Annotated in this window: 50 protein-coding genes (1 of these 50 cut by a window edge); 12 read left to right on the top strand and 38 right to left on the bottom strand. The window is 71.8% G+C overall.

Translation table 11 applies throughout. The annotated features are described in order from the left end of the window. Positions 1-272: 272 nt before the first annotated feature. The 3 genes from SACE_RS10000 to aspS form a co-directional block, all read right to left on the bottom strand. Positions 273-1,010: a GNAT family N-acetyltransferase gene (locus SACE_RS10000; RefSeq protein WP_011873545.1), complete on the bottom strand. Its 738-nt coding sequence runs from the start codon at positions 1,008-1,010 to the stop codon at positions 273-275. Between the two features lie 272 nt (positions 1,011-1,282). Continuing rightward, positions 1,283-2,494, bottom strand: coding sequence for a phosphotransferase family protein (locus tag SACE_RS09995; protein ID WP_011873544.1), 1,212 nt, complete (start codon positions 2,492-2,494; stop codon positions 1,283-1,285). 1,100 nt (positions 2,495-3,594) lie between these two features. Continuing rightward, entirely contained in the window at positions 3,595-5,415 is a 1,821-nt protein-coding gene (gene aspS, locus SACE_RS09990; RefSeq protein WP_011873543.1) for an aspartate--tRNA ligase, read from the bottom strand. A 996-nt stretch (positions 5,416-6,411) separates the two neighbouring features. Between aspS and SACE_RS09985 the strand changes: the two genes are divergently transcribed. Then, positions 6,412-7,455: a hypothetical protein gene (locus tag SACE_RS09985; RefSeq protein ID WP_009948955.1), complete on the top strand. Its 1,044-nt coding sequence runs from the start codon at positions 6,412-6,414 to the stop codon at positions 7,453-7,455. A gap of 958 nt (positions 7,456-8,413) precedes the next feature. Here the strand turns inward: SACE_RS09985 and SACE_RS09980 are convergent. Then, on the bottom strand, positions 8,414-9,529 hold the full coding sequence (locus SACE_RS09980) for an Rv2578c family radical SAM protein (RefSeq protein WP_009948956.1): 1,116 nt from the start codon (positions 9,527-9,529) through the stop codon (positions 8,414-8,416). Between the two features lie 580 nt (positions 9,530-10,109). Between SACE_RS09980 and SACE_RS39905 the strand changes: the two genes are divergently transcribed. Together SACE_RS39905 and SACE_RS09970 are read left to right on the top strand one after the other, a co-directional pair. Next, positions 10,110-10,505 carry a hypothetical protein gene (locus SACE_RS39905; RefSeq protein WP_143538104.1) on the top strand — a complete coding sequence of 132 codons (396 nt, stop codon included), beginning with the start codon at positions 10,110-10,112 and terminating at the stop codon, positions 10,503-10,505. Next, positions 10,502-11,749: a YibE/F family protein gene (locus SACE_RS09970; RefSeq protein ID WP_009948958.1), complete on the top strand. Its 1,248-nt coding sequence runs from the start codon at positions 10,502-10,504 to the stop codon at positions 11,747-11,749. Before SACE_RS39905 ends, SACE_RS09970 begins: the two co-directional genes overlap by 4 nt. 47 nt (positions 11,750-11,796) lie before the next feature. On the opposite strand, the gene SACE_RS09965 is transcribed toward SACE_RS09970, so the two are convergent. Genes SACE_RS09965 through SACE_RS09955 form a run of 3 tightly spaced genes read right to left on the bottom strand, consistent with a single transcriptional unit; the run spans position 11,797 to position 14,426 of the window. After that, the gene (locus SACE_RS09965; RefSeq protein ID WP_009948959.1) at positions 11,797-12,432 is read right to left on the bottom strand and encodes a hypothetical protein; all 636 of its coding nucleotides are present in this window, start codon (positions 12,430-12,432) and stop codon (positions 11,797-11,799) included. Next, entirely contained in the window at positions 12,429-13,691 is a 1,263-nt protein-coding gene (gene hisS / locus SACE_RS09960) for a histidine--tRNA ligase (RefSeq protein WP_009948960.1), read from the bottom strand. The genes SACE_RS09965 and hisS overlap by 4 nt, the downstream gene beginning before the upstream one ends. A gap of 42 nt (positions 13,692-13,733) precedes the next feature. Beyond that, entirely contained in the window at positions 13,734-14,426 is a 693-nt protein-coding gene (locus SACE_RS09955) for an MBL fold metallo-hydrolase (RefSeq protein WP_029621905.1), read from the bottom strand. A 210-nt stretch (positions 14,427-14,636) separates the two neighbouring features. On the opposite strand from SACE_RS09955, the gene SACE_RS09950 reads away from it, so the two are divergent. Next, a complete protein-coding gene (locus SACE_RS09950; protein ID WP_009948962.1) occupies positions 14,637-15,458 on the top strand; it encodes a peptidylprolyl isomerase in 822 nt (273 codons plus the stop codon). A gap of 144 nt (positions 15,459-15,602) precedes the next feature. Further along, the gene (locus tag SACE_RS09945) at positions 15,603-16,004 is read left to right on the top strand and encodes a VOC family protein (RefSeq protein WP_009948964.1); all 402 of its coding nucleotides are present in this window, start codon (positions 15,603-15,605) and stop codon (positions 16,002-16,004) included. 4 nt (positions 16,005-16,008) lie between these two features. Here SACE_RS09945 and SACE_RS09940 read toward each other — a convergent pair whose 3' ends face one another. The 9 genes from SACE_RS09940 to SACE_RS09900 form a co-directional block, all read right to left on the bottom strand. Beyond that, complete coding sequence (locus SACE_RS09940) at positions 16,009-18,324, bottom strand: RelA/SpoT family protein (RefSeq protein WP_009948965.1); 2,316 nt, start codon at positions 18,322-18,324, stop codon at positions 16,009-16,011. 174 nt (positions 18,325-18,498) lie between these two features. After that, positions 18,499-19,047, bottom strand: a complete 549-nt coding sequence (locus tag SACE_RS09935; protein ID WP_011873540.1) for an adenine phosphoribosyltransferase — start codon at positions 19,045-19,047, stop codon at positions 18,499-18,501. Then, on the bottom strand, positions 19,044-20,267 hold the full coding sequence (secF, locus tag SACE_RS09930; protein ID WP_009948967.1) for a protein translocase subunit SecF: 1,224 nt from the start codon (positions 20,265-20,267) through the stop codon (positions 19,044-19,046). Before secF ends, SACE_RS09935 begins: the two co-directional genes overlap by 4 nt. Continuing rightward, positions 20,264-21,859, bottom strand: a complete 1,596-nt coding sequence (gene secD, locus SACE_RS09925; RefSeq protein WP_009948968.1) for a protein translocase subunit SecD — start codon at positions 21,857-21,859, stop codon at positions 20,264-20,266. Before secD ends, secF begins: the two co-directional genes overlap by 4 nt. Before the next feature lie 414 nt (positions 21,860-22,273). Then, positions 22,274-22,675, bottom strand: a complete 402-nt coding sequence (gene yajC, locus SACE_RS09920) for a preprotein translocase subunit YajC (RefSeq protein WP_009948969.1) — start codon at positions 22,673-22,675, stop codon at positions 22,274-22,276. A gap of 409 nt (positions 22,676-23,084) precedes the next feature. Next, entirely contained in the window at positions 23,085-24,164 is a 1,080-nt protein-coding gene (gene ruvB, locus SACE_RS09915) for a Holliday junction branch migration DNA helicase RuvB (protein ID WP_031334209.1), read from the bottom strand. 16 nt (positions 24,165-24,180) lie between these two features. Then, a complete protein-coding gene (ruvA, locus tag SACE_RS09910) occupies positions 24,181-24,783 on the bottom strand; it encodes a Holliday junction branch migration protein RuvA (protein ID WP_009948971.1) in 603 nt (200 codons plus the stop codon). Continuing rightward, positions 24,780-25,379: a crossover junction endodeoxyribonuclease RuvC gene (ruvC, locus tag SACE_RS09905; protein ID WP_009948972.1), complete on the bottom strand. Its 600-nt coding sequence runs from the start codon at positions 25,377-25,379 to the stop codon at positions 24,780-24,782. Before ruvC ends, ruvA begins: the two co-directional genes overlap by 4 nt. Before the next feature lie 354 nt (positions 25,380-25,733). Continuing rightward, a complete protein-coding gene (locus SACE_RS09900; protein WP_009948973.1) occupies positions 25,734-26,240 on the bottom strand; it encodes a DUF4262 domain-containing protein in 507 nt (168 codons plus the stop codon). Positions 26,241-26,469: 229 nt separating this feature from the next. On the opposite strand from SACE_RS09900, the gene SACE_RS09895 reads away from it, so the two are divergent. Beyond that, entirely contained in the window at positions 26,470-27,099 is a 630-nt protein-coding gene (locus tag SACE_RS09895) for a class I SAM-dependent methyltransferase (RefSeq protein WP_009948974.1), read from the top strand. A 93-nt stretch (positions 27,100-27,192) separates the two neighbouring features. Here SACE_RS09895 and SACE_RS09890 read toward each other — a convergent pair whose 3' ends face one another. From SACE_RS09890 to SACE_RS09870, 5 genes are all read right to left on the bottom strand, one after another. Next, positions 27,193-27,945, bottom strand: coding sequence for a YebC/PmpR family DNA-binding transcriptional regulator (locus SACE_RS09890; RefSeq protein ID WP_009948976.1), 753 nt, complete (start codon positions 27,943-27,945; stop codon positions 27,193-27,195). Positions 27,946-27,994: 49 nt separating this feature from the next. Beyond that, positions 27,995-28,651 (bottom strand): pyridoxal 5'-phosphate synthase glutaminase subunit PdxT, encoded by a 657-nt coding sequence (gene pdxT / locus SACE_RS09885; RefSeq protein ID WP_011873536.1) that lies wholly within the window; start codon positions 28,649-28,651, stop codon positions 27,995-27,997. A gap of 14 nt (positions 28,652-28,665) precedes the next feature. After that, on the bottom strand, positions 28,666-30,066 hold the full coding sequence (locus tag SACE_RS09880) for an amino acid permease (RefSeq protein ID WP_011873535.1): 1,401 nt from the start codon (positions 30,064-30,066) through the stop codon (positions 28,666-28,668). A gap of 564 nt (positions 30,067-30,630) precedes the next feature. Further along, the gene (locus SACE_RS09875) at positions 30,631-30,942 is read right to left on the bottom strand and encodes an AzlD domain-containing protein (RefSeq protein WP_009948978.1); all 312 of its coding nucleotides are present in this window, start codon (positions 30,940-30,942) and stop codon (positions 30,631-30,633) included. Continuing rightward, on the bottom strand, positions 30,939-31,655 hold the full coding sequence (locus SACE_RS09870) for an AzlC family ABC transporter permease (protein ID WP_231849961.1): 717 nt from the start codon (positions 31,653-31,655) through the stop codon (positions 30,939-30,941). The genes SACE_RS09875 and SACE_RS09870 overlap by 4 nt, the downstream gene beginning before the upstream one ends. Before the next feature lie 72 nt (positions 31,656-31,727). Here SACE_RS09870 and SACE_RS09865 point away from each other — a divergent pair, with 72 nt between their 5' ends. Then, a complete protein-coding gene (locus SACE_RS09865) occupies positions 31,728-32,288 on the top strand; it encodes a helix-turn-helix domain-containing protein (RefSeq protein ID WP_011873534.1) in 561 nt (186 codons plus the stop codon). A gap of 22 nt (positions 32,289-32,310) precedes the next feature. On the opposite strand, the gene SACE_RS09860 is transcribed toward SACE_RS09865, so the two are convergent. From SACE_RS09860 to pdxS, 4 genes are all read right to left on the bottom strand, one after another. Then, positions 32,311-32,712, bottom strand: a complete 402-nt coding sequence (locus SACE_RS09860; RefSeq protein WP_009948982.1) for a VOC family protein — start codon at positions 32,710-32,712, stop codon at positions 32,311-32,313. 52 nt (positions 32,713-32,764) lie between these two features. Beyond that, on the bottom strand, positions 32,765-33,652 hold the full coding sequence (locus tag SACE_RS09855) for a helix-turn-helix domain-containing protein (RefSeq protein ID WP_011873533.1): 888 nt from the start codon (positions 33,650-33,652) through the stop codon (positions 32,765-32,767). A gap of 127 nt (positions 33,653-33,779) precedes the next feature. Then, entirely contained in the window at positions 33,780-34,934 is a 1,155-nt protein-coding gene (locus tag SACE_RS09850) for a glycosyltransferase (protein WP_009948984.1), read from the bottom strand. Between the two features lie 260 nt (positions 34,935-35,194). Beyond that, positions 35,195-36,112 carry a pyridoxal 5'-phosphate synthase lyase subunit PdxS gene (gene pdxS, locus SACE_RS09845; RefSeq protein WP_009948985.1) on the bottom strand — a complete coding sequence of 306 codons (918 nt, stop codon included), beginning with the start codon at positions 36,110-36,112 and terminating at the stop codon, positions 35,195-35,197. Positions 36,113-36,326: 214 nt separating this feature from the next. On the opposite strand from pdxS, the gene SACE_RS09840 reads away from it, so the two are divergent. After that, the gene (locus SACE_RS09840) at positions 36,327-38,441 is read left to right on the top strand and encodes an elongation factor G-like protein EF-G2 (protein ID WP_029621907.1); all 2,115 of its coding nucleotides are present in this window, start codon (positions 36,327-36,329) and stop codon (positions 38,439-38,441) included. A 43-nt stretch (positions 38,442-38,484) separates the two neighbouring features. On the opposite strand, the gene pgsA is transcribed toward SACE_RS09840, so the two are convergent. From pgsA to SACE_RS09810, 6 genes are all read right to left on the bottom strand, one after another. Continuing rightward, positions 38,485-39,093, bottom strand: a complete 609-nt coding sequence (pgsA, locus tag SACE_RS09835; protein ID WP_009948988.1) for a phosphatidylinositol phosphate synthase — start codon at positions 39,091-39,093, stop codon at positions 38,485-38,487. Positions 39,094-39,185: 92 nt separating this feature from the next. Beyond that, positions 39,186-39,977, bottom strand: a complete 792-nt coding sequence (locus SACE_RS09830; RefSeq protein ID WP_009948989.1) for an SDR family oxidoreductase — start codon at positions 39,975-39,977, stop codon at positions 39,186-39,188. 54 nt (positions 39,978-40,031) lie between these two features. After that, positions 40,032-40,607 carry an HIT family protein gene (locus tag SACE_RS09825; protein WP_009948990.1) on the bottom strand — a complete coding sequence of 192 codons (576 nt, stop codon included), beginning with the start codon at positions 40,605-40,607 and terminating at the stop codon, positions 40,032-40,034. After that, the gene (thrS, locus tag SACE_RS09820) at positions 40,604-42,628 is read right to left on the bottom strand and encodes a threonine--tRNA ligase (RefSeq protein WP_009948991.1); all 2,025 of its coding nucleotides are present in this window, start codon (positions 42,626-42,628) and stop codon (positions 40,604-40,606) included. Before thrS ends, SACE_RS09825 begins: the two co-directional genes overlap by 4 nt. 154 nt (positions 42,629-42,782) lie before the next feature. Then, positions 42,783-44,876 (bottom strand): putative bifunctional diguanylate cyclase/phosphodiesterase, encoded by a 2,094-nt coding sequence (locus SACE_RS09815; protein WP_009948993.1) that lies wholly within the window; start codon positions 44,874-44,876, stop codon positions 42,783-42,785. 15 nt (positions 44,877-44,891) lie between these two features. Beyond that, a complete protein-coding gene (locus SACE_RS09810; protein ID WP_009948994.1) occupies positions 44,892-45,701 on the bottom strand; it encodes an SAM-dependent methyltransferase in 810 nt (269 codons plus the stop codon). Positions 45,702-46,031: 330 nt separating this feature from the next. On the opposite strand from SACE_RS09810, the gene SACE_RS09805 reads away from it, so the two are divergent. Continuing rightward, positions 46,032-47,384, top strand: a complete 1,353-nt coding sequence (locus tag SACE_RS09805; RefSeq protein ID WP_009948995.1) for an FAD-dependent oxidoreductase — start codon at positions 46,032-46,034, stop codon at positions 47,382-47,384. A 72-nt stretch (positions 47,385-47,456) separates the two neighbouring features. Here the strand turns inward: SACE_RS09805 and SACE_RS09800 are convergent, their stop codons facing one another. From SACE_RS09800 to SACE_RS09790, 3 genes are all read right to left on the bottom strand, one after another. Next, complete coding sequence (locus SACE_RS09800) at positions 47,457-48,374, bottom strand: IS3 family transposase (protein WP_231849960.1); 918 nt, start codon at positions 48,372-48,374, stop codon at positions 47,457-47,459. Further along, on the bottom strand, positions 48,308-48,778 hold the full coding sequence (locus SACE_RS39075; RefSeq protein WP_231849959.1) for a helix-turn-helix domain-containing protein: 471 nt from the start codon (positions 48,776-48,778) through the stop codon (positions 48,308-48,310). Before SACE_RS39075 ends, SACE_RS09800 begins: the two co-directional genes overlap by 67 nt. 128 nt (positions 48,779-48,906) lie before the next feature. Beyond that, complete coding sequence (locus SACE_RS09790) at positions 48,907-50,205, bottom strand: enolase C-terminal domain-like protein (protein WP_011873527.1); 1,299 nt, start codon at positions 50,203-50,205, stop codon at positions 48,907-48,909. 228 nt (positions 50,206-50,433) lie between these two features. On the opposite strand from SACE_RS09790, the gene SACE_RS09785 reads away from it, so the two are divergent. Next, the gene (locus SACE_RS09785; RefSeq protein ID WP_009942505.1) at positions 50,434-51,894 is read left to right on the top strand and encodes an aldehyde dehydrogenase (NADP(+)); all 1,461 of its coding nucleotides are present in this window, start codon (positions 50,434-50,436) and stop codon (positions 51,892-51,894) included. A 47-nt stretch (positions 51,895-51,941) separates the two neighbouring features. Here the strand turns inward: SACE_RS09785 and SACE_RS09780 are convergent, their stop codons facing one another. Next, positions 51,942-52,493 (bottom strand): TetR/AcrR family transcriptional regulator, encoded by a 552-nt coding sequence (locus tag SACE_RS09780; RefSeq protein WP_011873525.1) that lies wholly within the window; start codon positions 52,491-52,493, stop codon positions 51,942-51,944. A 53-nt stretch (positions 52,494-52,546) separates the two neighbouring features. Here SACE_RS09780 and SACE_RS09775 point away from each other — a divergent pair, with 53 nt between their 5' ends. Continuing rightward, positions 52,547-53,602: an FAD-dependent monooxygenase gene (locus SACE_RS09775; RefSeq protein WP_009942507.1), complete on the top strand. Its 1,056-nt coding sequence runs from the start codon at positions 52,547-52,549 to the stop codon at positions 53,600-53,602. 181 nt (positions 53,603-53,783) lie between these two features. Here the strand turns inward: SACE_RS09775 and SACE_RS09770 are convergent, their stop codons facing one another. Continuing rightward, entirely contained in the window at positions 53,784-54,617 is an 834-nt protein-coding gene (locus tag SACE_RS09770) for a putative RNA methyltransferase (protein ID WP_009942508.1), read from the bottom strand. 86 nt (positions 54,618-54,703) lie between these two features. Between SACE_RS09770 and SACE_RS09765 the strand changes: the two genes are divergently transcribed. Continuing rightward, positions 54,704-56,122 (top strand): lipase maturation factor family protein, encoded by a 1,419-nt coding sequence (locus tag SACE_RS09765; RefSeq protein ID WP_009942509.1) that lies wholly within the window; start codon positions 54,704-54,706, stop codon positions 56,120-56,122. Between the two features lie 39 nt (positions 56,123-56,161). Here the strand turns inward: SACE_RS09765 and SACE_RS09760 are convergent, their stop codons facing one another. Both SACE_RS09760 and SACE_RS09755 read right to left on the bottom strand, forming a co-directional pair. Continuing rightward, complete coding sequence (locus SACE_RS09760) at positions 56,162-57,391, bottom strand: SAM-dependent methyltransferase (RefSeq protein ID WP_009942510.1); 1,230 nt, start codon at positions 57,389-57,391, stop codon at positions 56,162-56,164. 24 nt (positions 57,392-57,415) lie between these two features. After that, a protein-coding gene (locus SACE_RS09755) for an FAD-binding oxidoreductase (protein WP_009942511.1) crosses the window boundary here: on the bottom strand, positions 57,416-57,671 show its end. It continues 1,127 nt past the right edge of the window; the window shows 256 of its 1,383 coding nt (coding positions 1,128-1,383); its start codon lies off the right edge, out of view; its stop codon occupies positions 57,416-57,418.

The raw sequence follows: 57,671 nt of genomic DNA, 5'->3' as shown, positions 1-57,671 counted from the left end.
AAACGTTGAACTCAAGGTATCCGATACCTGTGGGTTCTTCGCAAGTCGCGGATCGGGTAGCGTCCGCCGAAAAATGAAGAAATGCTAATGCGACTTCCCCGCCCCGCCACCTGCGAATCCACCCGAAAGGACCGTTGCGGACACTCGGGACCAAGGGGCACCACAGGCGCATCCACGCCCAGAGGCGGCAAAAAGTGTGATCAGGGTAACCCAGACGAGCGACGCTCGAGCGAGTTCATCCCCTGCCGCACCCACTGCCAGTTAATTCGGACTTATCGGACCCGGTAGTGGTAACCGTGCGACCGCGCGAAGCCGGCGCGCTCGTAGAGCAGCGCCGCGCCGGGGTTGTCCTCCTCGACCTGGAGGAACATCCGCGTGGCGCCCGCCTCGGCCGCCCACCGCGCACCCGCGCGCAGCAAGGTCCCGGCCGCACCGCGCCTGCGCCACCCCGCGGCGGTGGCCATGCAGTAGACCCCGCACCACCGCCCGGCCAGGGCGAACAGGCCGACGCCCACCGGAACCCGTCCGGCGAAAGCGATCGCGAATCGCGCGGGGGCGCGCACAGCGGCCAGCCCCGGCTCCACCGGTCGCCCCGCCGCGGCCCCGGCGGCGAACCAGCCGTCGTGCGGCCCGGCGTCCAGCCGGACGGCGAACTCGCGCGCTACCGCACGGGCAAGCACGTCCGCGGTGCCGGCGACCATGGCGTCGGTCCTGGCGACAGCCGCGTACCCGCGACCGGCGAGGAACTCGTCGAGTTCGCGGTGCGCCTCCAGCGGACTCACCTGGACGACCGGACGTGCGCCGCGCCCGGCGTAGAAGCGCTCCACCCGTTCGGCCGCCGCAGCGGGATCGTCGACCGCGGCCGGCGGCAGCGCCGAGTTCGAACGCTTGCGGTCGAGCACGCCGCAGTGGCGCAGCAGCCACCCCGCCTCGGACCGCACCGTCGACGCGGGCCACGTCGCCGCCGCCGCGCGCTCGACCTCGTGCGGATCCACCTGGTCGGTCGCCAAGGAAGCCTCCATGCATCATTTCCCACGGAAATGTATAGCGATGCATGGCCTGTGGGCGACCCGTTTTCCGGCACACGGGCGAGGCTCGCGCACGGAACCACCCGACACGGAACGGGACCCCTGTGCGTTCGGACGGCGCCGTGCCGCCCCTGAGAGGACCGCCAAGCTCCTCAGGGGTTCAGGCGCGAGGCCCTTTTGCCACTGCTCGCAATCGAACGTCTCAGCGGCCCGTTCAGGCGGCTTGCGCCGACACGTCAGCCGGCTTGGCCGAATCACTCGTTCCGGAACGCCGGGTAGGGCAGCAGGTGCAGCGCGCCCGCGCCGAACCGGTCGACCAGCGCGTCCACCAGGCGCCCCGCGTACTCGGCCAGCTCGGTCATGCCCGCGGACTCGGCGTCGGCACGCAGGTGCCGCCAGCGGTCCACCAGCGCCGTGCTGCGGCGCGGCGAGGGCATGTGCAGGTCGATGGGCCGGTCGGTCTCGCCGGTGCGCGGCAGGAACCACCACGTCGACACCCAGACCCACAGCAGCTGCGCGTCGAACAGCCTGGGCATCAGCACCTCGTCGTCGTCGAGCTCCGGCCACACCTCGACGATCTCCGACCGCCAGGTCGAGAGCATGCTCTCGGCCAGGTTGTCCGGCAGGGCGTAGGAGCACCACGACGACGGGAACGGGTACTGCAGGTAGGCCGCGTCGAGCGCGACATCGCGCACGCAGCCCCACTCGAAGTCCAGGAACCGCACGCCGGTGCCGGTGACGAGGCTGTTGTCCGGGCAGATGTCCGACGGGCTGAACGAGCGGTAGCGGCTCGGACCGAGCAGCTCGGACGCGTCGGCCAGCCGCTCGGCGATTCCGGGAGGGGTCCGCACCGCCAGCGTCTGCTCCAGCAGGTCCGGCAGCTCCGAGAGGGACCGCAGGATGTCGTCGGCCACCGGGTCGGTCCACGACCTGGTGCCCAGCCTGCGCATGAGCGCGTCGAAGTCCGGCTCGCTGCCCGCCATCGTCGTGTGCAGCCTGCCCAGCGCCCGCGCCCACGCCAGCAGGGCGCGCTCGGCGGCGCGCGGGTCGTCGGCGAAGAGCACGTCGGCCAGCGTCGAGCCGCGGCCGAGGTCCTCGAGCACCAGCACGCGCTCGTTGACGTCGTGAGCGATCAGCTCCGGGCCGACCCGCATCTCCGGCGGCAGCGCGGTCGAGAGCTGGCAGCTCGCCGCCTCGTGCGCGAACGGGTCGGAGCGAGCCGAGTCCGGACAGGCCCCGTAGTGCTTGACCACGAGGGTCCGGGGCAGCTCGAAGGGGGACTCGGCAACCCTGACCCGCATCACGACCGAACGGTCGCTCCCGCCGAGGTCTTCTGCATCGGCGAGCCGCACTGCGGCTCCCGTACGCCTGCTGAGCACGGCTTCAGCCGTGGCGACCGTATCGGTCACCTCCGTGCTCGCAGGGATCCGGACCTCCGGCGGGCCGGTGGTGATCTCCACGCTCATCGTCTCCAGACCCTACCCCCATTGCCCGAACCCGAACGGGCATGACCGGTCAAGTGACACACAACTGGTGGTTAGCCAGGAACGCTGTGTGTTCGCCAAGGCGGCCGACTCCTTTCCGACGGGCCGCCGGGCACTCCCTCGACGATGACGGAACCCCGCATCGCCGGCGTTGCATGCGAGCGAAGAACCCGCGACCCACCTTCCTGTTTACCCCGTCGGAGCGCGCTGTACGACACTTCCGAGTCCTTGTCCTGCCGGGATTTCCCTTCCGTGCGCGGCCGGTCGGCCGTCGGCCGCACGTCGCGGGTGCCCGCGGATGCGCGGGCGCTCCGCTCTCAGCCGCGCGGGACCCCGTCCGCGACCACGTACTACCCGCGGAGCGGAAATCGCCTGCCCCGACGCCGTAACCGACCGGGGGCGCCGTCGTTACGGGAACGAACACCCGGCCGACCACGACGAAACCCGCCTTCCGCCAGACGACACCAACGACGCCGGCTTCGACAAAGCCACCGACGACGCAGACGCCGAGGACGACCGACCCCGCCAAGGCCCGCGGCCCACGAAGCAGCGCCGAGGACCACCTGCGGCCAACGGCCGACCGAACACCTCTGCGACAGCACGTTCGGGTGGCTGGCGGACCGAGCCGCCGACTACCCAAGATCGCCACTCCTCACCCGGAAGTGCGGTCCCTCGTACACCCGATCGGCATTCGCATCCGCAGGGTGACGACGGTATGAATCCCCTGGAACCGTCTCGGACGCGCAAGTTTCCCCGTCGGAGCGACCGGCCCGGCGCCGGTAGCGCGGGACTCGTTACCCGCGGTCGCCCTGTCCGTCCGGTGTGGCCCTGCGATGCTCCCGGCGCGGCCCGGCTCCCGGTCCGTCTGCTGTGGAGGATCTTGCGACGCAACACCCGACGCTCGCGACGTACGTCGGCCGCTCCCCTGCGCCGAACCTCTTCACGGGTCCGCCTCGCACGGGACTGCCCCGGAGTCGGAGCGTTCCGACTCCGGGGCAGTCCCCGAACCGATGCCAGTTCTCGCCGATGCCATTCAGCGGTGAACCGGCCGTAGCCGGTCCGTGCCCGCTATCCGGCGGTGCTCAGCCCTGCTTCTCGACCACGCCGGGCGGGAACACCGAGATGCTCTCGTCGCCGACCTTCGCCGCGGGCTTGGCGTCCACACCCGCCTCCTTGCGCTGCTCGACCGTGATCGGCGACGGCGCGCCGGTCAGCGGGTCGTAGCCGCCACCGCTCTTGGGGAAGGCGATGACGTCGCGCAGCGAGTCCGCGCCCGCCAGCAGCATGCAGATCCGGTCCCAGCCGAAGGCGATGCCGCCGTGCGGCGGCGGGCCGTACTTGAACGCCTCCAGCAGGAAGCCGAACTTGTCCTGCGCCTGCTCCTCGCTGATGCCGAGCAGCTCGAACACCCGCTTCTGCACGTCGGAGCGGTGGATACGGATGGAGCCGCCGCCGATCTCGTTTCCGTTGCAGACGATGTCGTAGGCCCAGGCGAGCGCGTTGGCCGGGTCGGACTCGAAGTTGTCGACCCAGTCGGCGTTCGGCGAGGTGAACGGGTGGTGCACGGCGGTCCAGCGGCCGGAGCCGACCGCGACGTCGTCGGTGTCGTCGATCGACTCGAACATCGGGGCGTCGACGACCCACACGAACGACCACGCGTCGTGGTCGATGAGTCCGCAGCGCTCGCCGATCTCCAGCCGCGCCGCGCCCAGCAGGGCCCGCGAGGAGGAGCGATCGCCCGCGGCGAAGAAAACGCAGTCGCCGGGGGCCGCCCCGACCGCCTTGACCAGGCCGTCGCGCTCGCCGTCGGAGAGGTTCTTGGCCACCGGGCCGGAAAGCGTCCCGTCCTGGCCGACCAGCACGTAGGCCAGGCCCTTGGCGCCGCGCTGCTTCGCCCAGTCCTGCCAGGCGTCGAGCTGGCGCCGCGGCTGGTCGGCGCCGCCGGGCATCACGACCGCGCCGACGTAGGGCGCGCGGAACACCCGGAACGGCGTGTCCGCGAAGTACTCGGTCATCTCGGTGAGCTCGAGACCGAAGCGCAGGTCGGGCTTGTCGGTGCCGAAGCGGGCCATCGCGTCGGCGTAGGTCATGCGCTGGATCGGGCGCGGGATCTCGTGGCCCGCGGTCTCGCGCCACAGAGCGCTGATGATCTCCTCGCCCAGCTCGATCACGTCGTCCTGGTCGACGAAGCTCATCTCGATGTCGAGCTGGGTGAACTCGGGCTGGCGGTCGGCGCGGAAGTCCTCGTCGCGGTAGCAGCGGGCGATCTGGAAGTAGCGCTCCAGGCCGCCGACCATCAGCAGTTGCTTGAACAGCTGCGGCGACTGCGGCAGCGCGTACCAGTTGCCGGGCTGCAGGCGGGCCGGGATCAGGAAGTCGCGGGCGCCTTCGGGCGTGGAGCGCGTCATCGTCGGCGTCTCGACCTCGACGAAGTCGCGGCCGTGCAGGACGTCGCGGGCGATGCGGTTGACCTCGCTGCGCATCCGCATCGCCTTGGCCGGGCCGTTGCGGCGCAGGTCCAGGTAGCGGTGGCGCAGGCGGGTCTCCTCGCCGACCTCCAAGTGCTCGTCGAGCGGGAACGGCAGCGGGGCGGACTCGGAGAGCACCTCCAGCTCGGTGGCGGTGACCTCGATGTCGCCGGTGCCGATCTCGGGGTTCTCGTTGCCCTCGGGCCTGCGCACGACCTCGCCGGTGATGCGCAGGCAGAACTCCGAGCGCAGCCGGTGGGCGCGCTCGGCCATCTCGCCCTCGCGGAAGACGACCTGGGCGACACCCGAGGCGTCGCGGAGGTCGATGAAGATCACCCCACCGTGATCGCGGCGACGGGCCACCCACCCGGCCAGGGTGACGGACTGCCCGGCATGACCGGCGCGAAGCGATCCGGCCTCGTGCGTGCGCATCACGGGTACTGAGCTCCTCTTGACGTGGACGGCGCGTGGTTCGGTGTGTGGCGCGCCCCGGCGCCGGCACCCTTGCTCGTGGGGCCGCTGCAGCGAGGACGCGAGGCTCCAAGGCTAGCCAACGGGGCACGGGTGCCGTCGAGCAGGTTTCTCTCCACGGGGTGGCCGGGAGCGCGGCGCGGCGAGGCGGCGCGACGCGGCAGGCGGGCTCGGCGGTGAGGAGGCGGGCGCGGCAGGCAGGCGCGGCGAGTCGGCGCGGCGCGGCAGGCGGGCTCGGCGGTGAGCGGCGCGGCGAACGGGCGATGCGCGACAGCGGGCGCAGCGCGGTAGGCAGACGTGGGCGCGACAGCGGGTGCGGGCGGTGTGTGGCAGGGACCAGCACCACCGACCTGGGCGAGGCGGCGAGTCGCGGCGATCAGGTCGGCAGTGGACGCGGCGGTGACAGCGGGCGCAGCGGTAAGGGAGGCGCAACAGGCGTAGCAGCGCGACAGCGGGAGCAGCCGTGATCGCGGTGCTCGCGGGTGCGGCGGTGCGTCACGGTGACCAGGTCGGCGAGTCGCAGGGACCAGGTCGGCGAGTCGCGGGGATCAGGTCGGCCGGACCTGGGGTGCGGCAGTTGAACCGCGTCCTCCGCTGCCAGCTCCGCTTGGGGCGGGGCAGAGCTACGCGGGGCAGCCGCCGAAGCCCGGAGGCCGCCAGCGTGGTCGGGCCGAAGCCGCCGGCTCTGGTCGGGCCGAGCGCGCCTTCGGACGTCGGACGGTGACCAGGGCACGCGAATGGTCGATACCAATTAGGCCGCAGACGGTACACAATTCAACTGATTCGCGGGGCGCCGCGACAGGGCCAGGCATTGTTGCGAGCCTGGCCCGGATCCGACACCTCCTTAAGTCGACTTCATCCCATCCTTAAGTACTAGGGCCAATCCGGTACCCGGTCGTTGCATATCTTTGATCCACTCATTAGGTTTAGTTCGGAATTCGGCGGACACGAGGAGTGACGATGACCGGTCCGAAAACCGAGATACGTCCGGGCGCTTCGGCCGTCGTCCGCGGCGACCGTGAGAGCTCCATCTCAGCCGAACTGGCCGAACTGCTGCGGACCGGTCCGTTCGAGGCCGCCCTGCGGACGGCGATCCGATCCAGCCGACTGAGCCTGGAGCGCATCCAGCACCGCCTGCGCGCCCGAGGCACCCCCGTCAGCATCACCGCCCTCAGCTACTGGCAGTCCGGCCGCCGCAGGCCGGAGCGTCCGGACTCGCTGCTGGCGCTGCAACAGCTCGAAAGCGTGCTCGGCGTACCGGAAGGCGCGCTGTCGGCACTGCTCGGTCCACCGCGCCCGCGCGGCCGCACCCGGCAGGCCTCCAGCGACGCACCGCCGCTGAGCGCGTTCTGGGCCGACAACGAGTCGGCCGTCGAACTGCTCACCAGGATCGACACCAGCCACGACAGCAAGCTCACCCGGCTCAGCCACCACGACGTGGTGCACGTCGACGACCAGGGCGAGCTCCGCAAGATCCGCACCCGCAAGCTCATCCGGGCCGAGTGCAACGGCGCCGACCGGTGGATCATCATGTTCGACGGCGCCTCGTCAAGCGAGACGCCGCCGATCATCCGGCCGATCCGGTCGTGCCGCCTCGGCCAGGTGCTCACCGACCACGCCCGCGACATGGTGGTCGCCGAGCTGCTGTTCGACCGCGCGCTCGCGCGGGGCGAGACGATCCTGATCGAGTACGAGATCATCGAGCCGCCGACAGGGCTCAACGAGGACGACCACTCCTTCTGCCGGGTGTTCCGATTACCGGTGCGCCAGTACGTCATCGAGTTGCAGTTCGACCCGGCGCATCCCCCGCGGAAGTGCGAGAGCTACGTCGGCGACTCGTCGGGCCAGGAGGTCGAGCAGCCCAAGTCGCTGGCGGTCGACCGCTACGGCCGCACGCACGCCGTCGCCCTCGACTTCGGCATGGGCGTCTTCGGCGTCCGGTGGGACCCCGATGCCCCGGCGTCCCCGGCGCCGCAGCAGCCGAGCCCGGCCCCGCGCGCCTGACCAGCTCCTCCACGGCCGACCCGGACGCCGGGTCGGCCGTTCGGTGTGCGCGGCGACCGCTGCGCCGATCGACGGGAAGCCCGCTGCGCCGAACGATCGGGCGCCTGCTCCGCCGAACGAGCGAACCGGACAAGCACGAAACGTAATCGCCAAACCTGGTCGTTGGGCCAATTCGATGAGCCGCAGACATGATTGACACTCAATTCACCTAAAGGAAACTTTCGTAATCGCGGCAACAGTTCGGGAAATCGTTTTCTGCAAAGGTTGGACGTTTCGCGTCACGAGATGCGAATTCCACCTCCGCCGTGGTGGGACTATTGACGAACCCCGTTATGGCCCAGGGGAAAACCAGCGAGGAGCACCTATCGCTGCAGCGCACAACCGGTCACAGCCGGCGACCGGCATCGGCCGCGGCAGCCCGAATCCGCAGCGCAACCGCCGGGAGCACCCTCCCGACGACGCGCCACGACCGCCCTTTCGCGCGGTCAGCGAGCCACAGCCGGCGGGCCCGAGGTCCAGGCAGCACGGCATCGTTCCATCGGCGGTCGGCGAACGAACGGCCACCACCAGCGTGCCGCCCACGCAGCCGGCGTCGGCCAACAGAGAGCGCAGTCTTGCGGCCATTTGCCTCGACCCCGGCGATCAGCGCCCGGCCACCAGACGAGTGCCGCGGGGGCCGGTCGTCCGCTTGCCGGCTATTCCCCCGGTGTGTGCGGTGGTCGGCTTCCTGCCCGCCGTCCGGCGGTGCCGTGCCATGGTCGTCCGCTGTCGGTCGCAAGGCCACAGGTCCGTCGACCGCACCGCCCCACGTCCACTGTCGTGCTCGTGTTCCTGCTGCCCACCGTCCGGCACTCAGCGCCGCGCACTGCTCTGAACGTTTGCCCGCCGCCCACCGACCGACCCTGCCCGCTTGGCCACCGACCGGCCCGGCGCACGTTGTCATGAGCCCGCCCATCGGTCACAACAGGGTCATCTGCTGCTCCCCCTGCTGGCGGGCGGCCACGGCGGCGCGTGGTCTGGTGTCCTCCGCCGCTTCGGCGTCCACCGGTTGCGCGGCTTCCCGGAAATTCGGGTCGGCTTCACCACTGCCGCCATGACGCCCTTTCGCTTCCTCGACCAGTTCGGCGATGTGGCGCTGGTAGGACTTCGGGGCGTATGCGCCGTTGCGGTACAGCCGCTCGTACATCGGCAGCAGGCGCGGGTACTCCTCCCGCAGCCAGCGGTGGTACCACTCGCGCGCGCCCGGGCGCAGGTGCAGGGTCAGCGGCGTGATGCTGGAGGCACCTGCCGCCATCAGGGCGGCCACGGTCTCGTCGATCTGCTCCGGCGAGTCGCTGAGCCCCGGCAGGACCGGCGCCATCAGCACCGAGCACCCCAGCCCGGACTCGGCGAACCGCCGCACGACCTCGAGCCTTCGCAGCGGCGAGGGCGTCCCGGGCTCGACCTTGCGCCACAGCACCTCGTCGACCGAGCCGATCGACACGGCGACCGAAACCTTCGCGACCTCCGCGGCACGCAGGATCAGGTCCATGTCGCGCAGGATGAGAGTGCCCTTGGTGAGGATCGAGAACGGGTTGGCCCGCTCCCGCAGGATGGTCAGGATCTCGCGCATCAGCCGGTAACGCCCCTCCGCCCGCTGGTACGGGTCGGTGTTGGTGCCCATCGCGATCGGCGCGCCCGTCCAGCGGGGGCCGGCCAGCTCGCGGCGCAGCAGCGCCCCCGCGTTGACCTTCACCACGATCTTGCTGTCGAAGTCGTGCCCCGCGTCCAGGTCCAGGTACGTGTGAGTGCGTCTCGCGAAGCAGTAGCGGCAGGCGTGTCCGCAGCCGCGGTAGGGGTTGAGCGTCCACTCGAACGGCACCGCCGACGCGGACGGGACCCGGTTCAGGATCGACTTCGCGTGGATCTCGATGGCGTAGGCGTCTTCGGTGCCCGCCTCGATCGGCACCGGCTCCGGCAACCGCAGCCCGGCCCGGCCGCCGCGCACCGGCTCCCGCTCGGGCAGCGCCAGCGGCAGCTCCGGCGTGGTACCCGGTTCGGCGGGCGGGGCGACCCGCTGTTGTTCCCAACGCATGACTCGATTCGAACACAGTTTCGAGATCGTGTCGAGTGGAGTCGTCGCTGTTCAGTCCATCGTGTCTGTCGTCACTGAGCGCTGCGCACGTCTCCGTGAGGTGGCAGGTCGCGCTCCCACCGTGGTCCCGAACGGCGTCGCGACGAGCACTGCGAGCGACAGCCGCCAGTTGCCCAATACGATTGGCGGGTGACCGACGGCCATCCCCCAGCACAACCGCCAGGAGGCGAGGAGCATCGCCCGACTCGTCGGCATCGCAGGCCGGACAACGGCACCGACGCCGGTGCGCACGAGCCGGGCAGGCGGCACGTCGAAGGTCACCCGCCCCCCGGCGGGGCACCGCACCAGGATTTCGAGCAGAGCCAGTGGCAGGAGCCCCCGCCGGGCCGTCGGCGGCGCCCCGGACAGGGGCCGCCCCCAGGACAACGACCGAACCCGGGACAGCAGGGACCGACGCCGGGACATCCGAGCCCAGGACAGGGACCGACGCCGGGACAGACTCCGAGCCCGGGTCAAGGACCGGCGCCCGGACAGGCTCCGAGCCCCGGACAGGCATCGGGGCATCGGCCGCCCCCAGGGCGTGGTCAGCGTCCTGAACCCGGCGAACCCCAGGAGCCCGGCGAAGGCCAAGCGCAGGGGCGCGGACGGCCCGGCGGCGGCCCCGGGCAGGAGCCCGGCAGGCGGCGACGCCCACGGCCCGATCCTCAGCGGCGACGGCCTGCCGCCGAGCCCGAACACGGCGCGGGTAGCGAAGGCGTGGAGGGACGCTCCCAAGAAGCAGAGGACACCACCGGCACGAGCGCTCGCGGCCGGGGTCGAAGCCGTCGACGCGCGCGGGAAGAGGATCAAGGGCCGGACCACGGTCAGGGTCAAGGGCCCGGCCGGGAGCGCCGTCAACGGCGGAACGAGACGCCGAGCCACGGCCACGGCCACGGGCACGGGCACGGCCCGGCCGACCCTGCGTCGCGGCAGGTGAAGCGGCTGCTCGCATTCGCGCTGGTGCCGTTCGCGCTGGCCGCGATCGTCGGCACGCTGCTGCTCTACCCGTTCGGCCACCAGCAGCGCACCGGCGCCGACCTTGGCCTCGGGCAGTACCCGGTGAAGGCCGAGGTCATCGCGGCCGAGGCGGGGCCGTGTTCGCAGGGGGCGCCGGTCGAGGGCGAGCAGATGTGCGTGAAGCTGCGCGTGCTGATGCAGGACGGGCCGCTGCCCGGCCGGGTCATGGAGCAGACCATGCCCACCGACCCGGGCACCCCCAAGTTCGCCGTGGGCGACGACATCGTGCTGTCCTATGCCGGGGCCAATCCCGAGAGCGAGACGTCGTACCAGGTCGTTGACTTCCAGCGCGGTGGCTCGCTGATGCTGCTGGCGGTGGTCTTCGCCGCCGCGGTGATCGTGCTCGGCCGCTGGCAAGGCCTGGCGGCACTCATAGCGCTGGGCGTGAGCCTGGTGCTGCTGGTCGGCTTCGTGCTGCCCGCGATCCTGGCCGGCGAGGACCCGCTGCTGGTGGCGGTGGTCGGCTCCGGGCTGATCATGTTCGTGGTGCTGTACCTGACGCACGGCTTCTCCGCGCGCACCTCGACCGCCGTGCTCGGCACCCTGCTCAGCCTTGCGCTGATCGGCGTGCTCAGCACGGTGTTCGCCGGGCTCACCGCACTCACCGGGCTCGACGAGAACACCACGAGCCTGATCGGCGTGCTCGGCACCCCCATCGACGCACGCGGCCTTCTGCTCGCCGGGACCGTGATCGGTGCGCTCGGCGTGCTCGACGACGTGACCGTCACCCAGACCAGCGCGGTGTGGGAGCTGCGCAAGGCCGACCCCGGGATGTCGTGGCGGCAGCTGTACACATCCGGGCTGCGGATCGGCCGGGACCACGTCTCCTCGGCGGTGAACACGCTGGTCCTGGCCTACGCCGGTGCCGCGCTGCCGCTGCTGCTCGCCTACGCGCTGTCGGGCAGGACCTTCACCGAGGTCGTCACCACGCAGGCGGTCGCGCAGGAGGTCGTGCGCACCCTCGTCGGCAGCATCGGCCTCGTCGCGGCGGTGCCGATCACCACGGCGATCGCCGCCGCGGTCGCGATCCGCGAGCCCGCGGGCGGCGCGGACACGTCGGCGGCGTCGCGGGCGAGCCAGGGCGCCGCCGCCGGCGCCGGGACCACCAGGCTGACGCCGAAGCGCCCGGGCCGCCGCCGACCGCGCCCGGAGACGAGCGACTGAACCGCCCAGCGCCGATGGCGCGGCGCAAGCAGCCGGAGCGAGGTCGCTCAGTCCAGTGCGGTGACGAACCGCGCGACCGCGTCGGGGTGCAGGCGCTGCGCCATCCTGCCCTGCGGCGCCAGCGACGCGAGCCGGTACAGCGGGCGGTCGGGCGCGCCGTCGCCGCGCGCCTCCGACTTCAGCTGCGCCACGACCAGCTCCGACAGCACCAGGGCCCGGGTGTCGCCGGTGCTGGCCAGGGCATCGGCGAGCCGCCGCAGCGGGTAGACGCCGAGCTCCCGGCCGCCGGTGCCGGCGTACATCGCCAGCGAGATGCTGATCGCCTTGTTCTTCGGCGGCCCGCCCACCAGCAGGTTCACCGTGCGGGCCCCGCGCATGTCGGTGACGAACAGGTCGAGCCGGGTGGCCTGCTTCAGCTCGACGCGCCGGGTTCCGGCCGCGCGCACCGAGACCATCGTGCCCTGCATCCAGCACGTCTTGCGGGACTCGAAGTAGGCCAGCGCGAGCAGCGGCAGCGCTACGACCCCGGCGGTGATCCCGAAACCGAGCGGGCCGCCCACCAGTCCGACGATGCCGCCCATGGCGGCGGCGACGATCAGCGCCGCGATCGCCACGTTGCGCGAGCGCTTGCGGATCGTGGCGCGGTCGAGCAGGTCGAGCGGGACCACCTCGGGTTCGGTCACGGCTGCAGCGCCTCCCGAACGGCCGCGACCGCGTCGTCCAGCGGAACCGGCCGCTGCTCGCCGCTGGCGAGGTCCTTGAGCTGGGCCGATCCGGCTTCGAGGTCGCGCTCGCCGAGCACCAGGGCGAACCGGGCGCCCGAGCGGTCGGCGCCCTTCATCGCGCCCTTGAGACTCTTGCCGCCGTAGGCCACGTCGGCGCGCACACCGGCACCGCGCAGGCCGCCGGCGATGGTGACCAGCCGCCGCTTGGCTGCCTCGCCCAGCGGCACGCAGTAGACGTCGCAACGCGCCTGGTCGCCGACCGCGAGCCCCTCCGCCTGGCAGGCAAGCAGGGTGCGGTCCACCCCCAGCCCGAAGCCGACGCCGGAGAGCTCCTGCCCGCCGAGCTCGGCCATCAGGCCGTCGTAGCGGCCGCCGCCGCCGATGCCGGACTGGGCGCCGAGGCCGTCGTGGACGAACTCGAAGGTCGTCTTGGTGTAGTAGTCCAGGCCGCGCACCAGCCGCGGGTTCTCGGTGAAGGCCACCCCGAGGTCGCTCAGGTGCGTCTTGACCTGCTCGTAGTGCTCCTTGGCCTCGACCGAGAGGTGGTCGACCATCAGCGGCGCGTCGGCCAGCAGCTCGCGGACCTCGGGGCGCTTGTCGTCGAGCACGCGCAGCGGGTTGAGCTCGGCCCGCTTCCGGGTGTCCTCGTCCAGCGGCAGGCCGCGCAGGAACTCCTGGAGCTTGGCGCGGTAGGACGGGCGGCAGGTCTCGTCGCCCAGCGACGTCAGCTCGATGCGGTAGCCGGTCAGTCCCAGCCTGCGGTAGCCCTCATCGGCGATGGCGATCACCTCGGCGTCCAGCGCCGGGTCGTCGACGCCGATGGCCTCCACGCCGAGCTGCTGGAGCTGGCGGTACCGGCCGGCCTGCGGGCGCTCGTAGCGGAAGAACGCGCCGCTGTAGTAGAGCTTGACCGGCAGCTGCCCCCGGTCCAGGCCGTTCTCGATGACCGACCGCGTGACACCGGCGGTGCCCTCCGGCCGCAGCGTGACCGAGCGCCCGCCGCGGTCGGCGAAGGTGTACATCTCCTTGCTGACCACGTCGGTCGACTCGCCGACACCGCGCGCGAAGAGGGTGGTGTCCTCGAACAGCGGCAGCTCGATGTAGCCGTAGCCCGCGCGGCGGGCCGCGTCGGCCAGCGTCTCGCGGACCGCGAGGAAGGCCGCCGATTCCGGCGGGAAGTACTCCGGGATGCCCTTGGGGGCGTTGAAGGTGCTCATCAGTTCTGGTTCGCAGTCCTCGTAGCGGGTTCGGCGCGGGCGTCAGCGGCCCGGCGGCTGCTCGGCCGCCTCGGGCAGGTCCTGGAGGAACGGGTTGCTCACGCGCTCGCGTCCGATGGTCGTGGTGGGCCCGTGGCCCGGCAGCACGGCGGTGTCGTCGTCCAGCGCCAGCACCTTGGTGCTCAGGCTGTGCAGCATCCGCGCATGGTCCCCGCCGGGCAGGTCGGTGCGTCCGATGGCGCCGGCGAACAGGGTGTCGCCGGAGAGCACCAGGCGACCGCCCTCGTCGGTGCCGGTGCGGAACAGCACCGACCCGCCGGTATGGCCCGGGGTGTGGACGACCTCGAAGGCGATGCCCGCCTGCTCCAGCCGGTCGCCGTCGGCGAGGTCGCGGACGTCGGTGGGCGCGGGCATGCTCAGCCCGCCGCCGAAGAGCTGGCGCCCGGCGGGTCCGAGCGCCGCGCCCGGGTCGGCGAGCATGTAGCGGTCGTCGGGGTGGATCCAGGCCGGGACGCCGTGCTCGCGGCAGATCTCGCCCGCGGAGAAGACGTGGTCGAAGTGCCCGTGGGTCAGCAGCACCGCGGCCGGGGTGAGCGCGTGCTCGAGCAGTTGCTCGGCCAGCGCGGGCCCGGCCTCCTGGCCCGGGTCGACGATGACGCAGGGCTGCCCGTCACCCCGCGCGAGCACGTAGCAGTTCGCCTGCAACGGCCCGGCCGGAAACCCGAGGACAAGCACGAGGTGCGACCCTTCCCTTCGATCGGCGCCGGTCGGCTCCGCCCGCGCCCCCGGGCGACGCGCCCGGTCACCCGGTCGCGGCCGCCCCGCGCGGCGCGCAGAACCCGGCCCCAAGGTTACCGTCCCCCCGATCTCTCAGGTTCGGGCCAGGCCGCACCCCATAAACTCCCCCGCAACAACATCGATTTCGCCAGACCGGGGAGGGAGCAGTTGCCCAGCAACGAGCAACGTCGGCAGGCGGCCAAGAGGAAGCTGGAGCGGCAGCTGGAGCGCCGCGCCGAGCAGGCCAAACGACGCCGGACGATCACCATCGGCACCACGATCGCGGTGGTCGTCGTCGTGGTCGCCGGCGTCTTCTACTTCACCAGGACCGGCGGTGAGCAGACCCCGGCGGCGCAGCCCCAGGCAGGCACGTCAGGGCCGTGCGCGTACGCCGCGACGCCCGGCGAACCGGCCGCCAAGCCCGTGTCCGCACCGCCCGACCCGGCCCCGACCCCGGCCCAGGGCACCGAGAACGTCACGCTGCGCACCAGCCAGGGCACCGTGCCGGTCACGCTGGACCGCGCCAAGGCGCCCTGCACCGCGCAGAGCTTCGACCACCTGGTCCGGGCCGGCTACTTCGACGGCACCGACTGCCACCGGCTCACCACCGGCGAGGGCCTGAAGGTCCTGCAGTGCGGCGACCCGTCGGGCACCGGCGGAGGCGGCCCGGGCTACTCGATCAAGGACGAGCCGCCGGTGGGCCTGGCGCCCGCGCCGGCTCCCTACGACCAGGGCGGCGCGGTGGTCTACCCCCGCGGCACGCTGGCGATGGCCAAGTCGTCGCAGCCCAACAGCGGCGGCAGCCAGTTCTTCATGGTCTACCAGGACTCCTACCTCCCGCCGGACTACACGGTGTTCGGCAGCATCGGCGAGGAGGGCCTCAAGGTCCTCGACAAGGTCGGCGGCGCGGGCGTGCAGCCGGTCAACGGCGAGGGCGACGGCAAGCCGAACCTGCCGGTGAGGATCGAGCAGGCGACGGTGGGCGCGTAGCGCCTCTCCCCGGCTGAGCGGGGTCGGCGGCGACGTCCGCCGGCCCCGCTCCCGCATGTCGCGGGCCGTCACCTTCCGCCGGGCCGGTGCCTGGCCCCGGTGCCACACTGGCCTCGTTGCGCGCCCGACTCCGAGGAGGGACCGGTGACCTCTCGACTGAACCCCTACATCAGCTTCCCCGGTAACGCCCGGCAGGCCCTGGAGTTCTACCACCAGGTGTTCGGCGGGAACCTCAACATGAACTCCTACGGCGACTTCGGCATGGAGGACGCCGGGGTGGCCGACAAGATCATGCACGGCCAGCTCGAGACCCGCAGCGGCTTCACGCTCATGGCCGCCGACGCCCCGCCCGGGTCCGAGCACCGCGCCGGCAACAACATGTCGGTCAGCCTCAGCGGCGACGACGCGCAGGAGCTGCGCGGCTACTGGGACCAGCTCTCCTCCAGCGGCACGGTGTCGGTGCCGCTGGAGAGGCAGATGTGGGGCGACGAGTTCGGGTCGTGCGAGGACCAGTTCGGCGTGACCTGGATGGTCAACATCAGCTGACCGGTCAGGATGCCGAGGTCACGCGGTAGACGTCGTAGACGCCCTCGATGTTGCGGACCGCCTTGAGCACGTGGCCGAGGTGCTTGGGATCGCCCATCTCGAAGGAGAAGCGGCTCACCGCGACCCGGTCCTTGGAGGTCGTCACCGACGCCGACAGGATGTTCACCCGCTCGTCGGCCAGCACCTTGGTGACGTCGGAGAGCAGCCGGTGCCTGTCCAGCGCCTCGACCTGGATCGCCACCAGGAACACCGACGACGCCGACGGCGCCCAGTAGACCTCGACCAGCCGCTCCGGGGACTTGCGCAGCTCGTCGGCGTTGGTGCAGTCGGTGCGGTGGACGCTCACCCCGCCGCCCCTGGTGACGAAGCCGAGGATGTCGTCGCCGGGCACCGGGGTGCAGCAGCGCGCCAGCTTCGCCCACACGTCACCGGCGTCCTTGACCACCACACCGGAGTCGCCGGTGGTGCGGCGGCCCTGGATGGTCGAGGGCGTGGAGCGCTCGGCGATCTCGTCGGCGGCCTGGTCGACCCCGCCGACCGAGGCCACCAGCCTGCTCACCAGGTGGCCCGCCGAGATCTGCTTCTCCCCCACCGCCGCGTAGAGCGCGGTGACGTCGACGTAGTGCAGCTCCCGCGCGACCGCGCCGATGCTCTCGGCCGACACCAGCCGCTGGATCGGCAGGCCGAGCCTGCGCAGCTCCTTGGCGATGGCCTCCTTGCCGGACTCGATCGCCTCCTCGCGGCGCTCCTTGGCGAACCACTGCTTGATCTTGGCCTTGGCCCGCGGCGAGGCCACGAACGACAGCCAGTCCCGGCTCGGGCCCGCGCCCTCGGCCTTGGACGTGAAGATCTCGACGACCTCGCCGTTCTCCAGCTTGCGCTCCAGCGCCACCAGGCGGCCGTTGACCCGCGCACCGATGCAGCGGTGCCCGACCTCGGTGTGCACGGTGTAGGCGAAGTCCACCGGCGTCGAGCCCGACGGCAGCGTGATCACGTCGCCCTTGGGCGTGAAGACGAAGATCTCCCTGGTCGCCAGGTCGTAGCGCAGCGACTCCAGGAACTCGCCCGGGTCGGCGGCCTCCCGCTGCCAGTCCAGCAGCTGGCGCATCCAGGCCATCTCGTCGACCTCGACCGCGGTGTGCCCGGAACCGCCGTTGCGGCCCTTGGTCTCCTTGTACCGCCAGTGCGCGGCGATGCCGTACTCGGCGGTGCGGTGCATCTCGTGGGTGCGGATCTGCACCTCCAGCGGCTTGCCCTCCGGGCCGATCACCGTTGTGTGCAGCGACTGGTACACCCCGAAGCGGGGCTGGGCGATGTAGTCCTTGAACCGGCCCGGCATCGGCTGCCAGAGCGCGTGCACGACACCCATCGCCGCGTAGCAGTCGCGGACCTCGTCGACCAGGATCCGCACGCCCACCAGGTCGTGGATGTCGTCGAAGTCGCGGCCCCGCACGATCATCTTCTGGTGGATCGAGTAGTAGTGCTTGGGCCTGCCCTCGACCCTGGCGGCCAGCCGCGCGGTGTCGAGCTGGCCGGAGAGCTCGTCGATGACGGTCCGCAGGTAGGTGTCGCGCGAGGGCGCGCGGTTGGCCACCAGCCGGACGATCTCGTCGTACTTCTTGGGCTGCAGGATCGCGAAGGCCAGGTCCTCCAGCTCCCACTTGACCGTGGCCATCCCCAGCCGGTGCGCCAGCGGGGCCAGCACCTCCAGCGTCTCGCGCGCCTTGCGGGCCTGCTTCTCCGGCGGCAGGAAGCGCATCGTGCGCATGTTGTGCAGCCGGTCGGCGAGCTTGATCACCAGCACCCGCGGGTCGCGGGCCATCGCGATGATCATCTTGCGGATGGTCTCGGCCTCGGCCGCGGCACCGAGCTTGACCTTGTCCAGCTTGGTCACGCCGTCGACCAGGTGCGAGACCTCCTCGCCGAAGTCGCCGCTGAGCCGCTCCAGCGAGTAGTCGGTGTCCTCGACGGTGTCGTGCAGCAGCGCCGCCACCAGCGTGGTGGTGTCCATCCCGAGCTCGGCCAGGATCGTCGACACCGCCAGCGGGTGGGTGATGTAGGGGTCACCCGACTTGCGGCGCTGGTCGCGGTGCTTGTCCTCGGCGACGTCGTAGGCCCGCTGCAGCAGCGCCAGGTCGGCCTGCGGGTGCAGCTCCCGGTGCACCGCGGCCAACGGCTCGAGGACCTGCTTGACCTGGGTGGCGCGCTGCGCCGTGATCCGCCTGGCCAGCCGGGCGCGCACGCGCCGCGTCGCCGACGCGGTGCGCGGCTGGACGACCGGATCGGTCGCCGGAGCAGGAGACTCGACGTCGTGGCTCACCGCACGCTCCCGGGGTTGGCGCTCGTCCCGGATCCGTGGCTTATGACCCGGACATTGAGAATAACGCCGTTCGGGCGACGCCCCTTCCCCGGCGTGCCCCCCGAACGGCAGGCGGTCACTCTCTGCTGTGAACCGCAGTCGGCGCTTCTGCCTGACCGATCACCGGGGGTGAGGTCAGGCGGTCAACAGGGCGTGCAACGCCACATCGGGGACCTTGTTCCGGCCGCCGAGCGCGGTCAGCTCGAGCACCACGGTCGCGGCCGCGACCTCCGAGCCCGCCGAGCGCACCAGCTCGCACGCCGCGTTCAGGGTACCGCCGGTGGCCAGCACGTCGTCGACGACGAGCACCCGCTGACCGGCGCGCAGCGTGCCGGCGGGCAGCTCCAGCGACGCCGACCCGTACTCCAGCCGGTAGTCCACGCGGTGTGCGACCTCGGGGAGCTTGCCCGGCTTGCGCAGACCGACCACGCCGGTGCCGTGAGCCTGCGCGACCGCGGCGCCGAGCAGGAAGCCGCGCGCCTCCACCCCGGCGACGACGTCGAAGTCGTGGCCGCGGCCGAGCGCCGCCACGACGGCCGCCAGGGCGCGGCCGTCGGCCAGCATCGGGCTGATGTCGCGGAACAGCACGCCCGGCTCCGGGAAGTCCGGGACCTCCCGGACCAGGCCGGACGCCGCCCGCAGCTCGGCGTCGAGCTCGTCGAGCACCCTCACCGGACTGCTCATGAGCGCCGCTTCCGCGACCGGCCGGCCTTGCCCGCGGGCTTGCGGCGCGACTCCGGCCCCTTGCCGGTGCGGGCCGGGGCGCTGGCCGCGGCGGCCATCGCCCGCTCGCGGCGCAGCTCGTCCTGCTGCGCCGAGTCCTCGGACTCGGCGGCGTCGTCACCGGCGGCCTTGCCCGCCGCGCGCTCCCGGCGCTGGCGCACCTTCGCCGCCTGCGCCCGGTACTTCGGGTCGCGCATCTTGAAGTCGACCAGGACCGGCGTGGCCAGCAGGATCGACGACACCACACCGGCGATCATGCCGACCATCTGCACGAGCGCGAGGTCGCGCAGCACACCGACGCCGAGGACGCCGGCACCGACCACGAGCAGGCCGAGGACCGGCAGCAGCGCGATGATCGAGGTGTTGATCGAGCGCATCAGGGTCTGGTTGACCGCCAGGTTCGCCGCCTCGCCGTAGGTGCGGCGGGTCAGCCCGAGCAGGCCGCGGGTGTTCTCCTTGACCTTGTCGAAGACCACGACGGTGTCGTAGAGGGAGAACCCGAGGATGGTCAGCAGGCCGATCACCGTCGCGGGGGTGACCTCGAAGCCGATGATCGCGTAGATGCCCGCGGTCACGACCACGTCGTGCACCAGCGCGATCAGCGCCGCGACCGCCATCCACCGCTCGAAGTAGAAGGTCAGGAAGATCGTCACCAGCACGATGAACACCGCCAGGGCGATCACCGCCTGCTTGGTGATCTCACCACCCCAGGTGCCGCTGACCGCGCTGTCGCTGATCGCCTGCTGGCTGGGCCTGCCCTGGCCGTCGACCGGCTGCAGGTCGTTGAACAGGGTCCGCTTGACCTCGCCGACCTCGTCGACGCTCAGCGACTCGGTGCGGATCTGGATGCTCTGGTTGCCGCCGGTGCCGACCAGCTGCACCGTCTCGGCGGGGCGGCCGACGGCCTCCCGGAACGAGGTCTCGACCTGCTCGGTGCTGATCGGCCCGTTCGCGCCCGCCGCGGGCATCTGGATCTTGGTGCCGCCCTCGAAGTCGATGCCGAGGTTGAAGCCCTTCAGCGCCATCGCGGCGACGCACACCAGCACCAGCAGGCCGAGCGAGACGTACCAGCGCATGCGCTTGCCGACGATGTCGAAGGCACCGGTACCGGTGTAGAGGCGGTGCAGGACGCCGCCGCGCTCGGCGCTGGCGGTGTCGTGGCCCGGAGTCGTCACGGTCACGCCTCCTTGGCGGTGGTCTGCGCTGCGCGCTTGCGGTCGGCGCGGTGCTGGGCGCCCATGCGCTGCACCGCACCGAGACCGGAGAACGCCGGCTTGGACAGGAACTTGTTCTTCGACGCCAGCGCCACCAGCGGGTGGGTCACCAGGAACACCACGACCAGGTCGAGCACGGTCGACATGCCCAGGGTGAAGGCGAAGCCCTTCACCTGGCCCACGGCCAGCACGTAGAGCACGGCGGCGGCCAGGAAGCTGACGGCGTCGGCGGAGAGGATGGTCCGCTTGGCCCGCTCCCAGGCCCTCGGGACCGCCGAGCGGAAGGTGCGGCCCTCCCGGATCTCGTCCTTGAGCCGTTCGAAGAACACGATGAACGAGTCGGCGGTGATGCCGATGGCGATGATCAGACCGGCCACGCCCGCCAGGTCGAGGGTGAAGCCGACCCAGCGGCCCAGCAGAACCAGCACCGCGTAGACGATCGCGCCGGAGAGCACCAGCGACAGGATCGTCAGCAGGCCCAGCAGCCGGTAGTAGGCCAGGCAGTAGACCGCGACCAGCAGCAGGCCGAGGCCGCCTGCGAGCAGGCCCGCCTCCAGCGAAGCCACACCGAGGGTCGCCGAGACCGTCTCGGCCTCGGACTGGTCGAAGGCCAGCGGAAGCGACCCGTACTTGAGGATGTTGGCCAGGTCGGTCGCGCTCTGCTGGTTGAACTGGCCGGTGATGTTGGCGTTGCCGCCCAGCAGCGGCGCCTGGATCGTCGGGGCCGACACGACCTCGGTGTCGAGGACGAACGCGGCGTTCTGCTGGACGTTGGCGGAGGTGAAGTCCGCCCACACCTTGGCGCCTGCGCTCTTGAACTTGAGGTCGACCGACCAGCCGGGGTTGCCGTTGGTCGGGTTCGGCGGCGACGCCTGGGCGCTGTCGATCTCCTTGCCCTCCAGGAACACCGGCTCCAGGACGTACTTCTGCTTGCCCTCGCGGTCGCAGGCGACCAGCGGCAGCTTCGGGTCGTCGTTGCCGCGCAGCGGGTCCTCGGCGTTGCAGTCCAGCGCCTGCAGCGCCGCCATCTGCACGTTCGGGTCGGTGCTCTGGCGGGTCTTCTTGGCCTCTTCGATCGGGTCCGCGGGCGCGGGCTGCTGGTTCAGCGCGCCCTGCGGGGAGTTGCCCGCCGGCCCTTGCGGCGGTGCCTGGTTCGGGGGTGCGGGCGGGGTCGCCGGGACCATCATGCCGGGCACGACCTTGCGGAAGTTCAGCTCCGCGGTCTGCCCGAGCTGCTTGGCCTCCTCACCGCCGGCGCCCGGGACCGTGATGACGAGGTTGGAGCCGTCGCGGGTCACCTCGGAACCGCTGATGCCCATGCCGTTGACGCGGGTCTCGATGATCTGGCGCGCCTGGTCGAGCGACTCGTTGGTCGGCGGGCGGCCGTCGGGCGTGCGCGCCGTGAGCGTGACGCGGGTGCCGCCCTGCAGGTCGATGCCCAGTTTCGGGAGGGGCTTGTGGTCGCCGGTGAGGAACACCAGCGCGTACAGAGCGGCGACGATCAGTGTGAAGATCGCGAGGTAACGCCCTGGGCGGATCTGCCCGGCCGGAGGTGCCACGGTGCGTCGGTCTCCTGTCCACGGTCGGTGTCGAGGTCGAGCTGGAGCGGAGTCGAGCCCGGCCGGGAGCGCACCGAGGGTGACCAGCGGTGGCGCACCGGACACTCGCGGCTCGGCAGGCGCGTCGGGCGGCCCTGCGGACGGGTCGCACCGCGCGTGCCGAGCATCGGGTGTCCGGCCCGGTCGGGATCAGCGATCATCCACCGCCGTCGCCGGCGGTGGATGATCCACAACAACCCATGTTAAGTCTGACAGGCCACGCGGTGGCAGTACTGCGCCGGGTCATCAACAGCGCGTCGACCACCCGGAGACGGGCCGTCACCGTCAGGGACGGCTGCCTGTGCTCGGACGAGCGGCCCGGCCGGGCGGCGGCCGGTGCGCGCGCTCGCCGGGCTCGCGCGCGTGGCGCGACGGTCAGTTCGTCTTCTGCTGCTGCTCGACCGGCTCGGCGACCTGCGCCTTGGACTCGGTGGCCTGCTCCGCGGTGTCCTTGTCAGCGGACTCCGCGGACTCCTCGTCGGTCGAGGCCGCGGTCTCGGTGGCCGCCTCGGACCCGGTCTCCACCTTCTCGCGCACGGCGGCGCGGACCCAGGTCGTGGTGATGCCGGAGGCGATCTCCAGCTCGATGGTGTCGTCGCTGGTGCTGACCACGGTGCCGAACAGACCCGACGTGGTCATGACCCGGTCCCCTGCGGCGAGCGAGTTCTGCAGTTTCTGCTGATCCTGCATGGCTCGCTTCTGCTTGCGCGCCTGCAGGAACAGCGGCACCGCGAGCAGGGCGATCAACAGCGGGAAGATCAGGGATGAGAGGTCCATCTTGCTCCGTTCGGGGGGCGCGAGCCGGTGACCGGCCTGTTGGGCGCGCCCGAATTGTTCGGATGTACGCCCCCCAGTGTGCCAGTTCCACCGGAGGTAGCGGGGACACTACTACCCGACGCGCACTCGCCCGTGGGGAGCGGGGTGCGACCTCCCGGCGACGCGACTGGTCACCGACAGCCCCGCGGCGTTCACGGTCGGTGATGGTGCCGATGCCCGCGACGCTGCCGGTTGGTGCACGGTGTCACGCAGGGTCGCTCCCCGGACTCGCCCGGCCGATCACGACATCGCGCCTGGTCACACTCTTGCCAGGGGTCGAGCCGTGAACCGCTCGTCGCCCGAGTCGCGAATGCCGCGCCCCCTCGCGTGGTCATGCGCGGCGCACGCCGACGCACAGCCCGCTCGTGACTCACACCTCGTCGGCGAACAGGCTCCGCGTCGCCTCGCCGGGCGCGTGCTGGGGCGGAACGAGGCCGAGATGTTGCCAGGCCGCGACCGTCGCCACCCGTCCCCTCGGCGTTCGGGCCAGCATTCCCGCCCGCACCAGGTACGGCTCGCAGACCTCCTCGACGGTGGTCGGCTCCTCGCCGACGGCGACCGCCAGCGTCGAGACGCCGACCGGTCCACCGTTGAACGAGCGCACCAGCGCGCCGAGCACGGCGCGGTCGAGCCGGTCGAGACCGTGCTCGTCGACGTCGTAGACCTCCAGCGCGGCGCGGGCGACATCGAGGGTGACCGCGCCGTCGGCGCGGACCTCGGCGAAGTCGCGCACCCGCCGCAGCAGCCGGTTGGCGATGCGGGGCGTGCCCCGCGAGCGGCGGGCGATCTCGACCGCCCCTTCGTCGCGCAGGTCCACCCCGAGGATGCCCGCCGACCTGCGCACCACCAGCTCCAGCTCGGCCGGTTCGTAGAACTCCATGTGCGCGGTGAAGCCGAAGCGGTCGCGCAGCGGCCCGGTCAGCGCGCCCGACCGCGTCGTGGCGCCGACCAGGGTGAACGGTGCGATCTCCAGCGGGATGCTGGTCGCCCCCGGCCCCTTGCCGACGACGATGTCGACGCGGTAGTCCTCCATCGCCAGGTAGAGCATCTCCTCGGCGGGCCGCGCGATGCGGTGGATCTCGTCGATGAACAGCACGTCGCCCTCGGCGAGGTTGGACAGCATCGCCGCCAGGTCGCCCGGGCGCTCCAGCGCCGGGCCGGAGGTGACCCGGATCGACGCGCCGAGCTCGGCGGCGATGATCATCGCCAGGCTGGTCTTGCCGAGCCCGGGCGGGCCGGAGAACAGCACGTGGTCGGGCTGGTCGCCGCGGTTCAGCGCGCCGTGCAGGACCAGTTCGAGCTGCTCGCGGACCCTGGCCTGGCCGACGAACTCGCTGAGCCTGCGCGGCCGCAGCGTGGTCTCGACGTCCTGCTCGGCGGTCTCCTGCTGCGGGGCCAGCGAAACCTCGTCGCCGGCCGGTCCCGGGTCCACCTGGGCATCCTCGTGCATCACGCCACCCACACCGTCACTTCTTCGGGCCGAGCGCCGCCAGCGCCTTGCGCAGCACCGCCGAGGTGTCGGAGACCGGGCCGTCGGCGGCGAGCACCGCCTCGACGCTCTGCTCGGCCTGCTTCGCCGAGAAGCCCAGGCCGACCAGCGCCTCGGACACCTCCGAGCGCACCCGGCCCCGGTCGGGTGCCTGCGCCCCGGCGCCCGCGGTCCCGGCCACCGTACCGACCTTGTCGCGCAGCTCCAGGATCAGCCGCTCGGCGCTCTTCTTGCCCACGCCGGGGACCTGGGTGAGCGTGGTGATGTTGCCGTCGGAGAGCGCGTGGCAGAGCTGGTCGGGGGCGAGCACCGCCAGCGTCGCCAGCGCCAGCCGCGGGCCGACCCCGGAGGCGGTCTGCAGCAGTCCGAACAGGTCGCGGGCCTCGGCGTCGGCGAAGCCGTACAGCGTCAGGGAGTCCTCGCGCACGATCAGCGAGGTCCAAAGCCGCGCCTCCTCCCCGCGCCGCAGACCGGCCAGGGTGGCCGGCGTGGCGTGCACGGCCATGCCGACACCGCCGACCTCGATCACGGCGTGGTCGAGCCCGACCGACAGCACCGGGCCCCGCACCGAGGCGATCATCGCTGGACTCCTCCTGTCCGCGCCGCCCGCTGGGCGGCGGCCTGCCGCGCGTCCTTCAGACGCGCCTTGTGGTTGCGGGCCAGCGCCGCGGCCTTCGCCTCTGCCTCGGCGAGCCGGCCCGCCATCGGCGCCCGCCAGAGGTGGCAGACGGCCAGCGCCAGCGCGTCGGCGGCGTCGGCGGGCTTCGGGGCCTCGGCCAGCCCGAGGATCTTGGTGACCATGGTGGTCACCTGGCGCTTGTCGGCGCGGCCGGATCCGCTGATCGCGGCCTTGACCTCGCTCGGGGTGTGGAAGGCAACCGGCAGGCCGCGGCGCGCGGCGGCCAGCGCCACGATGCCGGAGACCTGCGCGGTGCCCATCACGGTGCGGACGTTGTGCTGGCTGAAGACCCGCTCGATCGCGACGACCTCGGGCCGGTGGGTGTCCAGCCACTCGTCGACGGCCTCGGCCACGCCCAGCAGCCGGGCGGACAGCTCCTGGTCGGCCGGGGTCCGCGCCACGCCGACACCGACGCAGGTGACGGTGCGGCCGCGCCCGCCGTCGACCACGCCGATCCCGCAGCGGGTCAGGCCGGGGTCGACACCGAGTACCCGCACGTCACCACTCCTCGCACCAGCCTGAACACGCGTTCGAACCCTACCGGACCGGCGAGGCGGGCCACTCGCAACGACACGCGCACGCCTCACCCGTCGGTGTGGTACCGGCCATGATCCACCCCCGCGCGCCCGGAGGTGGAAGCGACGTGCCGTCCGGCACCGCCCGCCGCCGGCCACGCGGCTCCGGACGGCCGGGAGCGTCCCGGCGGATCGGCTGGCTACCTGCCGGGTGGCCGGGCCGTCGACGACCCCGGAGCGTCTCGGCGATCGACCGCGCGAGGGCGGTCCGGGTGTTCAACGGCCGCGGAGCGTCTCGGCTGGCGATCGAGCCTGGGCGTCCCGGTCGTCGGGGGCTCAGGGGCCGTCGGAGCCCGGCGTCCAGTTCTCGGGCGCTCCGCTGGCGGTCAGCACCGGCTGGTACTCGGCGAAGCCGCCCGGGGCGTCGTCGTGCCAGGGGAACTTGCCGTCGGGGGTGGCCGCGATGAGCTGCACGGCCGGGAAGTCGCCGTCGCCGTAGACGAGGAAGGCGCTGCCGAGGAACTCCGGGTAGTGCTGCTTGGCGACCTTCTCCACGGTCATCCAGCAGCCGTCCAGGAAACCGTCGTAGAGCTGCCCCGGCTTGAACCGCTCACCGCCTGCCGCCCGCCGCACGTAGGTGTTGATCACCGAGTGCGCCACGTCCTTGGGCAGCCCGATGGTGACCGCCTCCGGCTTGCCGAAGCGGCGCCACGCACCGACGGAAAACGCGTAGGGCGCGCCGTGCTCATCCCCCGCCACGTGCATCACCGCGGCGCCGTCGCGTTCCGCGGTGTTGACCAACCAGCTGCGCAGACGTTCATCCGTGTCGACCACGGCGGCCATTCTGCCGATCGGCGCGCCGCGGTCAAACCGCCGCCACGCGTGCGGCGCCGGTCCCGGCGGTGGGTTCGCCCACACCCGCCACGGCCCGGAACGCCCTGCCTACGGGCGGTGCGCGACGCGCCGGAGAAGTGCTTGCCGCGCGCCCTTGACTTCGAGCGCTGTAGAGGTCCGAAGCTGGCGGCGACCGCGGGCCCACGACGGGCCCGCCCGCAGCGGACAGGAGTCGCGCATGGACACGACCGTGCCCCGGGAGATCTTCGACAGCGCCTACGAGAACGGCACCGCGCCGTGGGTGATCGGGGAACCCCAGCCCGCCGTCGTCGAGCTGGAACGGACCGGCGCCATCCGCGGCGCCGTGCTGGACGCCGGTACGGGCGCCGGCGAGCACACCATCCACCTGGCCGAGCTGGGCTACGACGTGCTCGGCGTCGACTTCTCGCCGTTCGCGGTGGAGCAGGCGCGGGCCAACGCGCGCGCCAGGGGCGTCGAGGCGCGGTTCGAGGTGGCCGACGCGCTCGGCCTCGGGACGCAGGAGCGCTTCGACACCGTCCTCGACAGCGCCCTGTTCCACGTCTTCGGCGCCGAGGAGCGGCAGCGCTACACCCGCAGCCTGCACGCGGTGTGCCGCCCGGGCGCGGTGGTCCACGTGCTCGCGCTGTCCGATGCCGAACCGGGCTTCGGCCCCCGCATCAGCGACCAGGTGATCCGCGATGCCTTCGCCGACGGCTGGGAGCTGGAGGACCTGCGCCCGTCGCGCTACCGGGGCATCGCGCGGGGCGACGCCGCCGAGGGGCTCGGGCTGCCCGACGGCAGCACGGCCGACGTCGCCGCCTGGCTCGCGCGGGCGCGCCGCCTCTGAGCCCACAAGGGCCGGACACGCCGACGCGGCGGGGCCGGAACAACACCGGCGCCGCCGCGTCTCGGCCGTGGTCGGCTCGGGCCGACCGCGGAACTAGGCGTTGACCTCTTCCAGGACCTCGTCGCTGACGTCGAAGTTGGCGAAGACGTTCTGCACGTCGTCGCAGTCCTCGAGCACGTCGATCAGCTTGAACAGCTTGCGCGCGCCGTCGGCGTCGAGGGGGACGTTGACCGAGGCCAGGAAGTTGGTCTCGGCCGAGTCGTACTCGATGCCCTCGGCCTGCAGCGCCTTGCGCACGTCGACCAGGTCGGACGGCTCGGTGAGGATCTCGTAGCTCTCGCCGAGGTCGTTGATCTCCTCCGCGCCCGCCTCGAGCACCGCCGAGAGCACGTCGTCCTCGCTGAGGCCGTTCTTCGGCAGCAGCACGACGCCCTTGCGGTTGAACAGGTACGCCACCGAGCCCGCGTCGGCCATCGAGCCGCCGTTGCGGGTCATCGCGGTGCGCACCTCGCCCGCGGCGCGGTTGCGGTTGTCGGTCAGGCACTCGACGAGCACCGCGACGCCGTTGGGCCCGTAGCCCTCGTACATGATCGTCTGCCAGTCGGCACCACCGGCTTCCTCACCGGCGCCGCGCTTGCGGGCCCGCTCGATGTTGTCCTGCGGGACCGAGTTCTTGCGCGCCTTCTGGATGGCGTCGTACAGCGTCGGGTTGCCATCCGGGTCACCCCCGCCGGTCCGCGCGGCAACCTCGACATTCTTGATCAGCTTCGCGAAAAGCTTGCCGCGCTTGGCGTCGAGGGCGGCCTTCTTGTGCTTTGTGGTGGCCCACTTCGAGTGGCCGCTCATCTCTCCTCCGTCTGTCTACGACCGCACGACCTCCGCTCGGCGGTCCCGATCAGGACGCGCGGACGGTCTGCACGAAATAGCGGTGCACGCGTTCGTCCCCGCTGACCAGCTCCGGGTGGAAAGCGGTGGCGAGCACGGGCCCCTGCTGAACCGCGACGATCCTACCGGCGGGCGCTGTGACCTCGGACCCATGGCCGCTCGGCGCGACGCTGGCCAGCACCCGGACGTCGGCACCGACCTTGTCGACCCAGGGTGCGCGGATGAACACCGCGTGCACCGGGCCGTCGGTGACGCCGGCGAAGTCCAGATCGGCCTCGAAGGAGTCGACCTGCCTGCCGAAGGCGTTGCGCCGCACCGCCATGTCGATCGCCCCGAACGGGCGGACCGGCGGGGTGTCCTGCTCCACGCGGTCGTCCAGGACCGTCCCGGCCAGCAGGACCATGCCCGCGCAGGAGCCGAAGGCGGGCATGCCCGCCGCGAGCCGCTCCCGCAGCGGCTCGAACAGCTCGAACCCGTCGAGCAGCCGGGTCATGGCGGTGGACTCACCGCCGGGCAGGACCAGGCCGTGCACCTGGGCCAGTTCCTCCGGCCGGCGCACGGGCCTGGCCTCGGCGCCGCTGCGCTCCAGGGCGGTCAGGTGTTCGGCCACGCCCCCTTGCAGGGCGAGCACTCCGATGACTGGTCGAGCTGTGGACACGCCACCCATTGTCCAGCACCCGGTCACGAGGACGAAGCCCGGCCGCGCACCGCCCACCAGCCCGCGGCGATGGCCACGACCAGCACCGGAACCGCGTAGAAGGACCAGCGCACCGCGGTTTCCTCCGAGAAGCCGGCCAGCACCACGATGAGGCCGAGGAAGCCCAGGACGACCCAGTTCGTCCAGGGCGATCCGGGCATCCGGTAGCCGGGGCGCTCGAGGTCACCGCGCCTCGCCCGGCTGCGCAGCCTGGTCTGGGCGTAGAGCAGCGCGGCCCAGGTGGCGATGACGCCCAGCGAGGAGATCGAGGTCGCGATGTCGAAGGCGTCCTTGGGCACCACGTAGTTCAGCAGCACACCGACCAGGAACACCGCGCCGGTGAACAGCACCGCGCCGTAGGGGGCGCGGCGGGAGTTCATCCGCTCGGTGAAGGACGGGGCCTCGCCGCGCTGCGCCAGCGACCGCAGGATGCGTCCGGTCGAGTACAGCCCGGAGTTGCAGCTCGACAGCGCGGCGGTGAGCACCACGAAGTTCATCAGGTCGCCCGCCCACGGCACGCCGAGGCTGGAGAAGACCGTGACGAACGGGCTCTGGTCGCCGTTGTAGGAGGTCCACGGCATGACCATGCACAGCAGCAGCACCGAGCCGACGTAGAAGACGCCGATCCGCCAGACCACGCTGTTGATCGCCTTGGGCATGACCTTGGCGGGGTCCTTGGTCTCCCCCGCCGCGATGCCGACCATCTCCAGCGAGGCGTAGGCGAACATCACGCCCTGCAGGCTCATCAGCACCAGGGGCAGCCCGTTGGGCATGAACCCGCCGTGGTCGACCAGGTTGTGCGGGCCCGCCGTGGTGCCGCCGACGTCGGAGGCGGTGACGACCAGCGCCAGGCCGACGGCCAGGAAGCTGACGATGGCCAGCACCTTGATGACGCTGAACCAGAACTCCAGCTCGCCGAAGAGCTTCACCGACAGCACGTTGACCACCAGCAGCGCGACCAGGCAGATCAGCGCGGTCAGCCACTGCGGGAAGTCGGGGAACCACTTGCCGATGTAGATCCCGGCGGCGGTGATCTCGGCGATGCCCGCGCCCGCCCAGTTGATGAAGTACATCCAGCCCGCGGCGAAGCCCGCCCACGGTCCGATGAACTCGCGCGAGTACTCCACGAAGCTGCCCGCGACGGGCTTGTAGAGCACGAGCTCGCCGAGGGCGCGCATCACGAAGAACGCGGCGGCGCCGCACAGCAGGTAGGACAGGATCAGCGCGGGGCCCGCCTGCTCCATGCGGCCGCCGACGCCGAGGAAGAGGCCGACGCCGATGGCGCCGCCCATCGCGATCATCTGGACCTGGCGGTTGCCCAGGCCCGTCGCGTAGCCCTCGTCGGTTGCCGAGGTGCGGCGGGGCGCGTCCGGGGTGGTGACCAAGGGGCGACCTTCCGTGATGAGAGCTGACACGGGTGGGTCAGCTCGTTACTGCATCCGAGGTACCGGTGGGTACTCCCGGTTCGGTTGGGGAGACCCTAATCACCACGTTCAGGTGACCCGCGATTGGGGTTAACGAGCGCTTACATCGAGGGGGAAGGCGCTGGTCGGGGGCGGCGTGGCGGCCGGGGCGCGCTGTGGCGACACGGCCAGGCAGCAGCGGCGAGCGCGGGCCGGACGTAAGCGGCCCGGCGACACGCGGCGGCGCCCTCTGGCGGCAGCGGCCGGGCACAAAGGCGGCGAGAGCGGCCGGGCACCAAGGCGTCGATCAGCCGGACCTGCGGAGCAGGGAGAGCAGCCGGGCACCAAAGCGTCGATCAGCCGGACCTGCGGAGCGGCGAGAGCAGCCGGGCACCAGCGGCCGAACAGCAAGGCAGCCGCGGGCGGCCAGACGGCCAGCCATCCCGGCGGACGCCGCGGCCCGACACGCAACCTCCCGGCGAAACCGCCCCCGGAGCCTTCCCACGCGGCACGCCGGACAGCCCAAGCCGCCGCCCCGCCCGAGCCTCAGGCCGCGAGTTCGAAGAACCGCAGGCCCGCCGTGGTCACGGCGGCGGCGACGACCACCACGACGAAGGGCGCCCGCCGCCAGGCCAGGACGCCGCCGACGGCGACGCCGGCCAGCCGGGCCCAGCCCGCGAAGCCACCGCCCTCGGCCACCGCGCTCGTGACGACGAAGGCGCCGAGCAGGGTGATCGCGGCGATGGACATCAGCCGCTCCCACCGCGGCGAGATCGTGATCCGCCCGCGCAGCAGCGGTCCGGCCAGCCGCATGGCGTACGTGCCGCCCGCCAGGGCCAGCACCACTGCCATCGTCATGACTTCTCCTCCCCCTCGCGCCCGCGCGGCAGCGGCAGCGCGGCGGCGACGCCCACGAGCGCCGCCATCACCGGCAGCCCCTGCGGCAGGATCGGCGTGGTCACGACCGCGACCAGGGCCCCGACCGCGACGGCGCGCAGGGTCGGGAGGTCGCGCAGCGACGGCACGATCAGCGCGAGCAGCGCGGCGGGCAGGGCCGCGTCGAGACCGAAGACGTCGGGATCGCCGACCTGCTGGCCGAGCAGCCCTCCGACGAAGATCGACGGTGTCCAGGTGCAGTACAGGGCGATGCCGGTGAGCCAGTAAGCACGCCGCTTCTCCGCCGGATCCTCCTGGGCCAGGGCGAAGGCCACCGACTCGTCGACCATCAGGTGGCTGCCGACCAGCCGGGTGAGCGGCCCGCGCGCGAACAGGTCGCCGATCGCCAGGCCGAACGGCAGGTGGCGGGCGTTGAGCAGCAGGCCGCCGACGACCGCGGTAATCGGCGCCGCGCCCGCGGTCATCAGCCCCACGGCCATGAACTCCGAGCCGCCCGCGAAGATCACCGCCCCCATCAGCGTGATCATCCACAGCGGGATGCCCTTGCTCACCGCGATGGCACCGAGGGAGGCACCGACGATGGCCATCGCCGCCGCGATCGACAGCACGTCGCGCAGGACCTTGTCGCGCCAGATCCCCCGAGGACCGGGTCGCGTTCGCTGTAACGAACTCACAGTCCGGTATCGTGAACAACGAGCCCCTTGTTCGTCAAGTCGAACACAAGGACCGGTGAAACGAACGACGCCATGAGCACCACCGAAAGCACACCGCTGGAGATCATCTCCGCAGCGCTGCGCCGCGAACGCGACCGCGTGGGCCTGTCGCTCACCGAGCTCGCCAAGCGCGCCGGAATCGCCAAGTCCACGCTCTCGCAGCTCGAGTCGGGCGCGGGCAACCCGAGCGTGGAGACGCTGTGGGCGCTCGCGGTCGCCCTCGGCGTGCCGTTCAGCAGGCTCGTCGACCCGCCGAGACCGCAGGTGCGCATCGTGCGGGCCGGCCAGGCCACGTTCGTGCGCTCGGAGCAGTCGACCTACGCGGCCGCGCTGCTGTCGTCGTGCCCGGCCGGCGCCCGCCGGGACCTGTACCTGCTGGAACTGGAACCCGGCGGGGTGCGCGACGCCCAGGCGCACATCCCCGGCACGGTCGAGCACGTCGTGCTGACCGCGGGACGGATGCGGGTCGGCCCGGAGTCGAACCTGGTGGAGATCGGCCCGGGCGACTACGTCTCCTTCTCCGGCGACGTACCCCATCAGTACGAGGCTCTGGAACCCGGTACCACCGCCGTGCTGGTGATGGAGCACGTCTGAGCCGCGGCCCCGGCCGGGGCGCTCACTCCGGCCGCGGCAGGTAGGTGCCGAACGCCCAGTGGTTGCCCTCGAAGTCGCGGGCGCCGTACTCGCGCGAGCCGTAGTCGGTGCCGGCGAGCTCCGTCGTGATCTCGGCGCCCGCGCGTCGCGCCCGCTCGTAGTGCGCGTCGATGTCGGGCACCCACACGTAGACCGTCCACTCCGCCTTGCGCGGGTCGGGATCGATCAGGGCACCGGCGCCACGGGACGCCGAGCCGAACATGATGGTGCCCGCGCCGAGGCCCATCTCGGCGTGCGCGATCGTCCCGTCCGGCCCGGGGACCGAGAACCGCTGCTCGAAGCCGAACGCCTCGTGCAGCCACTGCCACGCCTTGGCCGCGTCCGCGTAGCGCAGCGCGGGGAGGATGTTGGGTTCGCCGCTCATGACCACTCCTGTGTTCCGCCGGGGCCGCCGGTTCGGCCCGATGTCCCCGACGTCAGGAGCGGGACGCGGTGCGGGCTTGGACGAATCTGACCTGTTCGGCGGGCTTGGGCAGCTCCAGCCGCATCTCCTGGCACCACACACCTGGAGTGGTACCGGTGAGCAGGCGGAAGTCCCGGTTGAGGTGCGCCTGGTCGCTGTAGCCGCAGTCGAGCGCGATGTCGCCGATGCGGTGACCGCCCTGCTCCAGCAGCCGGATCGCGCGTCCGCAGCGCAGCACCCGCGCCGGCGTCTTCGGCGTGACCCCGACGTGGTGGCGGAACTGCGAGACGAGGTAGCGGTGGCTGCACCCGAGGTCGTCGACGAGAGTGGCGATCGGGATGCGCCCGTCGGTCTCCCGCAGGCGGCGCCAGGCCCACGCCGCGGCGGGCGAAGGCGGACGCCCGCGTTCGAACAACGCGGGCAGCAGGGCGTCGAGGAGGTCGAAGCGCTCGGTCCAGCCGGAGGCGTCGGCGAGCCGCTCGGCGAGGAGTCTCCCGGTGCGGCCCAGCAGGTCCTCGACGTCGGTGACCGGGTCGGCGAGGCAGTCCATCGGGACGCCGAAGAGCCGCGAGGCGCCGAGCGGCGTCAGCGTCATCTCCAGCCCGTGCTGCTCGCCGGTGTACTCGGTGACCGCCCAGGTGTCGTCGACCGGCGCGACGAAGCTGGTGAGCTCGCGGCCGCTGCCGCCCCGCGGGTCGCTCACCGCGATCTTGGGGCCGAAGCTGAGGATGATCGTGACCTCGCCGGTCGGCACCTCCCGGCGCCGCACCGGGACGGCCGAGCGCTCGCGGTAGCCGATGTAGCGTGTGACCAGGCCGCCCAACGGCGGGGCGGGCTCGCGCAGGGCCATGTGCCACCAGCCGCGCTCGGACTCGTCGGCCAGCACCCGCATCCCGGACATGCGGCTCCCGGTAACCGCCGGCCCGCGGCCCAGCAGCGGTTTCGACGCGGCCCGCACGTCGGCGAACTGGGCACGAGACGCGAGTGCCGCTTGGCCGGCGCCGTCGGCGCCGGCCAAGCGGTGCTGGTCAGCCGGCGAACTCAGGCAGCCGGGCCGCGATCTGCTCCGGCGACGGCATGGCGGCGACCTCCTGGGCCAGCGCCCGCACCGGTGCGTCGAACTCGCTGCCCTCCAGCAGCTTGCGAGCGCAGTCGGCGATCGCTTGCGGGCTGAGCTCGCCGGGTTGCAGGCTCAGCGCCGCACCGCCGCCGACGACGGCCTCGGCGTTGTTGAACTGGTCGGCGCCCTGCGGCGTCAGCAGCTGCTTGACCCCCGCGCCCAGAGCTCCCAGCGTGGTGCCCGAACCACCGTGGTGCACGATCAGGTCCAGGTGCGGCAGCAGGTCGGCCTGCGGCAGCCACGACACCGCGGTCACGTTCTCCGGGAGCTGTCCGAGCGCCGCGGCTTCGACGAGCCGCCCGCCCGAGACCAGCACCCGCACGTCGAGCCCGGAGAGGCCCTCGATCGCGGTGCTCAGCACGTCGGCGGTGCCGAACGCGGTTCCCAGCGTCAGGTAGACCAGCGGACGGTCCCGTTCGCCGACCACGCCGGGCAGCTCGCCGGGTTCGGCGAAGGGCACCGGACGCAGCTCGACGCGGTCACCGGTGGCGAGGAAATCCGGGCCCTGCAACGACGGCGGGTAGATGTCCAGGTACGGGTTGCCCAGGATGTTCGCGTGGCGCTCCGGGACCGTCTGGCCGATCTCGGCCGCGAACTGCCCGAGCGCTCCCGCGATCCTGTCACCGAGCCCGGAGGCGTTCACCCGGCCGAACCCGTGGCAGACGCCGGGAATGCCCGCCCTCCTGGCGGCGAGCCCGGCGCCGGGGTTGCCCGCCTCGTGCACGACGAGGTCGAAGCTGCCCGGCGTCACGACGTCCTGGAGGTCGGCGAAGAAGCGGCGCGGCATCGCCGAGCCGAACACCCCGGCGATGACCCGCTCCTGGGCCGCCGGTCCCTCCTGGCGGGGATCGGTGACACCCGCGGCCTTGCTCGCGATGGCGAACGCCTCCGAGATCGGCATTCCCGCGGCGACGGGCTCGATGTCCAGCGCGGTCAGCACCGGGTGGAAGTCGGCCCCGGTGGCGTAGACGACCTCGTGCCCGGCCTTGCGCGCCGCCACGGCGAGCGGCAGCAGCGGGTAGGTGTGCCCGTGGGTCGGAAGGCTTGAGAACAGAATGCGCACCGTCGAAGCCTAAGGCCGGCGCAACGTCGGCAGTGCGGGTTTTTCCGTTTGCCTCCGTTGGGGATTCGTCACTGCGCGTGGAACGGAAACCAGCGCGGCGAGTGCGTAGAATGCGACTGTCGCGGTATCGCCCTGTTTGTACCGGCTCCACCGCTGTTTCCGGATTTGCCGCTGTTTTCCGGATCCGCCCGCTTCCGGACCCGGCGGATGCGCCGGACCGGTGCGACCGCGACGGTCGCACCGGCCCCACGACGCTCAGGTCACCAGCCGCGCTTGGCGTAGCGCTGCTCCTGTTCCAGGTCGTCGACGTTGATGCCGACCATGGCCTCGCCGAGGCCGCGCGAGACCTTGGCGATCACGTCCGGGTCGTCGTAGAAGGTGGTGGCCTTCACGATCGCCTCGGCGCGCTGGGCGGGGTTGCCGGACTTGAAGATGCCCGAGCCGACGAAGACGCCCTCGGCGCCGAGCTGGCGCATCATCGCCGCGTCGGCCGGAGTCGCGATGCCGCCCGCGGTGAACAGCACGACTGGCAGCTCACCGGTCCTGGCGATCTCGCGGACCAGCTCGACCGGGGAGCGCAGCTCCTTGGCCGCCGCGTACAGCTCTTCCTCGCCGAGCACCGACAGCCTGCGGATGTCGGCGCGGATCTGGCGCATGTGGCGGGTCGCCTCGACGACGTTGCCGGTGCCCGCCTCACCCTTGGAGCGGATCATGGCCGCGCCCTCGGAGATGCGGCGCAGCGCCTCGCCGAGGTTGGTGGCACCGCAGACGAAGGGCACCGTGAAGGCCCACTTGTCGATGTGGTGGGCCTCGTCGGCGGGGGTCAGCACCTCGGACTCGTCGATGTAGTCGACGCCGAGCGACTGCAGCACCTGCGCCTCGACGAAGTGCCCGATGCGCGCCTTGGCCATCACCGGGATGGACACCGCGTTGACGATGCCCTCGATCATGTCCGGGTCCGACATCCGGGCCACGCCGCCCTGGACGCGGATGTCGGCGGGCACCCGTTCCAGCGCCATCACGGCCACCGCACCGGCGGCCTCGGCGATCTTGGCCTGCTCGGGGGTGACCACGTCCATGATCACGCCGCCCTTGAGCATCTCGGCCATGCCGCGCTTGACGCCGTCGGTTCCGGTCACCGGCTGCGCGGTGGGGCTGCTGGCGGAGGTCTCGGTCACTGTCGGCCTTTCTCGAAGTCAACGCCTTGCGCTACCAGGCTAGAGCCGAACTGGACCATTCGCGCAGTCCACTACACCGCTTTCCTGGTAGTCCACTTCCGCTCCCCCGTGCGGGACCCCGTCCTATGCGGTTACCTCCCTTGCACGACTCGCGGGACAGGTGTGTGATCGGGGACACACTGGTCCGCGTCAGCTATCCGCGCAGGGAGCAGCCATGGGGAGCAAGCAGAGCAGCACAGTGGGAGGTCATGCCGGGCCGGCGCCAACCGACCCGGCCATGATCCGCAACGTAGTCCTGGTCGGGCCTTCGGCGTCCGGCAAGACCACGCTGGCCGAGGCGTTGCTCGCCGCGACCGGCACCGTCAACCGCGCGGGCTCGGTGGTCGAGGGGACCACCGTGTGCGACCACGAGCCCGCCGCCATCGAGCAGCAGCGTTCGGTAGGGCTGGCCGTCGCGCCGATGCAGCACGGGGAATACCGGGTCAACCTGATCGACACCCCCGGTTACGCCGACTTCGTCGGTGAGCTGCGGGCCGGTCTGCGCGCGGCCGACGCGGCGCTGTTCGTGGTCTCGGCCGCCGAGGGGGTCGACGCCGCCACGCAGACGCTGTGGCACGAGTGCGGCGCGGTCGGCATGCCGCGCGCCGTGGTCATCTCGCGGCTGGACGCGCCGCGCGCCAACGTCGAGGCCGCCATCGCCTCCTGCCGCGAGGCGTTCGGCTCCGGCGTGCTGCCGCTGTACCTGCCGCACCACGACGGCGACGGCTCGGTCAACGGCCTGGTCGGGCTGATCACCGCCAGCATCTACGACCGCGAGGGCGTCAGCGACGCCGACCGGGAGGTCAAGGGCCGCATCAGCGGACCGCGCGACGAGCTGATCGAGAGCATCATCTCCGAGAGCGAGGACGAGTACCTGATGGAGCGCTACCTCGGTGGCGAGACCATCGACGAGCAGACGCTCATCGCCGACCTGGAGACCGCCGTCGCCAGGGGCGGCCTGCACCCGGTGATGCCGGTGTGCGCGGTGACCGGCGTGGGCGTCCCCGAGCTGCTCGACGGCATCATCCGCGGCTTCCCCTCGCCGCTGGAGCACAAGCTGCCGCAGTTCACCGACCCGGACGGCCGGAACCCGCGCACCCTCACCCCCGACCCGTCGGGACCGCTGGCGGCCGAGGTGGTGCACACCTCGGTCGACTCCTACGTGGGCCGGGTGTCGCTGGCCCGGGTGTTCTCCGGGACGATGCGGCCCGAGCGCCCGGTGCACGTCTCCGGGCACGGCATGGCCGAGCGCGGCCATCCCGACCACGACGAGGACGAGCGGGTGGCCCACCTGTACTCGCCGCTGGGGCAGAACCTGCGGGAGGTCTCGCACTGCGTCGCGGGCGACCTCTGCGCGCTGACCAAGATCGGTTCCGCCGAGACCGGCGACACCCTGTCCGACCCGAGCGACCCGCTGCTGCTCACGCCGTGGCCGATGCCCGAGCCGCTGCTGCCGATCGCGGTCACCGCGCACACCCGCAGCGACGAGGACGCCCTGGCGCGCAACCTCAACCGGCTCATCGCCGCGGACCCGAGCCTGCGGCTCGAACGCGCCAGCGAGACCCACCAGCTCGTGCTGTGGTGCATGGGCGAGGCGCACGCCGAGGTCGTGCTGCAGCGGCTGCGCGAGGGCGGCGCGGAGATCGACACCGAGCCGGTGCGAGTCGCGCTGCGCCAGACCTTCGCCCAGTCGGCCAAGGGCCACGGCCGCCACGTCAAGCAGTCCGGCGGGCACGGCCAGTACGCGGTGTGCGACATCGAGGTGGAGCCGCTGCCGCGCGGGTCCGGCGTGGAGTTCGTGGACAAGGTGGTCGGCGGGGCGATCCCGCGCCAGTTCATCCCGAGCGTGGAGAAGGGCGTACGCCACCAGATCGAGAGGGGCATCGAGGAGGGCCAGCCGCTGGTGGACCTGCGGATCACGCTGGTCGACGGCAAGGCCCACAGCGTCGACTCCTCCGACGCGGCGTTCCAGACCGCGGGCGCGCTCGCGCTCAAGGCCGCGGCCGAGCAGGCCGGGCTGGTCACCCTCGAACCGCTGGACGAGATCGAGGTGCACATCCCCGACGAGCACCTCGGGGCGGTGCTGGGCGACCTGTCGGGACGCCGGGGCAAGGTCGTCGGGACCGAGCCGGAGGACGCCGGGTGGACGGTCGTGCGGGCCCACGTGCCCGCCAGCGAGCTCACCCGCTACGCCATCAACGTGCGGTCGCTGAGCTCCGGCAGCGCCCGGTTCACCAGGCAGTTCGAGCGCTACGACCAGATGCCGGAGGCCCTGGCGGGCAAGAAGTGAGGCCCCCGCTCCGGGCGTCGGCGACCGGCGTCCGGAGCCGTCCTCACGGCCGCTGCTCGGCGCTGACGTGCACCGCGTGCAGGCGCTGCGCGATCGTGGCCAGCGACAGTGCCACCAGCAGCCACAGCGCGACGTCGAGGACGACGGGCACGCCGAGGCCGTGCAGCCCGGTGCCGACCAGCACCACGATGAACCGCTCCGCCCGCTCGGCCAGCCCCCCGTCGGCGTGCAGCCCGTTGGCCTCCGCGCGCGCCTTGACGTAGGAGATCACCTGCGCGCCCACCAGGCAGATCAGCAGCGCCGCGCCGCGGGTGGTGTTGCCGTCGACCACCAGGGCCCACCACACCAGCGCGGCGAACAGCGCGCCGTCGACGATGCGGTCGCAGCTGGCGTCGAGCACCCCGCCGAAGCTCGACGCCTTGCCGCCCGCGCGGGCCATCGCCCCGTCGAGGACGTCGAACAGCAGGAACACCGTGACCACGGCGCTACCGACGAACAGCTCGCCGCGGGGGAAGAACCACAGCGCGGAGGCCGACGCGGCGACCGCGCCGGTCACGGTCACCGCGTTCGGGGTGAGGCCGAGCCGGACCATGGCCGTGCCGACCGGATCGGTCAGCCGCGACAGCGAGGCTCGCGCGAAGATGTTCAGCATTGCCGGAAGCTCTAACCGCCTGTGCACCGTGGTTGCCGCCTACTCCGTGCAGAGTAGCCGTCCTGATCACCGCGCACGCCGAAGGCGGGCGGTCAACCGCGGTTCTCGTGCAGGAATTCCCTCCAAGTGGTCCGGCCACCCGGCCCGGTGGTCAGGTGTCCCGCCCGGAACGCCCGGCCCAGCTCGCCGGGGATGCGCAGCGGCAGGACCGGACGGCGCCGGCCGCCCCCCTCCAGCCAGCACCGGGCCGCCTCGTCGAACGACAGCACCTGCGGGCCGCCGAAAACCTCCACGGCGCGGGACGCGGCCCGTCCCGCCTGCTCGACGAGCCGGTCGGCCGCGTCCCGCGGGTCGACCGGCTGGACGGGGACACCGCGGTCTGCGACCAGGACGCCCAGCCGGGCCATCGCGGTGAACGCCCGGTCCACGAAGTCGTGGAACTGGGTGATCCGCACGATCGACCACGGCACCGCGCTCGCGGCGAGCGCCTCCTCCGCGGCGACCTTGGTCCTGAAGTAGCCCCAGGGCACGTGGTCGATGCCCACGATCGACGGGTAGACCAGGTGCTCGACACCGGCGCGGGCGGCGGCATCCGCGAGCCGCCGGGTTCCTTCCAGGTCCACCTGCCGGGTGTAGCGGCCCCGGTAGGGAGCCGCCGCGAGGTGCAGGACGGTGTCCACCCCGGCGAGGGCCCCGTCGAGCCCGGCACCGGTGGCGATGTCGGCGACCACCCACTCGACCGGCCCCCGCGCCTGCCGCGCCCCGCGGCTCGCCGCACGCACCTCGAAGCCCGCCTCGACCAGCCGAGGGGTCAGGGCACTCCCCAGCACGCCGGTCGCACCGGTCACCAGAACACGCTTGCCGCGCTTGAACTCATCGGTCACACCGTCCTGACGAGACAGCTCGCCGAGGCGTGACAGCCGGCCTTCGGGCCGGCCTCAGCCGAGCTCGCGCCAGGCGTCGGCGAGCAGCTTGCGGGTCTCGCCCAGCAGCTGCGGCAGCACCTTGGTGTGGCCGATGACCGGCATGAAGTTCGAGTCGCCGCCCCAGCGCGGCACGACGTGCTGGTGCAGGTGCGCGGCGATGCCCGCGCCGGCGACCGGCCCCTGGTTCAGCCCGATGTTGAACCCGTGCGGAGCCGAGACCCGGCGGATCACCCGCATGGCGCGCTGGGTGTACTCGGCGACCGCGACGGTCTCCTCGGCCGTCAGGTCCGTGTAGTCGGCGACGTGCCGGTACGGCAGGACCATCAGGTGCCCCGGGTTGTACGGGTACAGGTTGAGGATCGCGAACACGACGTCGTCACGCGCGACGATCAGCGTCTCGTCGTCGGGCAGCCCGGATTCGAGCAGCCTGCAGAACGGGCAGCCGTCGCTCTCGTCGCTCTCCGGCTTGTTCTCGCCCTGGATGTAGGCCATCCGGTGCGGGGTCCAAAGCCGCTGGAGCGCGTCCGGAACGCCGAGACCCGGCTGCTCGACCAGTTCCACGTCCTCCGGGCCGGGCCGACCGTTCACGCCAGCTCCGCCTGGAAGGTCTCCGCGGTCGGCGAGGAGTTCTCCCGGCGCTCGACCCAGTGGGCCAGCGCCGCGACCGCGGTGTCCACCGGCACCCCGTTGATCTGGGTGCCGTCGCGGAAGCGGAACGAGACCGCGTCGGCCTCGACGTCCTTGCCGCCCGCCAGCAGCAGGAACGGCACCTTCTGCGTGGTGTGGTTGCGGATCTTCTTCTGCATCCGGTCGTCGCTGGCGTCGACCTCGACGCGGATCCCCTTGGCGCGCAACGCCTTGGCCACCCGGTCCAGGTGGTCCAGGTGCTCGTCGGCGATCGGGATGCCGACCACCTGCACCGGCGCCAGCCACGCCGGGAACGCACCCGCGTAGTGCTCGGTCAGCACGCCGAAGAACCGCTCGATGGAGCCGAACAGCGCCCGGTGAATCTTGATCGGCCGCTGCCGGGAGCCGTCGGAGGAGGTGTACTCCAGCTCGAAGCGGTCCGGCAGGTGGTAGTCGACCTGGATGGTCGACATCTGCCAGGTGCGGCCCAGCGCGTCCTTGGCCTGCACCGAGATCTTCGGGCCGTAGAAGGCCGCGCCGCCCGGGTCGGGCACCAGCTCCAGGCCGGAGGACTCGGCCGCCTCGCGCAGCGCCTCGGTGGCCACCCGCCAGCTCTCGTCGTCGCCGACGTACTTCTCCTCGTTGCGGGTGGACAGCTCGAGGTAGAAGTCGTCCAGGCCGAAGTCGCGCAGCAGGTTGAGCACGAAGTTCAGCAGCGACTTCAGCTCGTCCTGCAGCTGTTCCGGGGTGCAGTAGATGTGCGCGTCGTCCTGCGTCATGCCGCGCACGCGGGTCAGGCCGTGCACCACGCCGGACTTCTCGTAGCGGTAGACCGAGCCGAACTCGAACAGCCGCAGCGGCAGCTCGCGGTAGGAGCGCCCGCGGGAGCGGTAGATCAGGTTGTGGAACGGGCAGTTCATCGGCTTGAGGTAGTAGTCCTGCCCGGGCTTGCGGACCTCGCCGTCCTCGTCGCGCTCCTCGTCGAGGTGCATCGCCGGGAACATGCCGTCCTTGTACCAGCTCAGGTGGCCGGAGGTCTTGAACAGCGCGTCCTTGGTGATGTGCGGGCTGTAGACGAACTCGTAGCCGGCCTGCTCGTGCCGCCGCCGCGAGTAGTCCTCCATCTCCTTGCGGATGATCCCGCCCTTGGGGTGGAACACCGGCAGCCCGGAGCCGATCTCGTCGGGGAAGGAGAACAGGTCCAGCTCCGAGCCGAGGCGGCGGTGGTCGCGGCGCTCGGCCTCGGCCAGCAGCTCGAGGTGCTCGTCGAGCTTCTCCTTGGACTCCCACGCGGTGCCGTAGACGCGCTGGAGCTGCTGGTTGCTCTGGTCGCCGCGCCAGTAGGCGGCGGCCACCCGCATCAGCTTGAACGCCGGGATGTAGCGGGTGTGCGGCACGTGCGGGCCCCGGCACAGGTCGCCCCAGACGACCTCGCCGTGGCGGTCGACGTTGTCGTAGACGGTCAGATCGCCGCCGCCGACCTCCATGACCTCGCTGGTGTCGACCTCGTCGCTGCCGGACTTGAGGTCGACCAGCTCCAGCTTGTAGGGCTCGCCCGCCAGCTCCTCGCGGGCGGCCTCCACGGAGTCCAGCCTGCGGCGGGAGAACTTCTGCCCGGACTTGATGATCTGCTTCATGCGCTTCTCCAGCGCCTGCAGGTCCTCCGGGGTGAACGGGTGCTCGACGTCGAAGTCGTAGTAGAACCCGTCGCGGACCGGCGGGCCGATGCCCAGCTTGGCCTCGGCGTGCAGCTGCTGGACGGCCTGGGCCAGCACGTGCGCGGCGGAGTGCCGGATGACGCTGCGGCCCTCCTCGGTGCAGGCCGCGACGGCCTCCACCTCGACGTCGGACTCCGGGGCCCAGGACAGGTCGCGCAGCGCGCCCTCGTGGTCGCGGACCACGACGACGGCGTCGGCCCCCTTCGACGGCAGCCCCGCCTCGAGCACCGCCTCACCGGCAGTTGTGCCCGCCGGAACCTTCACCCGGGGAGCTTGCTGGGCGGCAGAAGGCTGAACGGACACGGTTACTCCCAAATGACTGGTTCCTGGGTACTGGGGCCGGCGACCCCGGCACGGCGGACACGCTTCGCACATCGATGCTATCGGCCGGTCGCCAGCGCGTTCGCGCCAGCTCCGGTCAGCGGCCGATCATCCCGGCGATCTCACCGGCCGAGGCGGGGCCGCCGGTGTAGGGGCCCTGCACGCCGCGCACGCCCAGCCGCTGGAGCCGCTTGGCCTGCTCGTCGGTGTGCACGCCGCGCGCCACCACCGGCAGCCGAAGCAGCCTGGCCGACTCCACCAGGCTGAACACCAGGTGCTCGTCGAGCGGGTCGGGCCCGCCGGGTTCGGCGAAGCTGTCCAGGTACTCGCCGGTGATCTGGACCGCATTCAGCGGCAGCGGGCGCAGCCGCGGGACGAGGGCGTGGTCGCGGCCGAAGTCGTAGATGGCCGGCCGCACGCCCATTTCGGCGAGGATCTCGAGCGCGTCGAGCGGGTCACCGCCGTGGTCGAACAGCGCCGACTCGGGCACGCCCAGCGCCAGGTGGCGCGGCGGCAGCCCGGAGGTGCGCAGGATGCGCTGCAGGTCGCCGACGAGCTCGGGGTCGCGGAAGTGCCGCTCGGAGAGGTTGACCCCGGCGACCGGGGCCGCCTGGCCGAACCGCCGCACCCACGCCAGCGCGTGCTCGCACACCCGCTCCAGCATCCAGCTGCCCAGCCGGGCGATCATCCCGGTCTCCTCGGCGAGCCCCACGAAGATCTCCTCGCCGAGCTCGCCGAGCTCGGCGTGGTCCCAGCGCAGCCGGGCGTCGACGCCGACCACCGCGCCGGTCTCCAGCCACACGATCGGCTCGTACTCGACGAACAGGTCGTTCTGCTGCAACGCGGCGGGCATGGCCGCGGAGAGCTTGAAGCGCATGCGGGCGTCGGCGTTGCGCTCGGGGTCGAACAGCGTCCACTGGTCGCGTCCGGCGGCCTTGGCCCGGTAGAGCGTGATGTCGGCGTCGCGCAGCAGCTCGTCCGGACTGGTACCGGCGACCTCGCGCTCGACAACGCCGACGCTGGCCGAGGCGGTCAGCTCGTGGCCGCCGATGTGCACGGGCCGGGTGATCTCGGCGAGCATCCGCTCGACCAGCTCGAGCTGGCCCGCGGTGCCCTGAGAGTCCGGGGTGAGCACGACGAACTCGTCGCCGCCCATCCGGGCGGTCAGCATGCCCTCCTGCCCGGTGACGGTCTGGATGCGGTGGGCGATGGCGCGCAGCAGGTCGTCGCCGATGGGGTGGCCGAGGCTGTCGTTGACCGCCTTGAAGCCGTCGAGGTCGAAGTAGCACAGCCCGACCCGCCTGCCCGGGTAGGTCTGTTCGAGCGCGGAGTCCAGCCGGGTCTTGAGCAGCGTGCGGTTGGCCAGCCCGGTCAGCGGGTCGTGGGTGGCCTGCCTGCGGAACTGCTCCTGCAGCATGTGCCGCTCGGTGATGTCCTCGTAGAGCAGGATCTGGTAGCCGGGCTCGCCGCGGGCGTCTCGGACCAGCGACGCCGAGAGCTGGGTCCAGATGTGCGCGCCGTCGGGGCGGGTGTAGCGCAGGTCGCGCTGGAAGCGCTCGGTCTCGCCGGCGGCCAGCTCGGCGTCCGCGGTGCGCAGGTCGGCCAGCCAGTCCTCGTCGACGAGGTCGAACAGCGTGCCGCCGACCAACTGCGTGCCGACGCCGTCGAAGATCTGCTCCATCGACGGGTTGACCTCGTCGATGGTGCCGTCGAGCCCGGCGATGGCGATGCCCAGCGCGGAGGAGACGAACACCGCCCGCGACCTGGCCTCGCTGGCGCGCAGCGCCTCCTCGGCGGCGTCCCTGGCGCGCAGCACCGCCTGCTTGATGACCTCCTGCTCGGCCAGCGTCCGCTCGCGCAGCCGCCGCGCGTACCCCGCGCCCAGCGCGCCGAGGACCGCGTTGATGCGGCCCGGCTCGGCCTCGGCCACCAGGCGCGGGAGCTCGGCGGCCAGCAGGCGCAGCGTGCGGGCGACGGCGGTGGTGTTGGTCAGGTGGATCCCGACCATCCGCTCGCCGACGCCTGCCGCGAGGTCGGCGGAGGCGTCACCGCCGGTCATGGCGGTGGCCAGCTCGTCGAGCCGGTCGGCCAGGAACGCCTCCAGGTCCTGGCGCGCCATCGGCACGTAGCTGGTGTTGATGATCTCCCGGGTCCACCGCTTGGCCAGCTCGGCGCGGTGCGGTCCGGACATCCCGGCAGGCCGCATCTAGATCTTTCGCCCCAGGACCCCGTAGACGATCGACCGCTCCGGCTCCTCCCACACGTCCTCGTCGGTGTCGGGGTGCCAGGAAGGCACGTACACCACGCCGGGTTCGACGAGTTCGAACCGCGACATCAGATCGACCACCTCCTGACGGGTGCGGGAGACCACGGGATTGCTGCTGTTCTTGTACAGGTCGATGATGCTTCGCAGACTCTCGGGGTGGTGGTCGCAGGTCGCGTGCGACACGCCGAGGTAGCTGCCCGGTGCCATCCGGTCGTGGTAGGCGCCGATGATCTCCTGCGGGCGCTTGGAGTCCGGCACGAAGTGCAGCAGCGCGATCATCAGCACGCCCACCGGCTGGTCGAAGTCGAGCAGCCGCCGCACCTGCGGCGAGTCCAGCACGCCGGGGACGTCGGCCACGTCGGCGTGCACGACCTCGGCGTTGTCGTTGCCGTCCAGGATGGTCTCGGCGTGGGCGACGGCGACGGGTTCGTTGTCGACGTAGACCACGCGCGCGCCGGGGTCGACCTGCTGGGCGATCTCGTGGACGTTGCCCGCGGTCGGGATGCCCGAGCCGATGTCGAGGAACTGCCGCACGCCCTTGTCGAGCAGGTAGCGCACCACCCGGCGCAGGAAGGCCCGGTTGTTCTGGGCGAGGTCGCGGACGTTGGGCACCGCCGCCTCGACGTTGCGGGCGAGCTCGCGGTCCACCGCGAAGTTGTGCGCTCCTCCCAAATAGTAGTCGTAGCAGCGGGCGGCGCTGGGCACTTCCAGGTCGACGCCCTTGGGCAGCCAGTTCGGCCGCGACTCCATCGCTGGATCCCCTCGTTCGGCGGTATCCCGGGCCGGCGATCACCCATCGCACTACCCGGTTGTCAGCACATCGGGTGGATGATCATCCGCATCCTAGTGTCACAGCCCGAAGTCGGTCACGTACCGAATGTGCTTACGATCTCGCCGACACTTCCGCGTCTCCCCGCCCGAGGGGCGGCTATGAGCATTGTCACCGTCCGCATGTCGGGATCGCTGGTAAGGCATGCCTAACATGGAAGTGATCCAGTGTCAGACCACGGCTCAACGACGGGCCGGCAGAGCGTTCGATCCGCGGCCATGCGAGGGCTGGGGAAGCAGGAGGAAGATCAGATGACCCGCGCACTGCGAGTGGCCATCGTCGGGGCAGGGCCCGCCGGCGTCTACGCCGCCGACATCCTGACCAAGTCCGAGACCCCGGTGGACATCGACCTGCTGGACCGGATGCCCGCGCCCTACGGGCTGATCCGCTACGGCGTCGCGCCCGACCACCCGCGCATCAAGGGCATCGTCAACGCCCTGCACCGGGTGATGGAGAAGCCGGAGATCCGCTTCCTGGGCAACGTCGACTACGGCGTGGACGTCAAGCTGGACGACCTGCGGCGCCACTACGACGCGGTGATCTTCTCCACCGGCGCCGACAAGGACCGCGAGCTCGACATCCCCGGCGCCGACCTGCCGCAGAGCCACGGCGCCGCGGAGTTCGTGTACTGGTACGACGGCTACCCCGAAGCGCCGCGCGACTGGACCCTGGAGGCCGAGCAGGTCGCGGTGGTCGGCGCGGGCAACGTCGCGCTGGACGTGGCGCGGGTGCTGGCCAAGCAGGCCGACGACCTGCTGCGCACCGAGATCCCGGACAACGTCTACCAGGGCCTCAAGGCGTCCAAGGTGACCGACGTGCACCTGTTCGCCCGCCGCGGCCCGGCGCAGACCAAGTTCACCCCGCTGGAGCTGCGGGAGCTTGACCACCAGGACGGCATGGAGCTGGTCGTGCACCCCGAGGGCTTCGAGCTCGACGAGGCCAGCGAGGAGGCGATCCGGACCAACAACCAGGTCAAGACGATCGTCAAGACGCTGCAGGACTGGGCGCTGCGCGACCGCAAGGACAACACCCCGCGGCGGCTGCACTTCCACTTCCTGCGCAGCCCCGCCGAGATCATCGGCACCGACCGCGTCGAGGGCCTCAAGACCGAGGTCATGGAGCTCAACGGCGACGGTTCGGTGCGCGGCACCGGTGAGTTCGAGACCCTGCCGGTGCAGGCGGTCTACCGGGCGGTGGGCTACCTGAGCTCGCCGCTGGCCGACCTCCCGTTCGACCACGGCACGGGCACCGTGCCCAACGACGGCGGCCGGGTGCTCGACCTCGACGGCGAGCACATCCCGGGCGTCTACACCACGGGCTGGATCAAGCGCGGCCCGGTGGGCCTGATCGGCCACACCAAGGGCGACGCCCTGGAGACGATCAACAACCTGCTGGCCGACCTGGACTCCTTCACCCCCGCCGAGCAGCCCGAGCGCGACAGCTTCCTGCGCCTGCTGGACGAGCGCGCCGTGGAGTACACGACGTGGGAGGGCTGGAACCTGCTCGACGCGCACGAGAAGTCGCTGGGCGAGGCCGAGGGCCGGGAGCGGGTCAAGGTCGTCCCGCGCGAGGACATGGTGCGCATCTCCCGCCCGGAGAGCTGATCGCGACCGACCGAGGAGGGGCCCGTGCGATGCGTGAACTGGTCCCCGGGAGTTGGACCGACTAATTGAAGGCTAGTTGGTGGGGGTCTGGGCTCGGTATTCGGCCGGGCTCAGACCCTTCATCGTGGTGGAGATGCGGGTGGTGTTGTACCAGTCGAGGTAGTCGTCGAGGGCGGTGGTGAGGTCCTTGGCGGTGTCGAACTGGTTGTGGTGGAAGAGTTCTTCTTTGAGGTGGCCGAAGAAGTTCTCGGCCAGGGCGTTGTCCAGGCAGGTGGCTTTTCGGGACATCGACTGTGTCAGGCCGGCGTTGGTGAGGAGTCTGCGCCAGGAGGCGTGCTGGTACTGAAATCCCTGGTCGGAGTGCACCAGCGGGGTTTGCCCTGGTTCGAGTGTGGCGATGGCCTTGCGTAGCGAGGAGTTCGTCAGCTCCGTGTTGGGTGAGGTGCTCCCGGAGTAGGCCACGACGGACCGGTCGAACAGGTCGATCACTGGGGACAGGTAGATCTTGCCGGTGCCGACGCGGAACTCGGTGACGTCGGTGACCCACTTGGTGTTCGGCGCGGTCGCGGCGAACTCGCGGTTGAGCACGTTGGCGGCGATCGTGCCGACCTCCCCTTTCCAGGACACATACGGTCGGCGGCGCCGGACCTTGCAGACCAGGCCCAGGGCCCGCATCAGTTTCAGCACGGTCTTTTTGGCGACCTGCCAGCCCCGGCGGACAAGGATCGTGTGAACCCGCCGATGCCCGTACCGACGGTGGGCCTGCTCGAAGACCTCCGTCACCGCTTCTTTGAGGTCTGCCTGCGGATCTTCGGCGTCCATCCGGGCCTGGTGGTAGAAGAATGTCGAGCGGGCTACGCCCGCGACCGCCAGCAGCACAGCCAGCGGGTACTGCGCCTTGAGAGTGGCGATGACCTGGGTCTTTACTTTCGCCCCTGCGCTCTCAAGGCCCGCAATTTTTTCAGGTAGGCGTTTTCGGCAGCCAGACACTGGTTCTCCTGCCGCAGCCGTTGCACCTCGCTGAGCTCGCCCTCGGGTGGTTCCGGGGCGCCTGGCGGTCGGCCTCGCCGCTTGGGCCGCAGCGCGTCCTCACCCTCACGCCGGTACTTGCGCACCCAGGTCTCGACCAGCTTGGGCGAGGACAGGGCGTACTCGCGGGCCAGTTCCGCCGTGGTGGCCTCGCCGTCAAGGAACCGACGCACGACTTCGAGCTTGAACTCGAACGAGAACGACTGCTTCGGTTTCATGATCAGCGCTCCCGCGCCTCGCAGGACCCATCGGTGCCGCAAGCGTCTCACCGCCGTGCGCGACACACCCAACCGGGCCGCGACGACCTTCGCCCCGTAACCAGCCTCGAACAAAGCCACGGCAGCCTCACGCTGCCGCTCCGACAACGAACTACCTGGATACAAGAACCGCTCCCCAAGAGCTGGAACTGGATTTCCAGTCCAACCCTCGGGGAGCAGTTCAGATTGCGCGGGCCCCTTCCGCTTTCCGGTCCGGTGCGTGGAGATCGCGCCCGTCAGTGCCAGGCCCCGCCGCCCGGGAAGCGGTAGCGCTCCAGGGTGTCCCGGCGGATCTCGGCGCTGTAGCCCGGGGCTTCCGGCGGCAGGTAGCGGCCGTCGCGCAGCCGGACCGGGTCGAGGAAGTGCTCGTGCAGGTGGTCGACGTACTCGATCACCCGGTTCTCCAGCTCGCCGCTCACCGCGACGTAGTCGAAGATCGAAAGGTGCTGCACCAGCTCGCACAGCCCCACTCCCCCGGCGTGCGGGCACACCGGGACGCCGTGCGCGGCCGCCAGCAGGATCGAGGCGACGGCCTCGTTGACCCCGCCCAGCCGGCAGGCGTCGATCTGGCAGATCCCGATCGCCCCGGCCTGCAGGAACTGCTTGAACATCACCGGGTTGTGCGCGTGCTCCCCGGTGGCCACGTGGGTGGGCGCGATCTCGCGCTGGATGGTGGCGTGGCCGAGCACGTCGTCGGGACTGGTCGGCTCCTCGAACCACCAGATGCCGAACTCTGCCAGCCCGCGGTGCCATTCCACGGCTTCGGCGACGCCGAGGGTCTGGTTGGCGTCGATCATCAACCGCCGGTCCGGTCCGATGATCTCGCGGGCGATGCGGCAGCGCCGCCGGTCGTCGGCCAGGTCCGCGCCGACCTTGAGCTTGACCGAGTCCCACCCCTCGTCGACCGCCTGTTGGCACAGCCGCCGCAGCTTGGCGTCGTCGTAGCCGAGCCAGCCCGCACTGGTGGTGTAGGCCGGGTAGCCCTCCCGGCGGATGCGGGCTTCCCGCTCGGCGCGCCCCGGCTCGGCGCGTTCGAGCAGGTCGACGGCGGCCTCCGGGGTGAGCGCGTCGCGCAGGTAGCGCCAGTCGACCAGGTCGGTGATCTCGCGCGGGGACATGTCGGCGAGCAGCTTCCAGACGGGCTTGCCCGCGAGCTTGGCCGCCAGGTCCCACGCCGCGTTGACCACCGCGGCCGTGGCCAGGTGGATGACGCCCTTGTCCGGTCCGAGCCAGCGCAGCTGGCTGTCGGCGGTGAGGTGGCGGGCGAACGCGCCGAGGTCGCCGACGATGTCGTCGACCGGGATGCCCCGCGCCCGGTTCGCCACCGCCCGGACCGCCGCGACCACCAGGTCGTTGCCGCGCCCGATGGTGAAGGTGAAGCCGTGCCCCTCCGGCACCGCCGGGTGATCGGTGCGCAGCACGACGTATGCCGCGGAGTAGTCGGGCGCCGGGTTCATCGCGTCGGATCCGTCGAGCTGCCGTGAGGTGGGGAAACGCAGGTCGACGGTTTCGAAGTCCACTACGCGTGCGGTCATTCGGTCACTCCCGCTGCTCGGTCGACACGGTGCCGACTGCCATCGTGGCCCACCGAGACCTCCGATCAAACCCCGCGCTCGGCCGCGGCCCGCGCATCCGCGGCGTTCTCCAGTCTTGATCCATCCGATGTCTTTGGCCGGACCAAACCCGGCCGTGTCGTACTACGGTGGGCCGCGGGGCGAAGGAGCCGCCGCAGATCGCAGAGCACCGCAGATCGCAAGGGAGCCATGTTGACCGCGACCGACCCGATTCCGGACACCACCGCAGCAGATCTCGAAGCCGTGCTCCAGCGGGCGGCCGGGGCGGCCGAGTCCTTCGGGGCGTTGCCGCCCGCCGAGCGGGCCCGGCTGCTCGGCGCCGTCGCCGACGCGCTGGACGCGGCGGGCACCGAACTGCTGCCGGCCGCCATGGCCGAGACCAACCTGTCCGAGGCCCGCCTGACCGGCGAGCTCAAGCGCACCACCTTCCAGCTCCGGCTGTTCGCCGAGGTGCTGGCCGAGGGCTCGTACCTGGGGGCCACCATCGACCCGGCCGACGACGGTTTCGCCCTCGGGCCCAAGCCGGACCTGCGCCGGATGCTGGTACCGCTCGGCCCGGTGCTGGTCTTCGCGGCCAGCAACTTCCCGTTCGCCTTCAGCGTTCCCGGCGGCGACACCGCCTCGGCGCTGGCGGCCGGCTGCCCGGTCGTGGTCAAGGCGCACCCGGGCCACCCCCGCCTGTCGGCGCGGGTCGGCGAGATCATCTCGGCCGCGCTGTCCGAGCACGGTGCCCCGGAAGGCGCGTTCGGCGTCGTGTTCGGGTTCGAGACCGGCACCGCCGCGCTTCGCGACCCGCGCGTGAAGGCCGCGGCCTTCACCGGCTCGGTCCCGGCCGGGCGGGCGCTGTTCGACATCGCCGCCTCGCGTCCGACGCCGATCCCGTTCTTCGGCGAGCTGGGCAGCCTCAACCCCGCCTTCGTCACCCCGGCGGCGGTGCGCGCCCGCGGCGCGGAGATCGCCAAGGGCTTCGTGACCTCGTACTCGGGCAACGCCGGGCAGCTGTGCACCAAGCCCGGTCTGCTGTTCCTGCCCGCCGACCACGGGCTGGAGGACGCACTGGCCTCGCAGTCGCGAGAGGTCGGGCTGCACCGGATGCTCAGCGACCGCCTGCACGAGGGCTACTGCTCGCGGCGCGCCGAGGTGACCGGTGTGCCGGGCGTGCGGGTGCTCGCCGAGGGCGAGGTCTCCGACGGCACCGTGCCGACGCTGCTCACCACCGATGTCCAGACCTTGCTGGCGAACCGGGAAACGCTGCTGGAGGAGGTCTTCGGCCCGCTGTCCATCGTGGTCACCTACCGCGACGAGGACGAGGCCCGGCAGGCGGCGGAGGCGTTCGAGGGCAACCTGACGGCGACCCTGCACGCCGAGGAGGAGGACTCGGAGTTCGGCGCGAGCCTGCTGAACCGGCTGCGGGACCGGGCGGGGCGCCTGCTGTTCAACGGCTGGCCGACCGGTGTCGCGGTGTCCCCCGCGATGCAGCACGGCGGCCCCTACCCCGCCACCACCGACTCGCGCTTCACCTCGGTGGGCACCGCGGCCATCGAGCGCTTCCTGCGTCCGGTGACCTACCAGAACGTGCCGCAGACGCTGCTGCCGGAGGCGCTGCGCGACCACAACCCGTGGAACGTGCCGCGCCGGGTCCACGGCTGATGGCGGCGGCCGGGTGCGGCCCGTGCGGGTGCCCGCACCCGGCCGGTTCAGCTGAGCAGTCCGCGCAGCAGGGGCTCGACGTCGTCGGCGAGGTCGCCGTCGCGGTCGGCCTCCAGCAGGCGCTGCTCGAGCAACCCGTCGGCGAAGGCCAGCAGCAGTTCGGCGTGCCGGTCGGGTTCGGCCGAGCCGACGCCTCGCAGCCAGCCCGCCGTGACCGGCCGCAGCGGGTGGCAGCGCCGCAGGTCGGCGCACAGCTCGGGGTCGGTGGCCGCCTCGGCGGTCAGCACGCGGCGCGCCAGCGCGACCGGGCGCCCGGCGCCGAGCCGGTGCCGCAGCAGCGAGGCCACCGCCTCGGCCAGCTCGCGGACGTCGGCCGGACTGCGCCGTCCCGCGAGGGCGAGCACCGCCCGTTCGTCCCGGGCCACGAGGTGCGCGGACACCCCGTGCAGCAGGGCCTTCCTGGTGCGGAAGTGGTTCGAGGCCGAGCCCGCGGGCAGTCCTGCGGTCTCGTCCACACCGCGATGGGTCAGCGCCCGCAGGCCGCGCACGGCCAGCAGCTCCACCGCGGCGTCCAGGACCTGCTCCCGACGGGTGCTCATCGCGCGGATCATATATGTGCAACTTTGTACTACATCCGCAGTACAGTGCGGCGATGACCGGACGGGCGATCATCGTGGGCGGTGGCGTCGGCGGACTGGCCTCCGCGGTCGCGCTGCACCGCGAGGGATGGGACGTCGAGGTCCACGAGCGCGCACCGCGGATCTCCGGTCCCGGCAACGCCCTGACGCTCTGGCCCGACGCGCAGGAGGCGCTCGACGCGCTCGGCATCGGCGACGCGGTCCGGGCCTGCGCGCCGTTGCACGAACACTTCGAGCTTCGCAGGCCGGACGGCCGCCTGATCACCTCGGTCGACGTCGGCAGGGAGGGCGAGGGCCCCAGTCCGCGGGTGCTCACCCGGAGCTCGCTGATGCGGCTGCTGCTCGACGAGCTGCCCTCCGGTGCGGTGCACACCGACAGCGACATCGACCCCCACGTCGCGCTGAGCGCCGAGTGCGACGTGCTGGTCGGCGCCGACGGCGTCCACAGCCGCATCCGCACCGCGCTGTTCCCGGCGTCGCGGCCGCGCTACATGGGCTGCGTCGCGTGGCGGGGAACCGCCGATGTCAGCACCGACTTCCACGGCCAGACCTGGGGTCCGGGCCGCAAGTTCGGGGTCGTGCCGGTCGAGGGCGAACCGGCCCACTGGTTCGCCTGCCTCACCGCTCCCGCCGACTACCGGCTCGGCGCCCACCACCAGGAGCTGCGCTCCCTGTTCGCCGGCTGGCACGACCCGATCCCGCGGCTCATCGAGGCCACCCCGGAGTCCGAGATCGTCCGCGACGAGGTCAGCCAGCTCGTGCCCGCGCCGGAGACGTTCGCGGTGGACAACGCCGTGCTGGTCGGCGACGCGGCGCACGCGATGACACCCGACCTCGGGCAGGGCGCCTGCCAGGCGCTCATCGACGCCGTGACGCTGGCCGCCTGCCTGCGCGGCGCCGCCGACCCCGGGCAGGCGCTGGCCGACTACGACCGGGCCCGGCGCCGCCCGACGCGCCGGATGGCCACCGCCTCGCGGGTGCTCAACCGGATCTCCCGGGCGCGGACGATGCCCCGCGCGAGGCTGGGCGCGATCCGCATCGCCCTGCGGCTGCCGGTCGCGCGGAGCTGACCCGCCGCGCTTCGGGCGCGGGGCCTTGATCCCCGACGCTTCCGGCGCGGGGTCTCGACCCTCAGCGCTTACGGCACGGGCTCCTGATCCGCCGCACTTCGGGCGCGGGTCATGATCCAGCCGCTGCCGGCCGCCTTCCCGCCCGGTAGAGCGGCCTGCTCCCGACGACGGCCGGAGCCGCCTACTCCCGGCGGTAGACCGAGACCGTGACCGACGCCGTGACCGGCACCGGCTCGGGCAGCGCCGCGATGCGCGCGCCGATGTCCTCGGCGGAGGAGTGCCACGCGCTGGGGCCCATGCCCACCACCGCCTCGGCCTCGGCGCGGTCCAGCCGCATGGTGAACTCGCACGTCCGCTGCCCGACCGGCTCGAACAGTCCGCCGAGCTGCTGGTCGAGCCGCTCCTGCTTGCGCTCGTCGACGCTGAGCAACCCGAGCTCGGCGACCAGTCCGCCGAGGTGACCGGGATTCGGCGTGACGACGACGAGCCGCCCGCCCGGCCGCAGCACCCGGTGCATCTCGGCGGCGTTGCGGGGCGCGAAGACGTTGAGGACCGCTGATGCGCCCGCGCTGCGCACCGGCAACGCCCGCCAGGCGTCGGCGACCGCGGCCCCGACCCTGGGGTGGATCTTGGCCGCCCGCCGGCACGCGTACTTCGAGACGTCGAGCGCGAGCCCCGTCCCGGGTATGGCGTCGACGACCCTGGCCAGGTAGTGACCGGTGCCCGCACCGACGTCGACGACGCAGCCGCCCTCCGGGCGCGCCTCGGCGACGGCGTCGCGGACCTGGTCTGCGATCGGGTCGTAGTGGCCGGCGGCGAGGAACGCCGCGCGGGCCGCGACCATCGCCGCGGTGTCGCCGGTGGCGGCGGGCGGATGTCCGGTCAGCAGGCTCACGTAGCCTTGGCGGGCCAGGTCGAACACGTGTCCCGACGCACAGCGCAGGCTCTGCCCGGCGGCTGCCAGCTCCGCACCGCAGTGCGGGCAGACCAGCACGCCCACCACGTCGTCCAGCAACCCGCAACCTCCACACCGCGTGCTCCGTCAGCGATTCTAGAGACGGCCCGGCACGCTGGAACCACGGTCGAGGCGAGGAGGGATCGATGAACTGGCAGTGGTTCGTCAGCGCCGACTACGCCCAGGCGCGCTTCGTCGTCCAGCACCTGCTCGCCCTCACCTACCTGCTGGCCTTCCTGACCGCGGTCAACCAGTTCCGGCCGCTGCTCGGCGAGCACGGGCTCACCCCGGTCCCGCGCTTCCTCGCGGCAGCCGGGTTCCGCCGGGCGCCGAGTCTGTTCCACCTGCACTACTCGGACCGGTTCTTCGCCGCGGTGGCCTGGCTCGGCACGGCGGTCAGCGCGGCGGTGCTGGCCGGGGCAGCCGACGTGCTGCCGCTGTGGGCTTCGATGGTGGTGTGGGCGCTGCTGTGGGTGCTGTACCTGTCGATCGTCAACATCGGACAGGTCTGGTACTCCTTCGGCTGGGAGTCGCTGCTGCTGGAGGCCGGTTTCCTGGCCATCTTCCTGGGGCCGGCGCACGTGCCGCCACCGATGCCGGTGCTGTGGCTGATGTGCTGGCTGCTGTTCCGCGTCGAGTTCGGTGCCGGGCTGATCAAGATGCGCGGGGACTCCTGCTGGCGCGACCTCACCGCGCTGTACTACCACCACGAGACCCAGCCGATGCCGGGGCCGCTGAGCAGGAGGTTCCACCAGCTTCCCCGGCCGCTGCACCGGGTCGAGGTCGCGGCCAACCACTTCACCCAGCTCGTCGTCCCCTTCGGACTGTTCGCCCCGCAGCCGGTCGCCTCGGTGGCCGCGGTGATCGTCGTGGTGACGCAGCTCTGGCTGGTGCTCAGCGGCAACTTCGCGTGGCTGAACCTGGTCACCATCACGCTGGCCTTCGCCGCGATGGGCCCGCAGGTGCTGGGATGGCTGCCGGTCCCGCTCCCCGACTCGCCGGCGCCCGTCTGGTGGCTGGCGCTGGTTCTGGTGCTGACCGCCACGATGGTCGCGCTGAGCTACTGGCCGGTGCGCAACATGCTCGGCAGGCGCCAGGTCATGAACCGCAGCTTCAACAAGCTGCACCTGGGCAACACCTACGGCGCCTTCGGCAGCATCACCCGCACCCGCTACGAGGTCGTCGTGGAGGGGCGCGACGGCGGCTCGCGGTGGCGGGAGTACGACTTCAAGGGCAAGCCGGGCGACCCGATGCGCCGCCCGCCGCAGGTGGCGCCCTACCACCTGCGGCTGGACTGGCTGATGTGGTTCTGCGCCATCTCGCCCGGCTACGGGCGCGGCTGGCTGCCGCGCTTCCTGGAAGCCCTGCTGCGCAACGACCGGCACGTCCTGAAGCTGTTGCGCCGCAACCCCTTCCCGGAGTCCCCGCCCACCGAGGTCCGCGCGCGCTTCTTCCGCTACCGCTTCACCACCGCGCGCGAACGCCGCGAGACCGGCGCCTGGTGGGTCCGCGACCCCGTCGGCGAGTACGTCCCGCCGGTGTCCCTGGACGACCTGGCGAGATGACCCGCGGGCCGCTGGTCAGCCGTGGCGCGACTCGCGCGATCACCAGGCCGGGCGCAGCGGCATCCGGGCGTCGGTGCCGTCCAGGCGCACGCCCAGAACCTGGTGCAGCTGCACGACGTTGAGCTCGAAGCCCAGGCGGCAGGCCGCCATGTAGAGCCGCCAGACGCGGGCGCGTTCGGGCCCCACCTCCTGCACCGCCGCGGACCAGTTCGCGTCGAGGTTCGCGCACCAGCCGGCCAGGGTCAGGGCGTAGTGCTCCCGCAGGTTCTCCTCGTGGCGCACCTCGAAGCCGTTGTCGTTCATCGCCGACACCAGGGTGCCGACCGGCTCCAGCTCGCCGTCCGGGAAGACGTAGCGGCCGATGAACTTGCCCGGCCGGGAGCCGTGGCTGCCGTCCGGCCTGGTGATGCAGTGGTTGAGCAGCCTGCCACCGGGCTTGAGCTTGTCGTGCAGGAAGGAGAAGTAAGCCGGGAGCTGCGCCGCTCCGATGTGCTCGGTGAGCCCGATGGAGCTGACCGCGTCGAAGCCGGTCTCCCGGACGTCGCGGTAGTCCAGGTGGCGCACCTCGGCCAGGTCGGCCAGCCCCCGCTCGGCGATGGCCTTCTGCGCCCACTGCGCCTGCTGCCGCGACAGGGTCACGCCCAGCGCCCGCACGCCGTAGTGCTTGGCCGCGTGCATCACCATGCCGCCCCAGCCGCACCCGACGTCGAGCAGCCGCATCCCCTTGGCCAGCCCGAGCTTGCGCGCCACCAGGTCGTGCTTGGTGAACTGCGCCTCCTCCAGGCTCGAGCCCGCCTCCGGGTACACCGCGCAGGTGTAGGCCATCGAGGGGCCGAGCACCCACTCGTAGAACCGGTTGGAGACGTCGTAGTGGTGCGAGATGGACAAGCTGTCGCGCCTCTTGGAATGCCGCCAGCCCCGCGGCCGGTACTCCTGGGCCGGCGGACGCACCGGCCACCACAGCCGCAGCCCGCCCAGCCTGGCCATGAGCGCGAGCCGGGTCTTCAGCGGCACGTCGCTGACCGTGATCGCCGGGAAGCTCGACAGCGCGGTGTACATGTCGCCGTGCACTTCCAGCGCGCCCGTGACGTAGGCGCGGGCCAGCCCCAGCTCACCCGGGGCCGCCGCCAGGTGCGACATCGCCAGCGGCGAACGGATCTCGATGGAGACGTCCGCGCCGGCCCTGCCCGCGCGGCTCCCGTCGTAGGCGCGGAACTCGACCGGGACGTCGTGCCCGAGGATGCGCGGGAACACCTCTGCCAGCCCCATCACCGAAACTCCTTCCCCTGCGCGTCACTTCTCCCGGACGCACTTGTCGTAGAGGCCCGGAAGACGTCCGTCCGGGTCGTAGCGCTCCTTGAGGCGCTGGTAGGCGGGGCGGTTGTACAACCGCCAGAACTCGTCCTCGCCGTAGTAGGCGTTGGAGTACAGGGACTTGTGCCCGTCGAGCTCGCTGACCACGCGCTCGATCGCGCGGTTGTGGGTGCCCGGCTCCTCGCCCGGACGCAACGGCACCGCCGACCAGAAGCCGACGTTGACGTAGAGCGTG

This window comes from Saccharopolyspora erythraea NRRL 2338, from assembly GCF_000062885.1.
In the GTDB taxonomy this organism is placed as follows: Bacteria; Actinomycetota; Actinomycetes; order Mycobacteriales; family Pseudonocardiaceae; genus Saccharopolyspora_D; species Saccharopolyspora_D erythraea.
The sequence above is the reverse complement of the archived record's forward strand: the minus strand, read 5'-3'. Positions and strand labels throughout refer to the sequence as shown.

What these genes read in the sequence shown, in the direction of transcription:
- SACE_RS09995 (WP_011873544.1), bottom strand. Translation starts at nt 2,494, where the DNA reads ATGAGCGTGGAGATCACCACCGGCCCGCCGGAGGTCCGGATCCCTGCG.
- SACE_RS09985 (WP_009948955.1), top strand. Translation starts at nt 6,412, where the DNA reads ATGACCGGTCCGAAAACCGAGATACGTCCGGGCGCTTCGGCCGTCGTC.
- SACE_RS09980 (WP_009948956.1), bottom strand. Translation starts at nt 9,529, where the DNA reads ATGCGTTGGGAACAACAGCGGGTCGCCCCGCCCGCCGAACCGGGTACC.
- hisS (WP_009948960.1), bottom strand. Translation starts at nt 13,691, where the DNA reads ATGAGCACCTTCAACGCCCCCAAGGGCATCCCGGAGTACTTCCCGCCG.
- SACE_RS09935 (WP_011873540.1), bottom strand. Translation starts at nt 19,047, where the DNA reads ATGAGCAGTCCGGTGAGGGTGCTCGACGAGCTCGACGCCGAGCTGCGG.
- yajC (WP_009948969.1), bottom strand. Translation starts at nt 22,675, where the DNA reads ATGGACCTCTCATCCCTGATCTTCCCGCTGTTGATCGCCCTGCTCGCG.
- ruvB (WP_031334209.1), bottom strand. Translation starts at nt 24,164, where the DNA reads ATGCACGAGGATGCCCAGGTGGACCCGGGACCGGCCGGCGACGAGGTT.
- ruvA (WP_009948971.1), bottom strand. Translation starts at nt 24,783, where the DNA reads ATGATCGCCTCGGTGCGGGGCCCGGTGCTGTCGGTCGGGCTCGACCAC.
- SACE_RS09900 (WP_009948973.1), bottom strand. Translation starts at nt 26,240, where the DNA reads ATGGCCGCCGTGGTCGACACGGATGAACGTCTGCGCAGCTGGTTGGTC.
- SACE_RS09895 (WP_009948974.1), top strand. Translation starts at nt 26,470, where the DNA reads ATGGACACGACCGTGCCCCGGGAGATCTTCGACAGCGCCTACGAGAAC.
- SACE_RS09890 (WP_009948976.1), bottom strand. Translation starts at nt 27,945, where the DNA reads ATGAGCGGCCACTCGAAGTGGGCCACCACAAAGCACAAGAAGGCCGCC.
- pdxT (WP_011873536.1), bottom strand. Translation starts at nt 28,651, where the DNA reads ATGGGTGGCGTGTCCACAGCTCGACCAGTCATCGGAGTGCTCGCCCTG.
- SACE_RS09875 (WP_009948978.1), bottom strand. Translation starts at nt 30,942, where the DNA reads ATGACGATGGCAGTGGTGCTGGCCCTGGCGGGCGGCACGTACGCCATG.
- SACE_RS09865 (WP_011873534.1), top strand. Translation starts at nt 31,728, where the DNA reads ATGAGCACCACCGAAAGCACACCGCTGGAGATCATCTCCGCAGCGCTG.
- SACE_RS09860 (WP_009948982.1), bottom strand. Translation starts at nt 32,712, where the DNA reads ATGAGCGGCGAACCCAACATCCTCCCCGCGCTGCGCTACGCGGACGCG.
- SACE_RS09855 (WP_011873533.1), bottom strand. Translation starts at nt 33,652, where the DNA reads ATGTCCGGGATGCGGGTGCTGGCCGACGAGTCCGAGCGCGGCTGGTGG.
- SACE_RS09840 (WP_029621907.1), top strand. Translation starts at nt 36,327, where the DNA reads ATGGGGAGCAAGCAGAGCAGCACAGTGGGAGGTCATGCCGGGCCGGCG.
- pgsA (WP_009948988.1), bottom strand. Translation starts at nt 39,093, where the DNA reads ATGCTGAACATCTTCGCGCGAGCCTCGCTGTCGCGGCTGACCGATCCG.
- SACE_RS09815 (WP_009948993.1), bottom strand. Translation starts at nt 44,876, where the DNA reads ATGTCCGGACCGCACCGCGCCGAGCTGGCCAAGCGGTGGACCCGGGAG.
- SACE_RS09810 (WP_009948994.1), bottom strand. Translation starts at nt 45,701, where the DNA reads ATGGAGTCGCGGCCGAACTGGCTGCCCAAGGGCGTCGACCTGGAAGTG.
- SACE_RS09805 (WP_009948995.1), top strand. Translation starts at nt 46,032, where the DNA reads ATGACCCGCGCACTGCGAGTGGCCATCGTCGGGGCAGGGCCCGCCGGC.
- SACE_RS09790 (WP_011873527.1), bottom strand. Translation starts at nt 50,205, where the DNA reads ATGACCGCACGCGTAGTGGACTTCGAAACCGTCGACCTGCGTTTCCCC.
- SACE_RS09785 (WP_009942505.1), top strand. Translation starts at nt 50,434, where the DNA reads ATGTTGACCGCGACCGACCCGATTCCGGACACCACCGCAGCAGATCTC.
- SACE_RS09780 (WP_011873525.1), bottom strand. Translation starts at nt 52,493, where the DNA reads ATGAGCACCCGTCGGGAGCAGGTCCTGGACGCCGCGGTGGAGCTGCTG.
- SACE_RS09775 (WP_009942507.1), top strand. Translation starts at nt 52,547, where the DNA reads ATGACCGGACGGGCGATCATCGTGGGCGGTGGCGTCGGCGGACTGGCC.
- SACE_RS09765 (WP_009942509.1), top strand. Translation starts at nt 54,704, where the DNA reads ATGAACTGGCAGTGGTTCGTCAGCGCCGACTACGCCCAGGCGCGCTTC.
- SACE_RS09760 (WP_009942510.1), bottom strand. Translation starts at nt 57,391, where the DNA reads ATGGGGCTGGCAGAGGTGTTCCCGCGCATCCTCGGGCACGACGTCCCG.